Source organism: Haloplanus natans DSM 17983, assembly GCF_000427685.1.
GTDB lineage: Archaea > Halobacteriota > Halobacteria > Halobacteriales > Haloferacaceae > Haloplanus > Haloplanus natans.
Window position 1 is genome coordinate 57672 of the sequence record NZ_ATYM01000003.1, and the last position, 57472, is coordinate 115143.

Below are 57472 nucleotides of genomic sequence, written 5' to 3' on the forward strand. Positions count from 1 at the left end.
CCGAAACGTTGTCCGCCCGGTTCTTGAACGCTTGGCGTTGGGCGATGAACGACCCTTTCGACAGCTGATCGTCGCCACCGACTTCGATGGTGATGCGGTCGATTCCCGGACCGCTACCCGAGGAGGACTTCCCGAGGGCATGCGTTCGAACCTCGTTGAAGGCTCGGGAGGCAGCCATCACGCTCGTTGAGCGCTCCCAGTCCTGAGGCTGGGCACACTCGGCACAGAGCCCACGGGGGTTCAGTCCACTCTGACTCGCGACCGTCTTCCCACAGTTGGAACACTCGAGGTCATCCGGCTCGTGCTGTGAGCAGTACTCTCCTTCTTCATCGACTTCGACCTCGCACCCCGGCTCTGCACACGTCGTCTCTTCGGTCTCTGGAGGTCGGATGATGTCGTGGTGGACGTCGAGGAGCGCGTTGACATCGGTGTAGACGACGTACTCGTCGCCGATCTTGACGTCCGAATCACGAATGCTCGTGCGGACGTCCGGCGACCCGGTGAGTGGATTGGCCTTCCGCCAGTTCTCGGGACGGTCGTCCTCGTCGCCGTCCCAGTACGCGAGGCCGTTTTCGCCGGCGGTGCTGTCCCAGTAGGTGTAGCCGGCATCGTCTACCATCTTCGCTATCGTCTTCCGAAGCGGCTTGGTGTTGAGGAGATACGGAAGCCCAGGCTTCTTCGCGAACTGCGTGACCAGCTGTTCGGTGGTCATGCTGTCCTGGGTCTGCTGCCAGAGCTTCTGTTTGAAGAACGCGACTCCCTTCGGCCCCGCGTCGGCGCGAATCAGCCGGTCTTCGAGTGTTTCCTCGACGGCGTTCACGAGCGTCGTGCCACCGTTCGCTTCCGTAGCGTTGATCGCTAGATGCGTCAGGCCGTCTCGGTCGACGTAGTACAGGTGACGGTAAACCCCGCGGACGAGTTCACCCAAGAGTCCGTGCGTCTGGTCACGGCGCTCACGGAGCTCTTCGATCTGCTCGTTGGAGAGATCGGCTGTCTGTTGGGAATCGTCAAGGAGTGCCTCGATGGCTTCCAGCTGACGGGCCTCGTCGATTGCACCTTGGATTCGTTCCTTGTCAGGGGCGAGGAAGAGGATGTAGTTCTTGTAGACCCGACTCTGGGTCTCGCCGCCGTGCTTGGAAGCGGATTTCTGGTACAGCGTCTGGATCTTCTCCGGAATCTCACTCCCGCCATCGGAGACGGGAGCGGTATCCATGTGCATCACCGCGAGCTGCGGCTTGGAGACCTTGTCGGGGAGGTCGGCCGGTGACTCCGGGAAGACGACAGTTTTGAAGCCGCCAGTTCCGATCTCGGAGTTCTCCAACCGCGATTCGAATCGATTCCGAGCCTGCGCGTCGGGCGTGTTGTCCACCCGCTGGTCGATGATACGGATGAGATTCGGATCGGACTTGAACCGAACTCGCTCCTCGTCGTAGAGGTAGTAGCACGCGACGTTCATGTCTCCGCCAGACAGCGCCTCCAACGCCGAGTCGTAGTTGTCGAAACGGATGTCGGGGTGGCCGAGTGCGGCGTTCATCTCCGCACGCGTGAGTCCGGTTGCCTGCTCCCCGTAGGCGAGGCTATGCCAGAGGACAGTTGTCGTCAGATGGCCGCCGAGCGGTGGAATCCCTTTCTCTGTCCACTTGCGGTCTTCGAGCTGAGCGTGGGCAGTGTTATCTTCGCTGTATATGTCGGCCGAGACAGCCGCGCTCAGGTCGACGAATTCGAACAGCGTCTCATGAAGCGTCGAGTCGATACTCCCGTCAGGAGCGTTGTCGGCGGGCGTGAGGTCGTAGAGTCGAATCCAGTGGCGGTCGTAGTGGTCGGGCTGATGGTTCCAGAGGTAGTAGACTGCTCGTGCGAGGAGCTTCAGCGCGCCCCGAGTTCGCTGGAACTTGGGGATCGTATCGATCTTCTCGGTGAGTGTATCGATGATCGTCGGATGGAACGGGTACTCGCGTTCCAGCCGGTCCACGAAGCTGGCGTCCGTCGCCTCCTGCGGGAACTGTCGGTCGCTGTCAGCGTAGTACTGGAAGTATGACTCCGCGAGTCTCTCGGCCTGCCCCCGTTCGATGTCCTCGAAGAGCCGGTGCTGGAGAACCTGTCCTACCTCGTTCTCTGAGGTCGGGGTGACCGTCTTGTGTTGCCGACGGCCGATCTGGTTCAGTTCGTCGATGAGTGTCCGAACTTCCTCTGCCTCTTCCTCGAAGGCAGTGTCTGCGATACTGTATACGACCGTGACCTCGTCGACCTCTGACGCGGTTTCGAGGAGTGAGAGAACGAAGCTCAGGGTCTGACTGGCTAACGTCGCGTTCCCGACTTCGACCGCGGACGCCGCCTCGAGGTAGGCTGCAATCTCGTCGATAAGGATGAGGGTAGGACCATCACCGAGCTCGAACAGCCCCTTCAGCGTGTTCCCGCCAGGTGCGTTCCGGTCTTGGTCATACTCTTTGAGATACTCGTAGCCATCGAGGCCATACAGCTGGTAGGCGATTTCGCCCCACATCGTCCGCGTGTTCGGAGCGTTCGGGTCTGACCGATCGCTCCGGGCATTTCGAGCGTCGACGTGTCCTCCAACGAAGACGGAGGTGTCGACATCAAGACCCTGATCTACCGCATCCAGATAGGCAGCACCGAGGTCGTCCTCACGCTCTACGAGATGGCGACTGAGATCGCCAATATCAGTCGGATTATTCGCCAGATGGTACGAGGCGATGAGGTCGTGCGTCTTACCCCCACCGAAGCGGGTGTCTAGACACAGAATACTGCTGGAATACCCGCCGCTGTCGTATCCGTCAGCGGCGAGGAACCGTCCCGTGAGATTACTCAGGAGCGTCCGCAGCCCGTCAGTCGGGTACGTCATATCGAAGAACTGCGTCGCATTCCGATAGACCGGAGCGGAGTCATCCGGCGAATGAGCGACAGTCGCCAGGCTAGCTGCGAACTGATCCTCCTGTAGCGTCCCGTCGAGGACATCTCCCCGAGGAGTACACGCCTCAAACAGACTCGGATAGTCTGAGCTACTCATGAATCAACCTCCTGTTGCCCCGGTTTGGAGACGATGATGAACTCTCCACGGTCGCTGTTGTTGATGAGTGCGTGAGCGATCTCTTTCGACTCAGCGATGTCGATTTTGATTGGCTCGCCCACCTCCGCATCGAACTTATCGAGTTCAGGCCCGGACAGATTTACTCGCCCAGACCTCCCCGTGTTTTTCCCTATCTGTTTACGAGTCATCCGGATGTTTTGTCTGGCTTACCGAAACAATATAACCTTTACTTAGACTAAGTTGGCTGAGCGACTCTATCTGACACCGACGCAAAGGAGTTCGCGGCGCAAACTGGAGGGCGGGAATCCTTGGATTGGAACCTGTTAAGCAGAGATCCCACCGGCTAGCAGATGAGCAGGAATAACCAAAACGGAAGATAACAGATGCTCACATCGTCCTTCTCGACAACCAGTGACTCGTTTTCTCGCACCTCTTTCGGGAGGCTATCCGTGATGATGAAGCGGTATGGTGCTTCGTAATCGAGTTCACGGAGATCCTCACTATCGTCCTCAGTATGCTGCCCGACACTGGGGTCGAACTCCGTCGCGATTTGCTCTGCCAACTCAGTATGTGGATGGTAAGATAGAATGAACGGCAGCACTTTCCCCTCTCGATGGAGAACATAATCAACTAATCCCGCGTCAGTCGGACAGTACTCGACTTCGTATGCTTTCACCGCGAAGGACAGACGCATCGCGTGGTCGAACGCCACAGTCCGAGCCAATTTGTACTCGAAGTCGAAATTGAGGTCGTTCTGATGACTGTATTCCTCGAATCCGAAGTGTTCCTGGCGCTGTGAGAGTAGCACAACGTGTCGAGGATTGCGAAGATAGAGTCGCGTTCGTCGGTGGCGCCGCAACGAATAGTCGTGAGACTCGGTTACTGCGATTCCATCGTCGAGGATGTCGAGGTAGCTATCGACCGTTCGTCTGTCGACGCCGATTCGGTCGCTTATTTCTGTATATTGGAGTTCCTCGCCCCCCTGACTGGCAGCAATCGAACTCAGCCGATGAAGGTTCTCGGGATTCTGAATGGAGCCGTATTTTGCTAGTCCCTTGTAGAGGTATAGGAGGAAGTGCGAACGGACAATCTCGTTTCTGACGGAGGAGCGATCAGTCTGGTGCAGTGTACCACCTTTTCTCAGATAATCGCGCGCAGCGTCGTGTAGATCGTCGCGTTCGGAAGAATCGAAGAAGTCGAAAAAGAGCGAGCTGAGTGACTCGACTGCGGAATCAATGCCTGTGTCGGATGATTTCAGGTTGAGTTCTCTCCGAACATCTTTGATCGGATTCGGGCCAGAAATCCGATCAGATCGGAGGGATTCAAGTTGCTCTCTAAACTCGTGGTTGAAATCAACACTCAGTCCTCCCTCATCTTCTGGATGCCCGATGGTGTCGACGAATTTCATCGGAAGAACTCCCCAGGGATGTTCGACGTGATCGATCTTATCCGCCTTCGTCAGCTCACGAAGATTGACTTGGTCCCTGACGATCCCTGTCAAGAACAGATACGTGTCCTCATTTACGAACTCTAAGAGAGTCTCCTTCTCATTCTCATCGAGATTGAGAATGTCGACATCGTCGAGGAGAATATATTTCCTTCCATGCCGGGGAGCGATGTGAGTGTAGAAGTAGTCTATCACCTGTTTCAGCCGCTCTATTCCCTCATTAGGTCGTTCTAGATGATATTGGGATTCCTCGAGAGGGAGATAGAGTATTTGACGCGGAGAGGTAGAAGAGACTATGTCGAATTCAGGGTCTTTTGGAGGAAATTCGGTAGTCCCAATTAACGCTGCGATGAGCTGATACAGGAGCGTCGTCTTGCCAATTCCAGTTGACCCGTAGATTGGATAAACTAAGTTGTCGGTACCCTTTTTATCCTGTTCGTGTACCGCTTCCAGAACCTTGTGGAAGTCTGAACGAGGAGTGAGGTTTGTAGCCTCCTCCAGATCTTGACCTACCCCCTCGCTCCACCATTCGTTATGACGCTCGGCGTCGGCGATGAAATCCTCGGCTCGGGATTCCTCAGTCATGTTGTCTATACTTATCCGGCCAATCATAAGTATTACTCCATCCTGATGTCGCTATCTGTGAGAGTACGCCATTCGCCTACGAGTACGCTGTGTAAATAGCGTAGAATGGTAGAAATAAAATCACTGATTTTTGCGGATGGGACCGATCTGATGTGAATGTATCCGCGCAACTTCCCGGGAGAGAACAGAGTTGTCTGTATTCTATTTCTACTATTCTAGAAATAGCGTAATCGAACTTCCACTAGTGAAAAGTTATTTGTCGGTGGTTGCCCATGTCGTTAGTAGATGCCGACGCAGGCCGACATCGAGGATGGGGAACGAATCGACATCACGGTCCAGGTGGTGACTGAACTGGACCGTCCATCGAGTAAGATGGCCAAGCGACTCAAGGTCCGCGACACCGCGGACAACGAGTTCCCACTCGCCATCTGGAAAAACAACGCGCTGAGTGACTTCGCTTGGGAGTCGGGCCGCTGGTACGAACTCGAGAACGCTAGGGGAAACGAGTACCGTGGCAAGAAGAGTCTGAACGGGTCCTCACGACTACGCGCCGAAACCGTCGAACCCCCCGTGGATGACGATGAGGACAGCAGTGACTCAGAGAAGACGTCCGAGGGCCAGCTCTTTGACACGCTCCAGAACGGCCTTCCGTACCTCTCGCTTTTTCCATTCGACCGCGACTTCGAGACGCTGTCTGTCTACGAGTATCGCATTGAGGCCGACGACGCGTTCGAGGACAGTCCGATGGACGCGACGTACAATCTTGCAGCCTACCTTCGCTCGTCCAGTGACGCGGCCGTCACGCACGCAGGAGTGATGTCTCTCATCTCCACCGAGCCGTTGGAGACGTACCTCCCGGACCCGTTCACCCTCACGGACGAGACTCGGGTCATCCTCCGAGCCAACGAGACGGCTGACAACGAGACGGTGGTTCGTCTCCTTCAGCAGCTGATCAAGAAGAGCATCAACACCGACGAATACGAAACAGGGCGAGTGGATCGTATTCGCACTAAGGCTCCCATCATCAGTGGATCCGGGGGTCTCTTCGAGGCGTGCCTCGCATACCGAGTGGGTATCGAGGTGCTTCCATCCGGCGATGCCTACGTCGGAATCGAGGTCAGCCACCACGCCCGCAGCCAAGCGACTGTCGACGAGTACATGGATCGAGTGAACGCGACGGTGGACGAACTCGTCGACACGCACGTCGAACACGACCCAGAAACGTACTCGACGCCCGGGAGCGGGCGACTGAAAGGCCTTACAGACCTTCGGTTCACAGACCCGATTCAGGACTTCGGTAATCAGTCGCTCGCGGACTGGTACGAGCGAAAAGACCGCGTCTCGGACGAGATGCTGGAACAGCTCCGCTCGGAGAACCCGCGGCTCGTTGAGGTACAATACAATCCAAACGACGACGAAACAAGTGTCCACGTCCCCCAACTACTCCGGGTAGCCCCTCGAAAAGAAGTCGTCAAACAGCTGGCTCCGCGATTCCATCGAGAGTGGGACAGCCGCGCGAAGATGCTTCCCGACGAGCGATTCAAAAAGGCGACAGAGTTCGTTGCTGGACTGGATGCGCTTCCGGCAGTCGATGCACAACTCGATCCGACACCCGTCGGGCCGAGTATCTCGTTCATGTCTACGGAAGTCGACCGAACAGACAATCTTCGGTTCGGCAACGACCGAACCGCCGACCTCCCTGGTACCGGCCTGAGTCGGTACGGCGTCTATCGTCGTCCCTCCTCGTTCAGGCTCCACTATCTCGTCCCGGAACGGTACACGGACGAGTTCGGCGAATTCCGAACCCGGATAGAGAACCAACTCAAGGGCATCAATTGCTCGCCGGACGAAACGTCCTACAGCGAGTATACGTTCGGTCGTGAGATCGAGTATAGTAACGCAGCTGCTGCCATCAGCGACGTCGACGTGGTCCTCGCCGCCGTCCCATCGCCGACAAACGAGTTCATCCAGAACGGAACCATCGACGACCCGTATGGGGAGTTCAAGAAGGCGCTCGGAAAGCAAACGATCCCGTCGCAGATGCTCCGAGTGGACAACCTCGACAACAAGTGGGTCGTCCGCAATACTGCGCTCGGTATCGTTGCCGGCGCTGGCGGCGTCCCTTGGCGCGTCGATCAGATGCCCGGTGATGCCGACTGCTTCGTCGGCCTCGACGCGACCCGTGACCCGGACACTGGACAGTTCCTCGGTGCGAGCGCGAACGTCGTGCTCGCAGACGGGACCGTGTTCGTCTCGAAGACGCAATCCCTCCAGTCCGGGGAGACGTTCGACGAGGACGCCGTCGTCGACGTACTCAAAGACGTTCACAGGGAGTTCGTCCGGGTGGAAGGCGATACACCCAACAGTATCGTGGTCCACCGCGACGGTCGGCTGTTCGAAGATGTCAACGCCATCCTGACCCCGTTCGAAGGAACGGGAATAGATATCGACATCCTCGATATCCGAAAGAGCGGGGCCCCCCGTGCGGCGTTCCGGCGAGACGGCCAGTTCCGTGTCGATCACAAGGGTCGCATCTTCATCGCGCGGAATGACGACTACGGATTCCTCACGACCACGGGTCGGCCTGAATTCGACGACAGCGATGGACTCGGGACACCGCGAACACTTCGCGTCGTTCGGCGAGCGGGTGATACACCGATGCAGACGCTGCTGGAGCAGGTGTACTGGCTCAGTGAGAGTCACGTTGGGAGCGCCCAGCGGAGTACACGGCTCCCGATAACGACCTACTACGCCGATCGATGTGCTGAGGCTGCACGGAAGGGATACCTCGTTAACGGCGAGATCATCAGAGGTGTCCCGTACATCTGACTACGTCCAGACAGACAACCAATACGATAAAACAAGAATTCGATTCAAATGGGAAACTTCGACGAACACTTCAACGCGGGGAAGGTCGCCGGACTACTTGCTGCCGTAGTCGGAGGACTCCTCGTTCTTGACCGCGGTGGGGGCATCGAAGAAGCAATCATCGTCGCTGCCGGTATTGGTGGCGTCCTCGTGGTGGGTTCGCTACTACCGGACATCGACCATCAGGCGTCGAAACCACGACAAGCTGCTGGCAGTCTGGGGGTACTCACGGTTGTCGGGGGCGTTATCGGACTCGTAATTTTCGCACCGGACAGCGTCGCGCTACTCGGAGGAATTGTGAACTCTCTCGGAGTCGGTGGTAGTCCGTCGACCTTGGGTATCGGTGTTCTCGTGGTCGGCGCTGCCGTTCTTCTGGCCACCGGTGGTGACACGTTCGATTCGCTGACCACACATCGCGGATTCACGCATTCCCTGCCGTTTGTCGGCCTCGTTGGTCTCGGGGCCCTGGTCGCTAGCCAGCAGCTCGCCAACCTGGGCGGTATTTTCGGAGTCTTCCAGGGACAAAATGGTGTTTTAGTGGCTGTTGCAGCTGCTGCCGGGGTTCTCGTTCATCTCGTGGTGGACAGCTAGTTACACTACCGTGAATGATACCGTTCCACTGGAAACAGCGTACCAAATCAGATGAAATTCGATATACCACTCAACACGGACGAAACAGACGGCAGCCACGTGGAGATCTTCAAGAGCTGGCGGTCGTTCTCGGATGTCTTCGAAGGTGCAAAGCGAATGCGCGTGGTCACCTACTGTGATTCGCCTGAGTTCATCCTCGATCTCTTCGAGGACTTAGAGAACCTGGAACGGCTGGAGGTTGTGGTCGGCGATGTCGACGACTATCGCGAACGCCTCATTGATAAACCGGATCTCGCGGATCGACTTGAGCAACTACGTCGGGACGACAAACTGGTCATCTACCTCTGTGAGAACAAGGAGGTCCACTCGAAGCTCTATTTGATCGAATACTCGAATGAGGACCTGGCCGACGAGGAAGCCGGAGACGACGACCAGATGACTCTCGGCGGAGAAGCGACCACGGAGTCGGACCCGACAGACCAAGTCAGTGCAGCACCGGCAAAGGTCGTTATCGGGTCTCCGAACCTGTCCCGCAACGCTTGGTCGAATCAGACGAACGTCGGGGCCGTGTACGACACGACGATAGAGAGCGACCTGTACGCACGGTTCGAAGACCTGTACCAAGACCACAGGGACTCCTACAACAAGGGTGGTCCTTTTCTGGAGGACCTCTCCGAGCAGCTTGAGCAGTCGGATGACGACCGCGAGGAGGTCATCAAACTGTATACGGAGGGGCGGGTCGGGACACAAGATGAGCTCGGAGAGGTACATGGCCGTCTCGCTGACCATATCGACGCTGAGGTAGAGGCGGTAGATCTCGCGCTCGATGGCGGGACTCCTTCCGAGGATGAATGCACTCAAGTAGCAGATGATGTCGAAGACACCGATGAGCCGACAGAGGACGGAGATCTAGGATTAGCTGACGCACCGCAAGACCGTATCACGCTGTCACTCAGGGGGTACGACGAGTCGACGGTGAGCACACTGTCTCAGATGACCGACTTCGACGCGACGGTGTCGAACGATACGTTGACCACAACCCCAGACGCGTTCCAGCGGTACGCCCAGCAGGTCTTCGACGTTCCGACGATGCACCTGAACGAGGATAGGGATCAGCTCAAGTTCCACTACGACGGCACGGTCTACCGCGTCACGCAACCACCGAAGAGTCCGGAGAAGGTAGACGAGGCACTTGCGGAGATTGAGAACTACTTCGCGACCGTAGACGACTACGGGAATTCCAATAATGCCACGGCAGTCAAGGCACACATGTACGAAGCGCTCCTCTGGTTCTTCTGGGCGCCCTTCGCGAACCGTCAAGCAGCCTTCTACCGACAGCACGGCATCAACCTCGACAAAGCGCTCCCCTATCTCTACATTTTCGGAGAATCGAACGGTGGCAAAGGAACGTTCTGCCGCTTCGCCCTCTCACTAATCAGTGGAAACCGTGTGGAGGCTCCGGTCGACGCTGACGAGATTGGAAAACGGAAAGTCCGGAATCTCCGGTCGGCACACACGTCATTCCCCGTAGTTGTCGACGATATCACCAAGCAGAAAGTGAACTCATTAGACACACTCCGGAACTACTGGAGCGGATGGACTGGGGAATCCTCATATCCAATGTTTGCGTTCATCTCCAACGACAAACGGCCCGGTGAGTGGTTCCGGAACCGAGCTAAGATCCTCCGGTTCGACGTCAACTTCATGACTTCCCACCAGGGCGAGGCAGAGGTAAATCGCCTCATCGACACGGAGAATCCGATCTTCCAGTGGTTCGGGCACAAATATCTGAACCGTGACCTCATACTGGGAGAGGATTCGGACGCACTCCGTGAGGTCAGAGAAGCGATGCTGGACCTTTACGAGTTTGCTGATCGGTCCGTACCGGACTACTTCCCGACTGAGCCAGCCGAACAGGCATACGACACTGGTCGGGAGCGATGGCACAATCTTATCGATCGGGAAGACGTCGAAATTAGCAAAGACGGGGACACGCTTCAGGTGACGTTCACGGAATCGATGAACTTCGAGCTACACGAGTACAAGCGTGATCCGCCGATGACGGTTCGGATTGAAAAGCGAGGACTCGATTTGATTATCAAGACGCCGGACGAGTTCTTCGACTGGCTTGGTGAGACGACTACCGACGATCCACGCGAAGGATTCCTCTCACGCGCTCGTAACCTTCTGAGTCGGTAGCTAGGAAACAGCCAATCACAATATACGATCATATGAATCGAGAATCGTCCGTGGAGCAGACAATCGAGTGGCTGAGGGATCGTCCCTACTACGAAGGCCAAATAACCTATCAAGAGCGAACAGCGGGGAACTCTGCCGAAACGTCACCAGTCGATATTGACCCTCGGTTGGCGAGCGCACTTTCGCGTCGCGACATCAACGAACCGTTCCAACATCAAGCGGACGCAATCGAAGCCGTCCGTGACGGCGACCATGTCGTACTCGCTACTCCAACGAGGGTGTCATAGAAGAGTTCTCACACCGTGATCACGGTACTTCCTGGATTGTCTCCTCGTTCGTAGTTGGTGATAGCGACGACGAGGCGAAGGCACAGCGCGAGGAACACCTGAGCTCGTGCGTTGACGCGGCCTCGGGCGTGCCCGCCGGGGCGAACGCGTCGAACTCTTCGAGAAACTCTAAGCAGAGGTGCTCAAACAACGCCAGCGTCTCGGTCTTCGCGACATCGAACAACGTCTCTACCGAAGGATCGTCTTGCAGGGTCGCTGAACTCATTCCACCTCAGCGTTCATCCTGCTCTTTGGTGTGGTAACTGTTCTATGACACCCTCACTACGAACCTACACGATGATGTCCATCTCATTTTATGCACTTTCCGCCCCCCACTCCCGTGCTGCTTCTGCCAACAGTTCTGGCTGATGATAAGCAAGAATGAGTGCCAGCTCCCGGAGATCGGTCAGAGGAACGTCTCCATCGAGAATCTCATTAACCCCCTGCGAGCAGGCTGCCTCGAGATCAAGCACGCTTGATTGCAGGAAAAACGTCTTCTTCTCCGCTCGCCCGTCGTTCACGCCATCGCGTCCGAGTGCCCAGGCGTGGGGCTTTTCGTAAGTCTCGGGGACGAACTCACGGGCCAATCGCGCTGCGTCGATCTCCGTCTCGGATTCGACCTCGAGCATAACCCCGTCGTCTGAGCCGGCGGCCTCATCCGTTTCGCCCGTCCTACTGCGTGCACTGCTTGCTCCAGTGCTCCCGTTACTGTCCGACTCGGTACTCGTCATCGGCTTACTCTCTGCTTCCTGTACTTGTTCCGACCGGCCTTCCTCCGCCTCTTCGCTCTCCTCCTCGCTCGCGAAGAGGTCGTTCGGATCGTCACCGGCGCCGGATTCGAAGGATCCACCCATCTCAGTTCACCCCCGCGGTCTGGTCGACCGCACCATCTGTGACGTCGGCGTCAGCGAACGGAATCTCGACATCTCCCCAGAAGTCGTCACCCGTGAACAGCTCCTCGCTGTCCCAAGCCTCTTCGGGGAGCGGGTTACCGAACGTCGCACAGATCGTCGCGACCAGTGTCCGGTACTTCGGCAGGATATTGCGCTCGGACTTCCGGATTCGGCTCCGGTGTTCGTTGAACAGCTGGAAGATGGAGACGTACTGCTCCTCGGCCGATTCGAACGCGCTCAGCGATTTGAAATAGACTGGTGCGTCGTACTCGTCGCACAGTTTCCGGGCGTAGTCTTTGTGATCGCCCTTGCGGGTATCGACCATCGTAGGGATGACGGCTGTGCGTCCGATGTTGATGTCCTGATTTTCGGCGAACCCTTGAGCGCTGTCGGCGACCCCGTCGATACTCTCGAATCCCGACCTGGTCGGCACGGCGGGGATGACCACGTTCCGGGTAGCGTATAGCGCCATGTAATATACGGTATCCGCCTTCGCGTTCGGGTCGATGATCACGACGTCGTACTCGCTCGGTACGTCGTTCTTTCGGAGGACCTCGAGAAGTCGTTCGTACCGGGGGTACTCCCAGTCGTCGGGTTTGGTCTGCCCGATGTAGTTCTCGTGGGAGTCGAGGAATTCGTCGACGCGATTGAGCCGCTTGTGCGACGGGAGGACGTCGACGTTCGGTTCCGCGGTCCGGATCAGGTCGGTGAAGTCGCCCTGGCCCTGCTCGACGAGGTGGAACGTCAGATCGTCGGCGTCCGGATTGCGCTTGTTGTCATCGACGCCGAGGTAGTTGCTCAGGCTTCCGTTTTGAGCGTCCATGTCGATCAGCAGCACACGCTGTCCGACTTCGGCGTGGGCTGCCGCGAGGTCTCGGGCGACCGTCGTCTTCCCCTGCCCGCCCGACTGATTGTAGACGGTATAGGCTTGCATGTCCGACCATTCAGCACAGTCACTCATAAAGTTCCGTCAGACAAATCATTCTGCCTAACTACTTAGAATGATTAGTAAGAGTGGGTACTAAGACTGATTAGTCAGCCTGTTCGTTTACTCTTAGTCGTTAGTCTTAGCATACAGTCTTAGTACTTGGTCGGGTTGATTAGCACTTATATATGGTATGATGAGACAGTATGATCCAGCAGTCTGATCGGAAGAATCGGCATACGGAGGCCGATTACCAACCAGCTCGAACTCGGTTTTCAGTCTGCCGGCGTGATGTCGACGGACGCCAGCGGGGTGTTATCGAGGTGCGGCCCGACCTCGCGTCTAGCGATCTTTTCGGCGGTATCTGGATCCTCGGCATCGACTACGACCTCGAGGAACAGTCCGACGAGCGCGGTTTCTGAAACCAGTAGGAGTGCTTCAGATCCGGTGCCACAGCTGTGGCATCCGATCTGCTGGACACTGATATCGACGCTGCGCGTCCGTTCACCCGGCGCTCCAACACGTCTCCCGACCTCACTGACGGCGATGTTGATCGCGTCCTGTCCGGTTTCGGCTCCTCGGACGACCCAGCCGAAGGAGAGCACGACGGTATAACCGCCAGGAAAGCCATTCTCGGTAGTCGATTCGTGATCTCTCTCGTCGTCTCGGTCGTCCCCCTCACTCTGGTCGGTGGAGTTGAGGTTCCAGGCCGGGGCAGTTTTTGGACTTCGTTCGGCCATGTCTGCTCACATGGCAACTGAGTTGAATTATGTATCTCCCTAAACACTGTAACGAGTCGTGCAACGAAATTTTCCACAGTTGATCCCCTGCTCGTACTGCTTCTGAGCACCGCTCGGACTCGTTCTGCTCTACGTTAGTTGTGAGTACTGCGGCCTTTCGCTTGCTTTACAGAAGGCGCATCGGGAGGATTTCCCTCAGCGTACTTTGTATCGAAGAATGCTGTCGCCCACCTCACCACTGCTGAATCGGTCGATTCGAGTCCTGCTGCCGTTGCATCCGTCATCTCTGTTGTCGGTGCCGGGGCGAGAATTACGCGCGTCTCATCACAGATTGCGAGGTGGACCGAGAGTGGGCCAGTGACGCACCGAATCGTTCCCCTCTGCCGTGTTGCCTCTTTTTCGACGTACGAGCCGAACTCCTGCAGGGCTTGCACGGTAGCGCTTCCCCCGGTGAACGCGGCTAAGACGGGTTCGGTGAAGACGACTCTCGCGTCAGTACCGCTGTTTTGGAATAATGGCCAATATGCGGCTACGAGAGCCGGGCTCGCGATCGTAGACATCCAACGGAAGATTTCGATATCCGTGTCGACACACTGGGTGAGCGCGCTAAGCACGTTGTGTGGTTGATCCGGTGCGTTCCGGATGACTCTCGCTCCATCGAAGGCCTCGATCGGGAGGGTATCGAGCGTCGACGGTAGCCACCGCAGGACGTCCCGTTTCTCGAGTGCCTGGGTGATCACGCCACTGAATTTCGTATACGCGTCTAGGAGACGATGTCCTGCTCTCGTCAACTCGCACGCACCAGCCTGCTCACGGACGTATCCCCCGGACGTGAAGAGGTTGAGTATTCGATGGATCGTCGTTCGTGAGGGCCCGTTTTCTCGCGTCGCCGTTGTTGCGAGCGTCGCTTTTCGGGCTGGGGTGCGTTTGAGCGCTCGGAGAACCCACTGTTTGTGTGGTGACCGAGCGAGTTGGACGAGACCGTTGCTATCGGTTTCGTTGCAGAGGTCGTGGTAGGTCCGTCTCACGACCTCACCAGAACACGTAAGCGCGAGTCTTGCAGGCCCAGAACGAATTAATCCGGCTTCTTCGAGCGGCTCGCAGGCTCGATATGCCGTTTGACGAGTTACGCTGATTCGGTCTGCGAGCTCTCGAACTGAGAGTTCCTCTTTGCGGAGCGCATCGAGCGTTCTGATACGGGTCGGGTCAGGTATTTTCTCCGGGGAGCAAATACCCGCTTTCCCCCGCGAGTCGAGGAGTGAACGGAGTAACTCGTCGGGGGTCATCTTCGATCACTGCCTACGGAGAGGATGTGAGTGCGAATAGCCGTTGCGCCGAGAGCAGGTGAGACTACAGTGGGTTTCGTGGGCTTACCTACCGACAAGTCAACGGTGGCATCTATTCCGGAATTTCGTACCAGCAGAATTCGGTTGCGTCGCACTCGGGACAGGTTTCGACCTCGGGAGTAACCGTCATCCCACAGTGACGGCACTCGACTACAATAGTCGGCCCAGCATCACCGAGTAGTTGAGCGAGTACTGTCCGGATGCTCATCGCCGGGATTCGAGTTGCGAGGGAGTTAGTTTTGGCGGACACTCAGGTACTAGTCCACACAAAGCTTACACCAGAAGATAGCTCTACGGCCAGTTGGAAGGGAAATTGTCACACGCTCCCTTCCCTCCCCTAATGATCAACGATAGTCGGACACATGGGCGATGCCCGATGTGTGATGAGATCATTTCTGCAGCACATATCTTAGTTGAATATAAGAAAAACAACGGAGCGACCGGTATCTGGGCGGAGTGTCTCCTCTGCGATGATGTCGTGAGTCCCGAGTGAATTCAGAATACGGTACGACAGCAGAGTCAAGTGTTCTGCTCTATTACGCCACCTAGAGGCCTACTAATGGAAATCTCCGAAGAACTTGAATGTCTGTTTTCAGCTTCGATTGCGGAACAGGACGGCTCATATGTAATCCATATCCCAGAGCGCGAACTGCAATTGGGCGATCTACAGCAAGGAGAAACATATCGCGTCGCACTCGTATCTTCCCCGACACAGAGCGAGCCAGAACAGAGCGAACAGGCCGAAACGAGATCACAGACCCAGCGCGAGTCACTGGAACCACCGGTCGAGGAAGGTGAGACTCGGGACGTTGAGATTGAAGATATCGGCGAACAGGGCGATGGCATCACTCGAGTTGAGCGTGGCTTCGTCGTGATCGTTCCCGATACGAAAGCGAGTGAGCGAGTCAAAATTGAGATTACCGATGTACGGCAGAATGTTGCTTTTGCCGAGGTTGTCGATCGCTTGAGTTACTACGAGTAATTTCGTACTTTTCGCTACGATCAGCGGACGAGCTGGAACCCGCAGGTACTGACAGAATGGGCCTCCTGCTAGTTTTCTACGCAGAGTTCTATAACACGAGATGGGGTTGCTGAAACGCACTGCCAGGCCACCGGAATTGGTATAGCGACATATAGTTTATTCCTTGTGCGCATTAATCATCGTCCACAACCGTTGAGTTAACAGACTGTAGCGGTCTGGATATTCCCAAGTATTATAATACATATGACTAAAAGATTCTACTGACCAGGAATGGCCGACTCAGATCCACCCCGAACCGCAGCACAACGGCTTCTCCTTCCGCGAATCGATGGAGTCGTGATACCGTGAATGACGACCTCGACGAGAGTACTTCTGTAGTTCAGAGTGACCCTGACGACATCTCGTGGACCCTGCTCGATCTCGATGAACTCATCGACACCTACTGGAACACCATCGCGCCGATGATGCGCGAGGACGGACTTGACCCCGAAGCGGACCGACCGACCCACGCGTGGCTGTCTGCCAACGGCTTCCGCGGGTTAGTCTATGCACTGCGAGAGTACCACGGTCGGACGTTCGGCGAGTTCTGGAGCAAAGACCTCGATCTCGAGAAACAAGCGGAGGGGTACGACTGGGGAACAGGTCACGAGCCGACCGTCGACCTGTTAGAGACGTACATCGAGAGCCGGCGTGAACGCGGAGAGTTGAGCGACTCTTCTGCTGATACGCTCCGCTACCGGATCGCGAAGTACGTCCGGGCCTATCGTGACGTCAACGACTCCGGTGATCTACTGGGGCCAGTCGCCCGTGATAGTGACGCTCCCGCATACGAGGCTACTGACGCCGCGTGGGCGGCGTTTGACCGACTCGACGGGGAATTGGCGCCGCGAACGATGCGCCGAATTCACGAGGCCGTCGACGACTGGTACGCGCATTTGATCCGACGCAAACGGGCAGCGGTCAACCCCGTCGCCGGCCTCGAAGACGAGTATCGGTGGAGCCGCCGAGTGAACGGCACCGACGAGAGTCCCTCGAACCCCGCGCTCGATCCTGCTCATGTCCGAGCGCTATACGAGACGGCCTCGACTGCGGGCGAGCGACTCCTCGTGGTGGCACTGTGTGGGTGGGGCCTCCGATCGGGCGAAGTGGCGGCCCTCCACCGTTCACAGCTCGTGCTGGATCCGCCGGAGGCTGATGTCCCATACGTGAACTTCGAGGAGCGGAAGAACGGTCCCGGCCAAGTATCGATTCTCTTCGGTCGGGATGCGGCGATGGACCGACTTGCTGAACTGGGTGAACGGAACTCGTGGAACGGTTATCTGTTTCCCTCTTTTCGTTCGTCCTCAGGCCACCGGACACGGCAGACGATCCTCAGCCGATTCGACGACCTCGCTGAGAGAGCTGGTCTTCCCGACGACATCGCCGGCACGAAGCCGGTGCCACAGATGGCCCGGCGATTCTGGTACGACGCGTACGCTTCCACTCAGGAGGCCATTCTCGAGGAAGTCGGTGAAATTGCGGCCGAACAGGGGAGTGCAAGCGCCGAAGTCGTTCTTCAGGAGTATCTCTCCCCAGAGCGACGGCGACGACTCCGTCGTGAATACATGCGTGAGCGTCTTGACGAAGCTTTCGGGGAGGTCTCGACGTGAATATCGCCGGCGAGCGTTGGTCCAGTCAGAGAGCGTTCAATCGAGGACGTATCGTCGATATCGTCTCCGCGAATACCAGTATGAGAGGGACGGAAGGGCCACAGTAGGAACAAGATAGAGAGTAAGCCCGCCGATTAGAATGCCTGTCACCACCAGATTGCCAGTGAGTCCGAACCACGTAATCCCGAGGCCGATGAGCGTTCCTCCGATCACGACGAACGAGTACCCGATGAGAACGAGTGTCGACGGAGCTACGGTCTTGGCACCCCAGAGCTCGCGTTCCTCGTAGATGGGATACGCACAGCCGAGTCCGAGGGCGAACAACGCAGCTAAGAGACTGAAGCCGATCCCAACGGTCGCGAACGTGATTCCGTAGAGTGGGCGTGTTCCAGCCATGATGCTGGCAAGCGGGACGAGGATGACAAATGGAAGTCCGGAAGCGAGCCCCGCGAGCATTCGTCCACGGAGAAACGTTTGCGGAGCAGTCTCGGTGAGAAGAACCAGTGGGAGTTGCGGGCGATCGCCACCGAGAGGATTCAGCCCGAATGTCGCTCCGGATAGATACACTCCAAACAGGACCCCCATTCCCGCGATGAGCAGCGGGAATCGCTCGCTGGAGGAACTTTGAAAGAAGGTACCAGCCATTGGCCCTACCAGGAAGACCAGCATGAGCAGGTGTGAGAACTCCTGTGGATGACGGACGGCCCGAAGGAGGTGTCCCCAGGCGATCCGTCCGGATTTCGTCCACGAGAACGGTTGCGGTGGTGAGAATCCACCAGTCGGCGCGGACGTTTGTGATGGTGCCGCTACCGAGTCACTTCGAACCGGTTCATCAGTGAACCAGAGAGCTGTCGCTTGACGCTCAGCGACAGTCAAGCCGATCGGGATGAGTCCGATCCACATCACGAGGACGACTGCTGCCGTCGGCGTGAGTGGGGTTGAAATCGGTGTGCCAACGAACCCGAGTGCAAGATAGTCGACGAGTGGGGCGAGCGAGAGGAGAGACAGTGCAGTTTCGATCGAGAATGATCCGTTGACGAGATATCGTGCGACGACCTGTGAAAGGATAACTATACTGATGAGTGCGAGAACGCCGACCACTTTGAGGAGACGACGAACCGTCGGCAATCGACGAAGGACGCGGAGGCCACCAATGCCCGTGGCGTAGCCCCAGATCGCCATACAACAGACCATCGGTAGTATCACGATGCCAGCAGTAACGACGAGGAGTGGGGAACCGAGGCCAACGGCGAACGTTCCGGTTATTGTGACGAGCGGAATTCCGAACCAGAGCAGTAGTCTTCCAACCTCCGCAGAGAGCAGACCGACGACGATAGCTCGGGGATGCACGGTAGTGAGGAGCAGGTCTTCAGTGTCAACGCTCCCGAGGCGCTCCATCGTTCGTAACGCGGCGAGCAAGAAGATACCGAGGGGTAGAAGAGTCGCCGTTGGCTCGAAGTACGGAATCGTGGATACTGACCGAACACTCCTGCCGAGTACGTAGATGCCGGGGAGTAGAAAGAGAAGGTTGCCACCGAAAAATAGGAGAGCGATGGCGAGCCCGATGATTCGTCTGGTGTCACGGACATAGCGACGGACGCTCCGAACGAATTCTGCACGCCCGATACGACCACCGTGGCGGAGGTCTTGGCGCAGACTCATCCTTCTTCCTCGGTTGTCGCTCCGGTGGAGACATCGATGTCACTGGTGACTGCGAGGAAGGCATCTTCGAGCGTACTTCCGGCTCCGGTCTCGGCGCGCTCCTTGACTTCGTCCGGTGTCCCCTCAGCGACGAGGCGGCCCTCGAACAGGACACCGACGCTGTCGGCCACCTCCTCGACGACCGGGAGGATGTGTGTCGAGAGGAAGACCGTCGTTCCGGTATCGGCGAACTCGGAAATCGACTGGCGGATGGTTCGTGCGGCCCGCGGGTCGAGGCCACTCGTCGGCTCGTCGAGAAAGAGGACATCGGGGTCGTGAAGCACGCTCTGAATGAACGCCGTTTTCTGTTCCATCCCCTTCGAGTAGGAACTGATTCGTTTCCCGGCATCGTCGGCGAGTTCGAATCGATCGAGGTACGAATCGATCCGGTCCTGAGCAGTTTCCGAAGGAATGTCTCTCAGGTCGGCGACGTACTCAAGTTGCTCGCGAGCACTGAATTCCTCGTACAGTGGCGGTGTCTCGGGGAGATAGCCTACGTGCGGAACGAGGGCACGGCGATCATCGACTGGGGTGTCGGAGATACGGGCCTCACCAGAGGTAGGTGTGGAAAGCCCGGTCAGGACTCGCATCGTCGTCGTCTTTCCGGCGCCGTTCGGACCGAGAAAGCCATAGACCGTTCCGGTGGGGATGGTTAGCGAAACCCCATCGAGCGCCGTCTCAGCGCCATACGTCTTCTTCAGCTCGATCGCTTCGATGGCAACGTCGTCATTTGCGGAGGGCATGGGGACTACAGAACAGTTCTGTGAAATGATCCCTATACGTTTCGGACGCTGAATGGGGAGCTGTTTCGGCTGGGCATCGTCGTGCCCGAATCACAGTGGACGCGGTGTGCATTGGTCCACGAACTGGAAGATGGTTGGTTTATTGTTATTTATCGAAATATATCACGTAAGTAGTCAGTATTATACGTAATTGATTCGCGGCACGATACTCTGCGTGTTTGTCCATGGTTACCCCACGTAGACCTCTCCTCTCTTCGTGGGGTAACTCTTGGCCTCAGTTGGGTGAACCATCACAATTGGCTTGCTGGGCCGTGTTCGTCACCAAGGACCTCCTTGAGATCGAACGTTTCTCCCTCCTCGACCACGTCAGCAACATCACAGACGAATCGGAGTGCGTGGATCTCTGCTTCGAGGGTGGCGATTTGCTCTTCTCGCTCCCGAATCCCCGTCCTGAGTGTTGCCACAAAGTGAGTATCTGTCGCTTCTGAGGAAGGATGCGTCGGTAGTGCTGTCTCGGGTAGTCGTCCGTCGGGGCGGGGAATCCGGCCAGCGTCGAGTTCGAGTTGGACCCGCCGGACGTGTTTGCAGGGCGCAGGCGTATCGGGGTCCTGGTGATCGGGGCAGCTACATGTTTCGTCCAGCAGATCCACCTCGTAGGTATTTCCCGACGCTGAATCAACCTCGTAGCACCCGCCCCAGTAAAGCAGTGCGATGTCCATGTCGTCCTCTCGTGCTCTCTCGGAGCGGGCATCATCCCGAACCTGTTGGTCGTCCTCGCTCTTCGAAGTTGTCGATGAATCGATAACAGACATTCTGAGTTACCTGTCTGGAGCGATCAGTCGTCTGATCCGCCCACTACCCTGTTCGGGCTGATAAATTCCCACGTAGAAGGAAAGAGAGTACAGAGAGTAGCGGAATGAGAGCCGTCCTCTGGCGAGAATCCTCCTCTTGCGGACTACAATCCGAGATCTTGGACTCCATTCTGAGTCCACACTCTCGCTCCTAGTTTACGATAAGAGCATTCACTAAGAGTCACTAGTAAGATTCAGATAGGAGCCACTCTGGCCAGATGGCTATCGCGCCTCTGATCGAGTCGATACACTGCGAGTTTGTATGTTACCGGCGTCACCCACGGTTGATCTATCGCCCAAATAATCCGCGTGCAGCTCCCTTCCACACTTCAGGCCCTCAAACTCGTCACCGTCACGGTTGTCCTCGTGCGTGAACCCGCACTCGCCATGACTGCACCGCTGCGACGTGTACGCAGGGGCAACATCGTCCACGTCAATACCGTATTCTTCGGCCTTGTATTCGACATGGCGTTGGAGTTCGCGGAACGACCACTGCTGGAACTTCGAGGCGTTCGAGATGCGTTCGCGGATATGTTTCAGATTCTCGAACGCAATCGCCGTGCAGTCGTTCTCCACGGCTTCCTGCACAATCGCTTTCGAGACGCGGTGGAGGTAGTCGGTGCTCCACCGGGCGAACCGTGAGCCGATACTCTTGATGGTGAGATGCGCGGAACGAGTGCCTGTCTGTTGGAGGTTGCCGCGCCGACGTTCGTACTCGTCGCGGCGGTGGTTGAGGTAGTCTGCGTTTCCAAGGTAGGCTCCTGTGCTGGTGACGGCGAGAGAGCCGTCCACGTTCAAATCGACGCCGAGAACCACTCCGTTCTCGGTCGAATCGTCGCCAGAATCAGCCGATTCGACTTCGTTCTCGACAGCGACGTGGAGGTAGTACGTGCCGTCCCGCTTGTGGAGCGTCGCTTCCTTCTTTTCCCAGTCGTCCGTCCAATACTCCGCGAACGGCGTCCCCGCGTCGTCTTCGGGTGTGACGAACTGGGCGGTCACGCGGTCGCCCACGGTGGCGAGCGTAACGTGGTCGTCGTACGTGATGGTCCGACCGTTGTACACAACGACACTCCCTCGAAACTCGGGCTTACTTGCTTTCTTGGCGTCGTCAAGGATGCGGTCTTTGCAGTTGCCGAGTGCGTCGGCGGCGAGGTTGCGGGCGGACTGGACGAGACTGGCTTGCAGACTGGTCTGCTCCCGAACCTCTGAGTACGTCTGTTCGTGGAGCGTGTTTTTGCTATCCGTTATTCGAGTGGGGTCGTCGTTCCATCCAGCGTCGGCGACGCGTTGGGCCGCTTGACGGAATTGCTCGAACGTCTCATCGAGAACGCTGTGTGCGTCCTCGGGAACGTCGAGCTTTATTTGGATGTTGCGGACGACCTCCATACCTCATAAACATGCTTAGAGAGGTTGAAAGTATTTGTTTAGGCGTGGGGAGTCGGCCTTGCCATCGCGTGTGGTTTTGCCGTCGAGTGTCGGCTTCCTCCCCGACCTCAAGGGTCGGGTATCCGCCTCGCAATCTCTATGAAATCGAGTCGGATGCGATGTTCGATCGGTTCGATGGTCGGAGGTTCGTCGTTGACGTCGTAGCGGTGCTGCTGATCGGTCTTCGCGAGCGCTCCTGGCGGGAGCGAGAGCGGCGGAAGACTCCCCTTGCTGGAATGAATTCGTCGTGTTGTCATGGCCTCACTCCCCTGTGGGTGATGAATCGAGAACAAAACCGTACAGGGAGGCTCGGTCAGACGGCGCTGTTGAACTTCTCAATAGCTGATGGGTTCCGACGGTCCTGCTGAATACAGGGCGCAAGTGGGTCATTGATCATCAGTTGGAAGTGGACGAAGTACGCCATACCAGAATCGGTAGCAAAGTCTTCCAAGACTATCGCCGAGTGCGAAATCATGGAACGTTGATTTCGATGTCTGTGAGCCTAATACCACGCCGACGATAGCTAGCAATACCCCAAGCAATCCACGGTGTTTCCAGTTTGACCGAATCCCTCCCATGTCACGGTCACGCGCCCATGAACTGCCGATAGCGTATATTACACCAGCAACAAACAATTCTCTTCGCAACTGGATTCCTTCTTTCTGTGCAGTCACGATCTAAGTCGAGTATGAACGGCAGTCTTTCGAGGGCAAGATACCCGAATGTACGCCTCAGTCATACTGATACTGTTCTATGTACTCGATACTGTCCCAGATACTGAGTACGCGGATGCGACCGTCGTAGTACGTGTTGTTGATTACTGCGGATATCGCTCGTTCAGCGTTCCGGTCGTCGATGAGAATCCCCACAGACTCATGCGCGGTTGACCCAAGGAGCAGTACGGCAGCTGCAGGGAGTTCTGAATCGGTCTTTCGCAGTTCGTCTGGATCCGTCTGCTCAACGTCTGCTAGTCGTTCGTGGACCCGGTCCATGACCTCTCCAGCACGCGGCCCGTCGTGAACACGGACGCCCGGCTGGACAGCGTCAAGGAGCGTAATCCACTCCGTCGTATCGGCACGGTCGACCCAGTCAATGCTGATGTATCCCTGTTGCTCCGAAACCTCTTCTACGACACCCTGAGTCAGATAGAGGTGGACGCCCTCTGATTTGACGTACTGAATAAAGATCTGATAGGCGTCACTCTCAGTCCCTCCGACGGTTCGGAGGAAGCTCGTATCGAGAACTAAAGCCGTCGGGAACGGCGACGGATGGGCCTCACTCATCGGGGCGCTGGTACGGTCCCTGTTCGAGGGCCCGCTCGTGAACGTCCACCTCGAAGGCCACGTCGCTGAGCGTCGGGTCGAAGTTCTTCACGACGGCTAGGACCCGCCCGATCGCTTGCGTCACCGCGATGGCCTCGACAGCGGGGACGCCGAGGTCGTCGGCAACACCACGACGGGTCGTCTCACCCTTTAGGTAGGTAATCGTGCCCATCACCGCCGGTGCAAGCGCCGCCTTCCCGTGGCGATCTACGTAGAGTTCGAGGTCGTCGTCGACGCTGGTTGCGCCGTAGACGGCGATGATGGCAGGCCCGAATTCGAGGGTGATCTCATCGGTCCAATCGCCGCTCACCGGGTCGGCACGCCAGAGCGCTGACCCGTCCTCGTATTCGTCCAGTTCCTCCGCGACGCCCAACTCCGCCAGCATATTGGCGTACTTGTACGCGGTACTTTTTGAGAAGTCCTGACGCTCACGGGTTGCGGTAATCGTCGTCGGGGAGTTGATGAGGAGGTCCGCGTAGAAACGGGCGAGGTCGGGGGTACCGAGCAATTCCTGGATGACGAAAAACCGGTGGGCAGTGTGTCCCGCACCCGGTAGCTGAACAGAGGCTGATGCGTCCGACATATTCCATAGTACGCGAACTATATACTAAGCGTTTGGGGTGTAAATCAAGACGATGAGTCGGTGTGCAGGTAGACCTCCTCACCGTCATATAATTGTAAAGATAGATGGAATCAACTCTGTTAGAAGCGTTCTATTACACCCTCTACAGACAAGAGAGAATCAACAGCGTGGACGTTACACGGCGAGTTCGTCCAGCGCATCGCGATGGGTCCGAATAGTGACCACCGAGACGTTCGCAACGTCAGCGACGTCCGACTGGGTGAGCCACCGTCCGTCTTCGCGTCCGGCCTTGTACAGACAGGCTGCGGCGAACCCAGATGGTCGAACTCCCGTGGTTGCTCCGGTCGATTCGGATGCTTCCGCCAGCTGCCGAGCCCGCTGCCGGATCTGATCGGAGACGTCGAGCTCCGAGGCCAACCGCGGAACGAACGCACTCGGCGTCACGGGTTGGGCTGGCAGGCCAAGTTCCGTATTCAGCGTCGTGTATGCGTTCGTCACCCGCGATTGCTCGACGCGCGCCGACTCGGTGATGTCGTCTAGCGTTCGCGGCTGCCCGTTACACCGACACGCCCCGTAGACACTCGCGGTGGCCATCGCCTCGATCGACCGGCCCTGCAGGAGGTCCTCGTTCTGAGCGCTGCGGAATAGCTGGCAGGCCTGGTCACGGATCGTCTCGGATAGTTCGAGCGCACTACTGATCCGGCGGACTTCACTAAGCCCGTGTGCGAGGTTGCGTTCGGCTTTCGACTGAAATCGCCCACGGGTCTGTTCACGCCGCATTCGGAACAGACGGCGTCGCTTCTGTCCTGAGAGTTCGTTCCCGTTCGCATCGGTCCCGCGGCCGATCTCCGTCGACAACCCACGATCGTGCCGCGCCGCCGTCAACGGAGCGCCCGTGCGCTCCCGTTCGTCTTCGTCGAACCCTCGCCACTCTGGCCCGTGGTCGATCCGCTGCTCGTCAATGACCAGGCCACAGTCCTCGCAGACGGTTTCGACTGTGTTGGTGGTGACCCGGCCGTCGCACTCGGGACATTGGTTCGCACTCGATTCCGTTCGGACGTCTTCGTCAAAGCCAGTTTCGTAGATGTCTCCGGTTGCCATCGTTCTCACCGTGTTCAAGGAACTCGCCCGTACAGCGAGCCCCTCACCCATTGAGGGGGTGAAAGACTCTGCGTAGGACTGTCACACCTACTTGGATTCGGCGGTTTGAATTACGCTGTTGTCGTCCTCTACAACCGAGTAGAGGCAGTCGATTCATCGAAACCGAGGAAATGCCCAGTGATTGGCATCGTGAACGGGCGACTCTGCCTGGAGATTTCTCTATAGACGAGGCCCTCTGCAAAATTCGGGAGCTGCCCGATCCTCAGTGAACTGATCGTATAATAAAATAGACACTTGGGAGGTCGTGGCTGCGCGCGCAGCGACCACAGGGAGCGAGCACGGAGCGGAGGGTGGGGCGGCGGGGCCTGGGCCGGTCCGGCGGACAATAAAAAAGAACGATACCGCGCTCGCCTACTCGTCCCACCACCGACCGCGTTCTGGGAAGTGGATCGTCGTCCACCCGGTCACGGCTAGGGAGACACGTCCCTCGTACCAGTTCCGGGCTGCCTTGTGAATTCGAATCCGCTCGCCTTCCTTGACCCACGGGGCGTCCGATGCCTTCCAGATCGTCACGCGCGTCTTTCCGCTGTCGTCCGCGATGAGCCCCACTTGGGCGATACTCGGATGCGAAGGGTCCCACAACGTCTCGACACGCCCCTCAACGCTCACCTCCTTGCGGTCGATGTCTTCGAGTGTCTCGATTGGAACGACCCGTCCCGGCGCCGTCTGCAACGCCTCGAACGTCCCGACGACCGCCGCCATCAGACTCTTGCCACTGGCCACGGCTTCGCCCAACCGTCGCCCGATCATCGCGCGTGACCACCCGTCCAACTGCGCCGCTATGCGCTTCGCCTGCTTGTTTACCGCCGCCAACTCGTCTTGGTCGAGTCCCGCTCGGGGATCCGCCCGCTCCGGATCAGCCATCATCGGATTCGCGCTCGCCGCCCGCTTCTGGAACTGCTCACGCTGCTCAGCGCTTCGCTCCGCTACGACCTCACGCGTGCGCTGCTCCCGACCGTCCTGCGTTCCCAGCTCGGCCTGGGCACTGATGCGCTCCAGTTCTGCTTCCCGCGCCTGAATGCGCTCCTCCTGTTCGAGGGTGACGCCGTGAATCCGCTCGTTGCTCGTGTCCGCGATCCCGTCTGGGTGGTTCGCATCTACCTTTGCCTGCGTCTCCTGCTTGACTGTCGCCCGGAACTCCGGCGTCTCGTCGACGACCTCGAACCCATCCTCGTCGACCTCGAAGTCATCGTGTTTCTCGAAAGCCTGTTCATCGACCGAAACCTCATTACCGAAGACGTTCTTACCCGACATTGGTCTTAGACCTGAAGGCGCTCACGCGCCCGACACCGCGATGCTCCTACATCGCGGTTTTCCGACGACAACGACCGACAGACTCGTCTGCGCGCTCTCGCTCGCGCCTTCGCGAGCGCCCTGTGGGCGCGAGCGAGAGCGCGCCTCAGGGAGGCCACCCAACCAGCACCGCGCGCCGACCCGCCCGGAGCGAGCGACCAGCGGAGAAAGCGTGGGGGGTGAGCAGCGACGCCGCGCAACCCCTCGCGCTTTCCCGCTGGCGTCGAGGGCACATGCACTTTAGCCCGGCAGTCCGCCCGCTACTGCAGGCAGACCGCCCGGAATGGTCGGTCGCGAGCGACGCGGAGGGCGGAACGCGGCGAGCGGGGCGGGCCGTATCGTACCACACCAACCAGCCGATGAGTGTGCTTGCCCGACAACAACCCTCAGGTGGGACTGAAAGGGGCCGGGCGCTTGACGTGCCCCGACAACGCAAGCACCGCAGGAACGAGGCGCGCAGCGAGTCGCGGCCGGCGAGCGCACGGGGGCTTTCGAGGTAACCGCACCTGTCGCTAGAAGCTGTTTGTCCTTCCAGAGGACGTTTGGTGGGGGCTTCGGGGCTTCTCTGCGGCTACCCGAAACTTATGTCGGTCCCAGTAAGACCAAGCAGTATGTCCTTACTGCCCTCCACTGACGATGTATCTGCGGAACAGGAGGGCGAGATTCAGGTACTTGGTGTTACTGAAGACGGGACGGCAGATGTCTTCGACGCACTCGCTTCGGACACTGCTCGGCTCGTGCTGACCGCGATTTACGACGAGCCTGCGCCACCGTCTGCATTAGCGGATCGCCTCGATATGTCGGTGCAGAATGTTTCGTACCACCTCAACAATCTCGAAGACGCTGGCATCGTGCAGGTAGCTGATACGCGGTACTCCGAGAAGGGCAAAGAGATGAACGTGTATGCGCCAGCCGACGACCCGGTCGTTGTCTTCGTCGGCACGGAAACCCGCAAGACGGGATTTATTGATTTGCTCAAGCGACTCGTCGGCGCGTCTGCCCTGCTCCTCCTTGGATCGGTCCTGCTCTATATCTACCAAGGATTTGGTCTCGGTGCTGGCGGCGGTAGTGAATCAACCATTCGGGCACTGCTTGCAGTCCCCGGCTTTGAGTTCCTTCTCGGTGGACTGTTCATCCTTAGTCTGACCGTCATCTGGTGGCGGTGGAATCAATAGGTGGACTCCCAGTATCCGTCAAAATCAATTTTGAACCAAGCGGGGTGTTAAGCCTCGTCTCGGACAATGAACGAGTATGACGGTCTCACCTGGGGTGGCGCGGTAAATGGCACTGCCGACAGGGTTACTCCCCGTTCTCGCGTTCGTCATCACAATTGGAGTCTCAGTTCCAGTGGCCGTTACAACGCTTCTGGCCTCCCGAACGGGAACGCAGTCGATCAGGAGGGCGCTCCGACTGGCGCTTCTTGAGGCCAGTCTACTCTACCTCGTCGGCGTCGTCGTCGTTTGGGCAATCGCTGGGGGCGGATTGGACACGGAACTGTGGGAGATCCCGGCGACGCTCGTGGGCACGGGGATCGGCACGCTATTGATCTTGACGGCGCTTCCGCTGGTGGTCGGGCAAAAGATCATCCACCACTGGCGGCAGATCGAGCCGGAAGCCGCACTCCGATACACGGTCGCTGGCTGGCCGACTGCGATGCTCATCACCTTTGGAATCTTCATTGCGCCTGGCGGGCTCGCTCAGGGGACGCTCTTTGATATTGGCGGTCCCACGGTCTGTCTGGTAGGGTTCTGTGGAATCAGCCTCCTGTTGATGGGTGCATTCTTTTTAGAAGCACTCGTTGTCGTGGTCGGGCCGGGGTTGGTTGGTCTGATGCTTTCCGTCCGTGGGGAAGTGGGCGGAGGATCGCAACCGATTCGATGAGAGTAATCGCAAACATGAGTCGAATGTGCTACGTCGGAACTGACGATGGGCGGATCTACGCAATCAGGATCCGCGAGTAGCAGTACACGCATGTCTGGCAAGAAACCCATCTACACCCCATAATCGCCGGGCAACCGCGTATCTGTTCGAAAAGCGAGCGACCAGCGGGTCGACATCCACTCCATTCGTAGGAGCGTCCGCTCGCTAGCGTCAAGGACGCTACGGCGGCACCTCACGGGTCTGTGCGCTATTCGTTGGGTGTCACTATGGTTCCCTCGACGGGATGCCACTGGTGATCGTCCCACTGGAACCGCACGGGCCGTGCCGTCGGCCTGACTGTCGTGTTCGTCGCCTGCTCAAGCAGCGCTTTCGAAGCCACGAGATCAGCATGGCCCTCGAAGCCACACGGACAGGTCAGCGTCTCACGATGCCGGTGTGTTCGTTCCCGTTCGCCACACTCCGGACACGTCTGGGACGTCCACGCCTCGGAGATTGCTTCTACGTCGATACCAAACTCTTCACAGACAGATTCGAGTCGATCAATGCACTGTTGGTGAGCCCAGAACGACCGCGCCTTGAAGTTGGCTTCCACCGACCAGTACTCCCCAAGAACGCCGGTGAGATCGCCGTGATAGATGGTCGTCATACTAGCCGCGTCTAACCGTTCGACCAGATCCCTGAGGAGGGCGTTCACTGCGTGGTCGCGCCGCCGAGATCGCGTCCGGTAGAGGCGCTTGATTCGCTGACTGGTGTGTTGCTCGTCAGGGAGTTTCGCCTGGGCATCGGCGATTCGGTTGGTTGTCTCTCGAAACTGCTCGAACGGCGTCTGTCCATTGTACAGGTACTGCTCCCCGCTCGTTGTCGTACAGGCAACGAGGACATTTGCACCGAGATCGAGAGCGGCGGCTTCGGAACCATTTGACTCACTCGTTTCGATCTCCTCGACGGTTGTCGACTGGTGGACACGGTACGTCTCTTCAACTGAATCGTATCTGATTTCGAGCCGGCCACTGTCTCCGCGCCACTTCGGATTGCCCCGAACTGGCAATCGGAGCCGTTCGTACATCCCGAATCCGTACTCGTCTTTGAGATCCATTCCGATGCGAATCTCCAGTCGTGACCGCTCATTCCACCGAATGGTGTACGAATCGTCACGGATGTAGGTGTGGAGGTTTCGGCCCTCGTCTCGATTCCCCCAGTAGCCGGGGGGACTCGGATCGTACGCTGGATCGTCGAGAAGCTCGAAGAACGAGCGCCATGCCGTATCGTTCACGCGAGCGATCTGTTGGGTTGTCGCTCCGCTCAGCACGTCGACGTACTCGTCGTAGTAGCCATCGCACTCCCAGACGCTTTCGCCGTCGAAGAACCGCTGTCGGCGGTCGTAGGTGAGCTGGTTCCAGAGGCTTGCTGAGGCATCCAGTACTCGCACGAGAATCTCTTCTGTCGTCTCAGATTGCGGAACGAGATCGAACGTATTCGTTCGATTCATGGCTCAGCATTCGATTGCGCTCCGGACACGCCTGCGCTGGGGTCAGTTGTCTGCACGATTCTCGGGCGACTGCTACTTAGGCTGAGGTGACAGTGCCATCTCATCGGGACTCCCTCTCTGGTGAAGGCTCGATTACGTCGCGCCTCCGCCCATCGTGGGCGCGAAAAACAACCACCAGAGGAGCGAAATCAGAGTCCCTCAGCGGTCGCTGTGCTCCCACATCCGCGGGACGTAGCCAAGATGTTCGATGTCGTCGGCGTAGTCACGAAGGAGGCCGACCAAGACGACTTCAGGCACGCCGGCTTCGGCTTGTTCAACCAACCACTGTTCCAGTTCGTCTCCGGCCCGCTCAATGTCGGTGAGATCAACCGACATCCGGGCAGTCCTTCTTTGGGTGACGGTTCACCTGTCGCTGGTGGCGTTGGTCCATCAGGAATCACCTAGTTCTACGCAGGCACAACGGTTCGCGCCTGCACCCTTTACAAGCGCAAAAAGAACCACCGGTGGCGTAATCAATTCAGAGGTGAGCCCATACCGATATGCCCGCTCGTGTCCGGCCCGATGTGCGGGTCCGTGTCCAGGGCGACTGTCGCCGAGAACGCGCGCCGCGGTGTGGCGCGCGACAGCGCAGGCGGCACCAAGCGCTGGAACGCGAAAGCCCGCAAGGGGCGCAACCGACGGGGATACCCGCTGGCGCCGAGGGCACATGCATTTTAGCCCGGAACGGGCGCGGGCGGTGCGGAGAGCGCCCGCACGCCCGGAATGGTCGGTCGCGAGCGACGCGGAGGTCCCGCGAGCGGAGCGAGCGGGACGCCGGTGAGCTTGCTCACCGGAAGGCGGAACGCGGCGAGCGGGGCGGGCCGTCACGTACACACCTGTCCAGCTGGCCGCGACACTCGGCGATCCAGCTACCGTCCTGGTGGACTCAGAAAGGGCGAGGCCGTCTCGGTCACCGGGAGAGCAGGCTCTTCCGAGCTAACGGGCGGCGCGCCGCCCGTGAACGGCCGAGGGCCTTCATCGTGTTTCTCACCCAGCAACCTCAGCTGAGTCAGTTATACTCGTTGCGAGATAGCGAAGTTATTTAAATATCGGTTCGTATCTACGCAACAGATGCTTACCGAAGGCGAGGTTCGCGCGCTCACCGTCCTTCACGGTGAACAGACAGTCTCCGAATTTGCGACCCAGCTGGACCGCAGTCTCAGCTACACGTCTGAACTTGTCGATCGTCTCGAAGCGACCGGACTCGTCGAGACGCGTCGACAAGGGAAAACAAAGCAGATCCGGCCATCGGACGCGAAAGCACTCGAACTCCTCACAGACATCACCCAAGAGTATTCGCACATCGACTGGCCTGAACTGTTGTCGGGCGCGACGTTCCGCGTTCTCTACTATCTTGAAACACCGCAGGTCGCAATGGAGCTCGCACGCCGGGCCAACATTCACAGGAGCACCGTCCATCGCGCCCTCGATCCACTTCAGCATCGAGGGATCATCTACGAAACTGACGAGGATGCATATGTGCTGAACGAGGGATTCGAACAACTGAGTACGCTTGCTCGGGAACTCGTTCACCACGACCATCGCCAGACCGTCGAACAACACACCGACACCTACACGATTCTCTGGGAGTCACTCGACGAGTTCCTCGTCCAGACCGCAGATGAGATTACCGTCGAGGACTTCCTTTTGACGGGGCCAGAGCGTTTCCAGACCTACGACCTGCCCCTTCTGGCCCGCGACCGTCGGTACTATTTCCATTCAGAGACGATGAATGATCTCTCGCCGGCGATGCTGTGCTGTCATATGCTCGTAATCGATTCGGGCGCACGTACCCAGTCATACTGTCTGCTCCTGCTCAGCCACGTTGACGTCGACTGTGACGAACTGCGTGACCAGGCCACAAAGTACGGCGTCGACGATCTCGTCGAGGACTTGCTCACGTATCTCGACACGAGTGGCGAGGAGCGGGCATCTCGACTTCCCGAGTGGGAGGAGTTCCAAGAATTGGCTGAGGACTACGGGGTGTCAGCATGAGGGCGCGATTCGACAGTTCGTACATTCGGTCGGAACTCGAGCGCATCGGCGAGCAGCTAGACGACCCGCTCACTGTCTTCTTGATCGGCGGTGGGGCAATGGCGTTCCAGGATCTCAAGACCACTACCAAGGATATCGATCTCATCGTCGCATCCGGTGATGACCTCGGGCAGCTCCAAGCAGTACTGCTCGAACTTGGTTACGATATCGTTCGGGAACCGGACGAAGAATACGAAGCGCTCGGTGCTCAGCGAATCCTCGAGAACGATGATGGGTGTCGAATCGACATCTTTCACCAGCAGGTTATCGATAAACTGGTTCTTTCTGACGGGATTCGGAAGCGCAGCGAGCGGTACCTCAACCCCAGCAACTTGGTGGTCGAACTCGTGAGTCCAGAGGACATCTTCCTATTCAAGGCGGTCGCCGGACGGGTGGACGATATCGAAGATATGTTTTCGCTGCTGCAGACTGACCTCGATTTCGACGTCGTCGAAGCAGAACTCGCCGCGCAGATCGACCTCTTGGACCAAGAGCTATTCGTGACATACGTGAACGAGGCGTTGGCCGATCTCACCGAGCAACACAACGTGAGGACACCCCTGCATGAGCCGGTCGCGGAGATTACAGAGCGCGTCTACGAGGAACTCGAGGTGCTTCACGCCCTCGACGAACCGAAATCTATGCCTGCCCTCCAGCAGGAACTCGATTACACCACGGTTGAATTACAGGATATCGTGAGTCGTCTCGAGGAGAAAGACGCAGTCAAGAAAACCGCTGATCGCATCGAGCGTCTTTCGACGACGATCTGACGGCGAGGGATACCGGAATCTGTGGCGTAATGCCAAGCGGTGCGGCTTATTGGATACTTTCCCTATCCATGGATAGGGAGACTCCCCATTAGTCGCGGTCAAGCGCGACGTCGACTTCGTCAACGAGGTCCTCCATAGATTGTGACCCGAGCCGCAGTTCGATGCCGGCCTCCTGGAGAATCTCCTCCATCTCCCAGCGGATAACGCCGGTTCGCTCGGCGGCTTTGCCGAGCGAGATTTCACCGAGGACGTAAAGCCGATCGTAGTCGCAAACTCCTTGGTGTCGTCGACAGCGGTGTTATAGCGATCAGTACCTATACGATCTACGTGTACGAACGCGGAGCAAACACGTTACTGTGACTCTGGTATTCGTCGTCCGCTACGTTACCGGTGGCTGAGCTCCAAGTGTTATTCTTGGTTGAGGTGATCATCAATTCTTCCCAGAGCTGGGACGGTCTCGGGCGATACATACACAGGTGCCGGTCGTGCGGTCTACTTCGCGGATGTAGCCCTATATGGTTGGGAGATGCGAAGCGATTGCGGGTGTTTGGGCCTCCTTTCAGCCGTCTTGATCGCGGTTCAACTCCCGAAGGGTCCAGACAGCCGTCGTGCCGATCCGAACACCATCGAAATTGCGTATATCGAGGTTGACCGTGGCTGTCCGAAACGGATAGTGCTCAACGAGGACGCGATGGATGACGGTCCGGACGGCGTCTTCACCATATTGATCGACGACAGCTGCCATGGCTTCGTCGAAATGTGCGTTGTGGTGGTCCTCACGCGGTTTCCGTGCTCGATCAAGGACGAGTGTGATCACGTCGTCGACCGATGCATGGGCTGGATTCTCCGTCCGTTCCCGAACGTCGTAGAGCGCGTCGGTCTCGGTCATGGGTAGTACCTATCCACTGTCGACGTTTCACGCGTCGGACCCGTACACCTGCTCGGACGTCTCCTCTCGTGCTTCTTCGACGGCTCGTTCGAGGTCGTCTGCATCGACTTTCTCGCCGAGTGCTGTAAGCTCGGCGGCGATCTCACTAGCAGACTCGTGGCTCTGTTCAGCTTCAGCGAGCAGCTGCTCCAGCCGGAGCGCGGCGATCGCTGTATTGTCATTAAGCTCGCGGAGATGGGCGCGGCAGGCCTCTTTGATGAACTCGCTCTTGTTGGTGTAGATCCCCGTTTCATCGTGGAACCGCTCGATCTCGGTGTCGAGTTCGACTGGAAACTTGACGCTGACACTCGCGTATTTCATTATAGTACCATCGTACTACGAGTATTTGAATACTGGCTGCCCGTGCGGGGAGGTTTTCAGGACGATATGTAGTCGATCAACTGGCTGGTCACATCCTTGGTGCGATCGTCGACGAGAGAGGTCAGGTAGTGCTCGGCAAGTCCTCGAACGCAGTCACTGTACGTCCTCCATCTCGTCGGTCTGGAGGTCTTCGAGAGGTGCCTCACCGTATTGTTCGTCTGCCGTCTCGTAGTGTCGGTGGAGCTGGTAGGCAGATTGAAGCCGTTCCTCATCGTCCGTGATCGCCCAGTACGGGCGCTTGTGCCGCACGAGACCGCGTTCCTTCAATCGCGAGAGAATCGCACCAACGGCATCTGTATCCAGCCCGAGTTGTTCGGCGATCGTTGCCGCCTTCCACGCCCGGTCGTCATTCTTGTCGAGGAACAGCACGATTCGCTCGGTATCATTCCGCTCCTCGAATTCGTCGGCGTCAGCGTTCTCGAACTCGTCGATATCGATGGTACCGCTCGACATAACCTAGTGTTGGGGGTGTTGGAATATAGCCGTTTGGGGTGTTGGCTACCGTGGATGGGGTGGTTCCTTCTTGCGCTCAGATACATCCCTGGCGGGACGTGCTGCCGACTATGAGTCACTGATCACTCCAGTTTAACTTCACATTGCGTAACAGTAGCCCGAATTTCGTTTGGATCGAATTCCGGATTACTGCCTGTGGGCGGGGCTGTCTGCGCTGGATAGGGGACGATCCACTCGTCATTGCCTGACGGACGGACTGCTGTGACGAAGCATTCGAGATAGTCCCCTACTGTGAGTTGATGGGCGTCGAAGAAGGAGGGCGGGATCGGAAGTGTCCCGGCAACCTCCTCGACGAGGTCGACTGGTTCTTCGTGACGATGCTGTTCTGTCACTTCCTCCGGTGGAAAGTCCGCATACGGTTCGATTGCGGCGGAGCCGTAGGGCTCATACAGCTCCCATTCGACTTTTTCTCCGATCGCACAAGTGCGATCACCAGTGTCGTTGACTGTTTTGACGACGATCAACCGCACCCGGTTCGGTGGGACGGCTTCATCTCGTGGGACGATCGGCAGGTTGTAGTCGATTCCCAGTCGCTTCCAGAAGCAAATGTGCGGCGCATCTGGCGCCCCACGAATCCGTTCAAGGACATGGTAGCCCATATCCGTCGATTCGCAGGTCTCGGTGTTAGTCGATGGGGCTGGTGGGTTGTACGGTATCTGGGTATCCCTCTACGAGAGTCGGGGTTGAGAAAGGCATTTATTAACCAACAAGCGCGAATAATCGAGCATCTGTTGGTTAATATTCATCTCGTATCCTCTGACTTCCTTCAGTGGCCGTGGACGGGCTTCACCACACAGGAGCCTTCCCAGGAAGCACCGAAGCGTTTGTACACATTGCAAATGAAGTAAACGGTATGGGGACGATCTCGATACGCGTTCCCGACGAGCTGGAAGCCGAACTCGAGGCATATCTCGAGGAGGAAAAGCTCGAGCGGAGCACGGCCGTTCGGAAACTTCTCTCCAAGGGGCTCGAAGAGTGGCGTCGCGAACAGGCACTCGATCAGCTTGCGGCCGGATCCATCACATTCAGCAAGGCGGCTGAGCTGGCCGGGATGTCGGTCTGGGATTTCGCCCAGCTCGCCAAAGAACGTGATATCACCTGGGTAGCGGACGACCATCTCGACGCAGATCTTGAGGCGTTGTGAATGTGAATGTTGAAACTCGCTAGCGAGGGAACGCTCAGTGTCGACGATGCCCGAACCGTAATTGATGCGATTATCGACGAGGGCAGGTACTGCGCTCCCGATGTCTACGCGAAGATCATCCAGAAACTCGACTCGCTGGCAGACTGATCTGCCCCCGCTGCAGCACAGAGGGAACAATCCATAGCGAGAGTCCGTTCTTTTTTCGGTCTGTTCGCGTGCCATCACGAATGTAACACTAGTCTGACACCATCCACTCGACTATATGTGGACTTTCGCCTCGCTACCACTGCAACTGACCGAATCTGTGACCTCCTCCTCGTCGTAAACGGCGAGGCTTCCCACGGCACCGCACCGCTGGGTTGGGATATTTGCTGGTTTGTAGTCCGGTCGGCATGACGGGGGTACTGGCGGGGCCACACCGCCGTTACTCCTATCCCGGTAGGGGACTCGGAGTTATCTTGAACTGAGACACCACAGCGGTTCGAGATGGTGTCTCGAACGTTCTGGGCCTCAGAGTCCCGATATTGTGCATTTGGATGGGCGGTGTGGCCGCCTCGGTGTATATCATACTACGATACGATCTAATTTAAATATCCGTATTGCCGCTGAACGTGGTTTGTGTCGGCGCTGTCGGATTCACGCCCGTCGTAAACGACGGGATTCTCTCCTTGTAGAAAGATAGCACGTCGGTGACTTTCCCGAGTGTGTTAACCAACGTCACGAATTCATGACCTACATTTTGTTGGTTAATATCTGGAGCACCATCTTGGTAGATGAACGACTGGAGTAGTCGCTGGAGACCGACGACAAGAATGTCCTCTGGCAGCTTGCGAATAGGCGTCGTTGAACTCCCGTTCACGGCGCATCAGCTCTTCGACACCGTGCTCAAGAATACCCCGCCCCATTGCTGTCGGCCGATAGTACGTGTAGAAGCCCTGGCTATCAGCAGTCCGTCGCTGGCGCTTGTCGACGAGCCCGACGTCGACCAGTTCGTCGAGGTGGTAGTGGAAATTGTGGGATTCGACATCGACCGCGGCCTTGAGATCGGCAGCACTCAGTTCATCGTTAGCGACGAGCGTGCGGAGGATCCGAAACCGCGTCGGGTGGCCGATCGCCTGTTGCATCGCGAGGTACTCCTCGAGCGTCAGCCCGCTCTCTTCGGGAAGCGGCGGGTCCGGCTGACGAACCTCCTCTGTTGGCTGGCGATCGGTTTCGAACATCTGGAGGTGGCCCAATCCGGATATGGTATGGCCATATACTTAGTCATTCTCGACTACGCTCTTGTGAAGCAGATTATATGCGGAACAGGCGCAATACCACGGCCTTCAGGCCGTGGATACGCGCCGTCACTTAGTGACACGTTCCACCGACAATTGCAGAGCCGAGTTTCTAATCCATACGTTCAAGTGGCAAAAACCGCTATACCGTGGTACGGTCAGGTCGGAACGGAGCGGATTCCGAACGACCTTCGGAGGCGGCCAGCCCGCCATCCAATGAGACAATATCCGGAACGCCGACGTGGTGAACGCGAATCCCAGACAGGTTCGTCTTGTGCCCCGTCGGTCGAGCAAGCTTCAAGATACCTCCGAGTCCGGCGACGTGTCAGCGACTCCCTGCTGGCACAAACAACAGATGGGAGTCAACGACGCCGAGGATAGGAGTACCAGCCGCTTGGCACGGCTAGACAGCCACCGACCACGACGACTGGGTTAGACGCGGACTCCCGTGAAGTGGCGGCGTCTATGGTTGCAGACCTGAAACTCCCACCGCTCGGGATTCCTCCGCGTGAACGCGGAGGAGGATGTCAATGGTGAGGCCTCTCCGGACTGAGTGAACTCGGTCGATCGCTTCTTTCAACCTGTCTTGCTCCCGCTCTGGTGAGTCCGACCGTCGTGCAGAGCTACAACAAAATCGCCCGACAGCTCGCCACCAACAATGATTCTGTGAGAATCCTGCTACTAAGCCCCTGGGTGCGTGAATAGGTCACAGGGGTTGGCAGAGACCGCTTGTGTAGCAATGCTTCGAGCACGCAACCAATGACTGGTCCCACTGCCGTGAAAGAACGAAGAAAACTGTGCCATAGAGCACGCATAGGTGTCTCTTCGATTCACGCACGCACAACCCCAACGGAGGCGTTCCATGTACCTCGGGATTGATACCCACAAACACTACTCGCAAGTTGCCGTCGTGGACGACGACGGCAACTTGCAAGACGAGATTCGCCTGCAAAACGAGGACCTTGCTACTCTTGCTCAGGAGTACGCTGGTGGCGAAGCAGCCATCAAAGCATCGGGGACGTACCGCCCGATCTACGAGATGCTCGACGAGCATCTCGATGTCACACTGGTGAACCCAGCGAAAACACGGATCATCGCCGATGCAACAGTCAAGACGGATCGCGTCGATGCGAAGAGACTCGCGCACATGCTCCGGGCGGATATGCTCGCGGAAAGCTACGTTCCTCCGGACGAGATCCGCGAACTGCGGGATCTCGTCCGGACCCGTAAGTCGCTCATCGAAGAACGAACAGCGGAGAAAAACCGCGTGCGAGCCGTTCTTACACGGACAAACAACACCTACGACAGCGAGTTGTTCGGTCCAACCGGGCGAGAGTTCCTCGCGGAACTCTCGTTGAGTGAAGCTGACCGAACGATAGTTGAGGCCCATCTCTCCGTGATTGAAGAACTCACTGAGCAGATCGAAGAGATCGAGGACCTCATCGAGATGAAGGTCCTCGAATATAGCGAGACGCAACTGTTGCTGTCGATTCCTGGCGTTGGAAACTTCACGAGTGCGGTGATTGTCGCTGAACTCGGAGAGATCGATCGGTTTGACCGCCACGAAGAGGTCGTGAGCTACGCCGGATTAGATCCGACGGTTCACCAATCTGGTGAGACAGAAGTGCGCGGGAGTATCAGCAAAGAGGGCCCAGCGGTGTTGCGCTGGGCCCTCGTTCAGGCTGCGACAAACGCTGTTCGCTACGACGAGTATCTTGGGAACTTCTATACTCGACTCAAAGAGCGGAAAAATCACAAGATTGCGATTGTCGCAACAGCTCGGAAACTGCTCGTGTCAGTCTTCTATATGCTGACACGCAAGGAAACCTACAACCCACCGGAGGTGAGTGCCTGAGCGACCGGACCGGTCGCTCAGGCATCCGGGCACGCATCCCGGAGTAGCGACAGCTCTCTCGATGAAGATGTCCTCCGCCAGTGGAATTTCGACCAGCCGAGACAAGCGACGTAAAGCGATTATACGCTCTCTCAACCAACTGGACCGTGCCACCCGAAGTATTAATAATTCGTATCAGGTAATTTCGGACGCAGGATTCTCATAGGTGTTCTACGCAAGAACGTACGGGATATACCTGCATCGTGCCGCCAACGAGATCGTGGCTGAAGCCGTCGAACACGACTGTTCGCATATCGTGTTCGGGGACCTGACCGACATTCGTGAGACTATGCCAGAGGCATCGTGGCACCATCTGTGGACGTTCCGCCGCCTCTACGAGTACGTCGAAGACTAAGCCAGAGAACAAGGCGTCAAAGCCCGTGCAAGTGGGCCCACGGAACACGTCAAAACGGTGTTCGACCTGGGGTTTGCTCACGACGACACCGCCACGGCGAGGATTTCGAATGTCAGGATTGCGGCTACCAGAACCACGCCAAATACAATGCTTCCAAGAACCTCGGTGTTCAGTCTCTTCGGTGTCAGCAAAACGCAGACGACGGAGGCGCACCCGTAGACGTGCGCTTGAATCGCGGGACGCTGAACGTGAGTGAAGAGTTCGACCTTCCTGCCTCATTCGAGGCGTAGAACGGGAGTCCACGCGAAAGCCCTACCCTCAACGAGCGAGTGGGGCCATTGCCCCCGAGCGAAGTAGGGTAGAGTAGTTTACTCACCGGCTGCGTTCAGCGCACTGTTCAACTCGAAAAGCTCCTGAACGGCATCGCTCTTGGCGACTTGATACCGGCGGGGTGACGAGTTCGCTACTTCCTCGACGATCTCGGTTTCTACCAGAAGGTCGATGTACTTGCTCACTGTCTGCCGGGTAACGCCAGCATGATCCGCGAGCTCCGTCTTGGTGAACTCTCGGCCCGGGGGGAGCGTGAGAATGGCGTCGATGAGGATTGGGACACTCTCGTGCTGAAAGAGATACAAGACACCGCTCGGATTCTCCAGGCGGGCCTCCTTGGTGTCCTTCTCCGCTGCTGGGTGTTTCTGAGGTGATTCGCTCATACTGTTGGTTTACCGGTGATAACACATAACTGTTGTCCCGGGCGTTAATGCGCATTAACACACTCTTATCAAAGAGGCATAGAAAGAGGGGAATATGCGTAAGCCGTCGGTGAAATGTGCGCTCCTCGCAGCAATGATAGCCGAGCATCGGTGGGGCTCGCCTATCGTTGAAGAGAACCTCCTCTCTATTGCTGCTATCGAGACGAGTGACTACCCCACCGCCAGCGACGTCTTCGACGAGCTGCGGTCCAAGCCCTACATCACGAATCAAGGGAACCGAGGAATCGAACTCGACAACAGCGAGTTCGGTCACCTAGCCGATGTCCTCTACCACGAGTGCGACTGGGAACCGTTTGAGATCAAAAGCCGCCTGAAACACTACGAGGGCTGGGAAACCCACGACTGGGCGTGACCGTGTTCAGACTTACGTAGGCAGATCGTACCCCCTCGTTTGAGTTCCCGGTGGGGCGACTATAGCCCAACTGCGCGTGATCTACAATGCCGATCATAACAGTCAGTTTCACATTACGAAAAGGCGGCTGCAGCCCGTGGTCTGTTGCGGAGCTGTCGGCTTCCTCTCCGGCTCGAAACCGCTGACCCATTCCTCGACTTACTCGGTTGCTTGTCCCGGACGTGGCGCTTGTGCATACTTATCGATCTCGGGCGTGGTGTCCAGCCGCGTATACATATCCTGTAACGCCGCTTCAGCTCGCAAGAGGCCCGCCTCCGATAGCAACGCTCGTCCCTCCTCTGTCAGCCCGTAGAAGCGCCAGGGAAGATCTCGTTGTCGACGGTCGTCGGGAAGCATCCGTTCCTCGACGATACCGTCCTCGATCAAGATCTCGAGATGCTCGCGGATCGTACTCTGGCTCTTGCTTGGGTTCACGTAGCTGAGTTCCTTGAGCGAGGGTAACTGCTTCGGATGGGATAGGATATTCTGAATCAAAACGAAGCGGGTCTCCTGGGTGACGGTGTTGAGACGCTGGCGCTGAGTTTCAACGGTACTGTCTATCCCGGAGAGCGTCCGTGGCGTATCCGAGTTCGAGGGATCAGATGGCATAGTAGGCGTTCATAATCATAGGCCGACCGTCGATTCACCCCAAGCTATGGCCGCTTGAACATTAACTACTTTGGCGAGCACCAAATTGGTATAGACCGAGCCGAAGAGAGACGATCATTCCGTGACCGCTCCTTTGTACTCCCAGTCGAGACTATCCCCTTGTCGGCGGACGATGTACTTGTAGGGGCCATGGAGCTCGCCAGATTGGCACTTGCAGTTGTCTTTGCCACAGCTGACTTTCTTGATCACCACAGTCCCCCCGCTCGATTCTTCGACGGCTTCGATCGTCTCGCCTTCGCCGGCGTCGATATCTTCGGCAGCGACGTCCTGGCGGTACTCGAGGAGATCGTCGATCCAGTCCCGGAGGGTGCGTAAGTCTGCGTCGTCTTGCTTCGGGACGCCCTCAGCGAGATACTGCGGGAGCGAATCGGGAGCCGGTGGTCGAGGGGTCATTGTCTTACCAAACAACACGGATTACTAGAGAATAAATGTTTGGTAAGATTTGAGAGCAACCCTCCAGCATTTCCGGAGCAATCACTATCGAGAGTCGCTGAATCGGCTGATTGTCGAGAATTCAGTAGCTCGGGAGGTTTGGTATCCACCCTTCCGCCAGTTCCGGATCTTTACGTTTCCATGATACTAGAGACACCAGATTAGATTCATAAAATAGTGGGGTGATCCTCAGAAGAGTATAGCAAATCAGCATGTTCGACGAAAATTGCTGAAACGGTGGTGGGTGTGACCGCTCGAACCAACCACGATGATCGAAGGAGGAGTTCGGGACATAGAAACCAGACCGGGCCGCGATTGAGACTACCACGGGATGTGGTAGGAAGACAGAGACACACCACTCTTGCAAGTGAAGCCCAGAATTCGAGACAGGGGACAAAGTAGTACAGAGAAGCAGTTGCGGGGATACAAACGTCGGTACCAGCACAAAGAGAGCCTCTAGGACGTGAATTCTTACAACACCACCACCCAGATATGTCAGCGCTTTAGTTGAAATTGTGGACTGTTGCTCTAGTCACTACTACTAGTCTAGTGCTTCACTTGTAAGAGTGGTGTGTCTGTGTTCTTCACTTGAAACAGATGTAGGGGTGGTTTTATATAGGAGACGTGGGAAAGCGGTGACATGCGTCGATTCGAGCGGAAGCAGAACATCTTCCGCAACAAAGACGCCCTTGGAGAATCCTACCAACCCGACCAAATCGAGGAGCGAGATGAGGAGATCGAGGAGTATATGGACGCCCTCCAACCCGTCGTTGACGGTTGGGAACCGAACAACATTTTCCTCTACGGGAATACCGGCGTCGGGAAGACCGCCGTCACCGACTATCTTCTCGACAGACTCCAGGACGATGTCGCTGACTACGATGACGTTGACCTGTCGGTTATATCGGTGAATTGCAAGACACTGAATTCCTCTTATCAAGTCGCCGTAGAACTCGTGAACAAGCTTCGTCCTGCTGGCGGTGAAATCAGTTCTACTGGTTATCCCCAACAAACTGTCTTCAAGAAACTGTACGGGGAACTCGAGGCAATCGGTGGGACGATTCTGATCGTCTTGGACGAGGTCGACTCGATTGGTGATCGAGACGAATTGCTGTACGAACTTCCACGAGCTCGGGCGAACAACAACCTCGACTCGACGAAAGTCGGTGTAATCGGAATCAGTAACGACTTCAAATTCCGCGATCAGCTGGATCCTCGCGTTCAAGACACACTCTGTGAACGGGAACTGCAGTTCCCACCATATGATGCGCCTGAGCTGGAGAACATTCTCGAGTCCCGTGCCGAAATCGCAATCGCCGAGGGTGCCGTTGAGCAGGGTGTGTTGAACTTCTGTGCGGCTCTCGCTGCTCGCGACAGTGGAAGTGCCCGACAAGCGCTTGACCTCCTTCGATTAGCGGGCGAGATTGCGGAAAATCGCGAAGCGGACCTCATCGAGCGTGACCACGTTGAGGCAGCACGATCTCGTCTGGAACAGGAACGTGTGGAGGAAGGAATGCGAGAACTGACGACGCACGGGCGTCTCGCACTGTTAGCCGTTATCTCGAAAGCCGCCAAGGACGAGACGCCATCCCGAACGCGGGAGATCTACGAGGAATACACCGCACTCTGTGATTCCTCTGGGACCGACTCGCTCGCCCAACGATCCGTGCATAATCATCTGTCCGATCTTCGGATGCTCGGGATTCTGTCGGCCTACGAGAACCGGAGCGGTTCTCGTGGGAACTACTACAGCTATGAACTGGACGTTCCGTTCACAAGTGCGATTGAAGCGATGTCCGACGTTCTGCGGTTAGAAAGCGAAATAGAGACGATCCGAGAAATCGCGTCGATGAACAACGTCGCATAGACACACCACTCTTGCAAGTGAAGTCGCTGCTGTCGAGTGATTTTGCCTGTTCACTTGCAATAGTGGTGTGGTCAGTTCTGACTGTGTTCACTCGCAGCTGTGGTGTGCTTCACTTGTAACCGTGGTGTGTGTCTTTGGGATGATCAGTGCTGGTGATTTTGTTCCGTCAGAAGGTAATGTCACTTGATTCAGGCTCTTACCTAACATCGGTGGAATACCTATACATCTGTTTGGTAAGATACAAAGACATAGCGACAGAGGTGTTTATCCGCAACATCGTCGAAAAAAGGATGATCACGACATCAGCGCGTTACCGATCTGCCTGTAAATTGCCTCGGGGTCAAGCCCCGAGGCTTTCGCGTGGACTCCCGTTCTATGCCTCAACCGAAGCAGGGGGCACGTACTCCCCACTCACGTTCAACGTCCCGCGATTCAAGCGCACATCTACGGGTGCGCCTCCGTCGCCTGCGTTTTGCCGACGTCGGAGATACTGTAAACCGATGTTTTTCGCAGCGTTGTAGTCGGCGTGGTTCTCATACCCGCACTGCTGACACTTGAACGACTCCTCGTTCCGGTTATCGTCGTGGGTAAACCCACACGTCGAACACCGATTCGACGTGTTACGCGGGTCTACCTGTACAGCTTCGACGCTGTGTTCTTTGGCCTTGTATTCAACGTACTCGTAGAGGCGTCGAAACGCCCAGATGTGTTGCCACGTCGCTTCAGGAATGTTCTCTCGGATGTGGGTCGAATCCTCGAACACAATATGCGAGCAGCTGTTCTCAACGGCCTCTTCGATAAGTTCGTTCGCCACCGTGTGCAAGTATATTTCGAAGCGTCCGTACTCTTTCTGTCCAACGCTCTCGATGTTCTCGTGGGCATACCGAGAGTCACACTGCTGAAGCGACCCACGACGCTTCTCGTATTCTCTGCGCCAGTGGTTGAACTCGTCTGCCGACCAGAACCGCCCAGTCGAAGCGACGGCAAGGTTGTTGACGCCTAAATCCACACCAAGGACTGTTCTGTGCTTGGATTCGGATTTAGACGATTCCTCGTCTGCTTCGACTTTCCGCATCGAGGCGTGGAGGTACCAGTCACCATCGCGGTACTGCAAGTGCGCCATCCGAAACTCGAAGGCCTCGTCAGAAACGTACTTCGTGGGTGGTGTCTCCGAGCCGTCAGGGAGGATGTAGTCGCACTCAATGCGCCCGTCTACGGTTGAAAGGGAAACATGATCTCGGTGGAACGTCGCACTCCGCTTGTCGTAAACTGCGCTGTCTGCCGAAAAGTGTGGTTTCGACGTGTTCTCACCACGTTTGAGGCGTTCGACGCCACTTTTGACGGCTTCAACCGCTCTACGAATCCCTTTCTGAACGAGGTTGGCGGTAAGGTCGGTTTCGTCGCGGAGTTGGTCATAGAGGGCGTGTTCGGCTTTGGCTTTCGAGGTGACGTGGTATCCGTCGTCGCCGTGCCAGCACCACTCCGATGCGGTGTTGGCGCAGTGTTTGAACTGCTCGACCGTCTCTCGAAGAGAGGCGTCCGCCCCTTCGGGAGTGTCGAGTTTGATGACGGCGGTACGGCGGTACTCCACTGTATTTTCACATATACGGGCGAAGTTACTTATACGTCGGGGAGTCGTCCCGCCATCGTAGCGTGGTTTGTGTCATCGGGTGTCAGCTTCCTCCCCGACCTCAAGGGTCGGGGCATCCGCCTCGTCCCGCCTGTGAATCGGCATAGAATTCTTTTGCTGAATCGAAGCCGGTGAAATCCTCAATCCGCGCTTCGAGAGCTTCAATTTCGTCGCGCAGTTCCGCAGCTTCCTCACTCTCACTCGCTGCCAGCTGCTCTTTGAGCCCTTGCAGGCGCGTCTCTTTCACGTCTTCGTCAACCTCGGATTTCCGGACGTAGGCCCGCTCGTCAACGTCGTAGACGTCCTCCTCCCGAAGATTGGTCACGTCGAGAGCGTCATTGACCTTGTCCGGCTCAATACCGAGGACCCGCTCGCGATCGATGCCCGCGTCCTCGAGGACAGCGAGAACCTCCTCGTCGTCTTTCAGTGACTTCGAACGCCGGCTCGTGCGCTGGATCGAGCCGTACTGAGCGTGTACCGGCTGGCCGTGTTGTACCCGGTCGAGTAAGACGTCCGCGACGTCTTGTCGGAGATCATCCGCGCCACGCTGAACGTCCGACAGCAGCGTATAGAGGTCGATGAGTCCATCCGTCTCGAGATCCGCCATCGCGGTGGGATCGTGGCGTTCTAGGGCGTCGATCAGCAGGAGCGCATCCGCATAAACATCGATGTCGGGTTCGGCTCTGTCTGTCTGCTCCGATGGCTCGTCGTTGAGACCGTGTGTTGTGGTCGGAGCGTCGGTTTCGCGGAGCACGCCGGCGTCTACATCGATCTCGATGCGAGGATGGAGCGTGAGGACGGCCGCGTACGGCTCGGCGTCCGGTGGGAGCCGATCAAGGTCGAAGCCACCGGCTGTATCTTGGAGCCGTCGATAGAGCGTTTCGAACTGCTCACGCTGGAGTGGTTGGGAATCGCCCGACTCCAGGAATTCGATGATGATGCGGTGCTCTTGGGTATCGGTGATGTGAAATCGCGTGTCCGAGAGTGGCGTGACGAGGGTGGCAGTTGAGGCGAGTTCCTCGGCTTCTTCGAGAAGGGTATGCCACCTCGCACTGTACGTCATATCCCTCATATGATTCTGAGGCCACAAAACTCCGTGTCTTCTTCGGAACCGTTGGTATGACTGACGAGTGGACTGCAGCTCTGTATGGATACTTATCTTACCAAATTATACATTCGACATTCTAAGACTCTGTTTGGTAAGAAAGCGACACAACGGAACAAGCACGGTCATCTGTGGGTGTTCAGGAGTCTCTGGATCTCCAGTCTTGCTCTTGGAGCAGTCTACTCGAAGGCATCTCGGAAACCCTCTGGAAGCAACGAGCCCGGTTTCTGCGCGTGAAAGGCGACGTTCTCGCGAGCTTGATTGATGTGCTTCTGGACGCTCTCGTCGTTGTGGTTCTCGGCCAGCGTCTCTAGCTCAGCCAGCATCGTCTGTAGTTCGTCCTCAGCGCCGATCAGTTCAGCTGCGACTGCCAATTCCTTGAGGCCCTTGGCTGCGGCGCGTCGCACCCGTCCATCGTCGTCGACGAGCGCGTCGAGGTAGAACTCGCGAAGTCGGTGACGATGCGTCGCGATCTCATCGAGCGTCCAGTCGTCCGGTAATACTGCGTCGGTGCGATCAGCTCCGACCGTTCGAAACGCAAGCCCCGGATACAGGGCGGCCGCAAAGCGAACGACAGACTTACGCTGATAGCCATTGTCACTCGCGTAGAGGTCACGACACCGCTCGAAGCAGTCATCGAACAGGGCCGCTCGCTCTTCAAGTTCCATGTCGTCGACAGAGTCGATTGCACGGTTCACGCGGTCGGTGTCACCCGAAGACAGCGCAGCGGCGAACGCGTCGGGTGTTTGATCCATGGTCGTCCGTTTGCTGGCGACCTGTGTAACTCCTCGGACTACGAGGTGCAGCGGATACGGCAGTGCCTGTGGGCGTGAAATCCATCGTCGCTGATGAGAACTATACACGTCGGTTGTTTAGCCGTCACGGCGTCCGGATATACTTGTACAAACGAGTAGTAGCGGCTACTATGACGGACGACGAAGCGCCGGTGTAGCAGTGTACGCTGGATACGGCGCTGGATCTCCCGAAGGCGCTTGAGGCAGCTGCGATCGAGTATCTCGATGTCGACGAGCATCGGACGATCGTGATCTACCAGAGTGCCATTCTTATGATCACGGCTACTGAAGGCCAGACAACGGCCGCACGGGCGTTCGATGTTGCACTCTGGGAGCCGCCAGTAGAGGATTTCGATCGTGACCCTGTCGACCTTCTCACGACGTTCATCGACGAACTTGTAGCAACGACAGGCGCGTCTCGCCGGTGATCAGTCCTTCTTGAGCGGCGTGGGAATCCCGCCTGCAGTAAAGCGAGCGACCGCTCCACATCTTGTACACTCGTCGACGAACGCACAGACTCGAAGTGGGGTTTCTACCTCACGAATGCCACTGCACACGGAGCACTCGAACGTGGTACGATACCGGACTGACGGACGGTGGTGTTGTCGCCGTGGGTGTGGGTTTGACGCTGCTGTCGACGTCGATGTGTCCTCTCGGGGTGTCTCGGACTGGTCGTGATCGAGCTGCCAGGCCGAATCGGGAAGCGTTTCGAAAATGCGATTTGGCTTACTGACGCCTCCATCGAGAACACCAGGCTCGGCTGGCTCGCGTGCGTCGTCTGATCGGGATCCATCAACTGAGCTACTGTTGACGTGTGACGCATCTCGGTGACCCAGAGGATCCGTCTGTGCCCACGCACCGAGTTCGACGGCCTCTGCCTCCTCGTAGAGCACGCCGTCGATGGCAGCCGCCAGTTCGGCGAGTGGCTCGGAAATCTCGGACTCCCCGTGTTCGCTCTTCTGTAGCACATTGTTGATTTCAGAGAGTGGCTTTGACGGCGTGTTTGAGCGCTTTTCGTCCGGGTTTGCGGTAGAGTTCTCGTCTGAGTTGGAACGCTCGGAGATACTGTGTGAGGCGATCTTTTGAGATGCCTCGATGCGGCGAGAGCCACCGTCGCGCCAGCGACGCGTGGCTCTCGCAGGTGTTCACGTGGACCTCCTCGTCGGCGTACTCACCGTCTCCGTGAACGACGTATTCGCGGTCGAATTTCTCGTCTTCAATAAGCGGATCGTACGCACGAAATCCGTCGGTATAGACAGTGAGAGGCTCCTGCTGGCGGTCAGCCAGCAGGAGCCGGATCGTCGATTCGTCTGCGGATTTCACCGGCACAACGTACCGTTGCTCGGTGCCGCGATCCACGAGGACGAACACGGGTGGTTTGTCTTGATCATACGTTCCGCGTCCACGTCGTGAGAGGCCGCGAGAGCGCGACCAGCGGTCGCGCTCGCGGCCTTTCAAGCCGGCAGAGACGTAGAACTCGTCAATTTCAACCGGGCCACGGAGATCGAGTGACGGCGCGTCGAGCGCTTCGGTGAAGCGCTCGACACGCCTGTGGATCGTTTTGTAGGTGACATCGATTTCGCACTGTAGTTGCCTGAGACTGGTGTTAAACCGCAAAAACGCGTAGATCGAGAACAACCATCTGCGGAGTGCGATCTTCGAGTGAGCGAAGATTGTGCCGGTCTTATCGTTGAACGTGCGGTCGCAATCCTTACAGAGATACCGCTGAAAGTGCCCGTAGCTGCCGTTTCTGACCGTTCGGTCAGAACGGCAGCGAGGACAGGAAACGCCGTCACGCCAGCGAACCTGCTGTAACAGGTCCGCTGCGACCGATTCCGACCCAAACGCATCTAGCGGAATCATCCGTGTCGGACACCGCTGACGCGGTGTCTTTGTCCTCTTCGACACGACAGCGACAGCTCGCCAGTATCAACAATCTCCTACAGAAGAGCGTCCGATACGCTCTTGTGAAGCACGTTGTTGATTTTCAGAGGGCGGCGTCGATAGCATGTTTGAGCGCGTCGTCACCTGGTTTTCTGTAGAGTTCGCAGCGGAGCTGAAAGGCTCTGAGATACGGCGTTAGCTTGTCTTTTGACACTCCTCGGTGGGGCGAGAGCCACCGTCGCATCAGCGACGCGTGGCTCTCGCAGGTGTTGACGTGAACGGGCTGTGTTGAATCACTAGACGGCGTCGGGATAGGTCGCTAAATCGAAGGAGTTGAAGCGGGAGACTCCAGTTGTCTATGACCCAAATCTCCCGCTTCACTAGCGAAGTCGTCCCGATTTCTCAAAGAGTTACTGGCGATGGAGACGAATCCGCCGCCCCAGAAGGTGGCGGCGGATTCGCCGACTATGCCCCCGTTTCCCTCCACTGTCTACGGATTTACCTCGACACGTCCTACCGAATGACGATTGACCTGCCCAAAGAGATGCCACAAATAACCGGGGAGATCGGCCTCAGCGCGGCCGATCTCCCCTCTCCATCCACGTTGTGTAAAGCGTTCGACCGAATCAGTATGAGCGTCTGCCGAGTGCTGCTGCGCCAGTCGGCGCAGCTGCACGACCCCTCGAAACACGGCGCGATCGACGCGACATTCTACGAACGCTCAACAGCGAGCCGCCACTACTGCCAGCGAATCAGCTACCGCGTACAGAAGCTGAAAGTCACGAAACTCGTCGATACAGAGACGCAAGCAGTCCTTGACGTACACTGCTCAACGACTCGGGAAGGAAGCGACGCAGACCTCGCCGAGCAGATCGCCCGCCGGAACGCGGGCGATCTGCGGTCTCTTGCCGCCGACAAGGGATACGACAAGCAATCGCTCCGCGAGTCCCTTCATGACCTTGGGATTCACCCGCTCATCAAACATCGTATCTTCGCACCCTACGACCACGTGCACAACGCCAGAATCGACGAACAGCGCTACAATCAGCGCTCTATGACCGAGACCGTGAACTCGGCTGTGAAGCGCTCGCTCGGCTTCGCCGTGCGAGCGCGTTCGTGGTTCCGTGAGTTCCGAGAAATCGCCCTGATGTGTGCGGTCTACAACATCAAACGCTTCGTGAAACAGTGAATTCGAACGCAGTATGGCGATTCAACACAGCCCGTGAACGTCACCGTCAGCGTATTCTCCGTCGCCGTGGACGACGTATTCACGGGTGAATGCGTCGTCGTCTTCTAGCGGGTCGTACGCTCGAAATCCGTCCGTATAGACGGTCAACGACTCCTCGTCGTGGTCAGCAAGCAGGAGTCGAATGGTCGATTCGTCGGCGGATTTCGCTGGCACGACGTAGCGCTCGTCCGAGCCACGATCGACCAGCCTGAACACCGGCGGTTTGTCGCCGTTGTACGAGCCTCGTCCGCGTGTAGACAAACCACGCGAGCGCGACTCTTGATCGCGCTCGCGGCCTTTGAGACCGGCAGACACGTACACTTCGTCGATTTCGACCGGTCCAGACAGCGTGATCGAAGGCGCGTCGAGCGCTCTGGCGAAGCGCTCGACGCGCCGTCTCACCGTTCTGTACGAAAGATCGAGCTCCGCCTCGATCTGGCGAATGCTCGTGCTGAACCGTAAGAAGATGTAGATCGTGAAGTACCACTCTTTCAGCGAGAGCTTTGAGTGAGCGAAGATCGTGCCGGTCTTGTCGTTGAACGTCCGGCCGCAATTCTTACACAGATACCGCTGATACTCCCGATAGCTGCCGTTTCTGACCGTCAGGTCAGAACGGCAGCGGGGGCACTCGACGCCATCACGCCAGCGAACCTGCTGCAACAGGTCCGCTGCAGCCGATTCCGACACGAACCGGCTTATTGGGAACATATCGGGCACCGCTGGCGCGGTGCCCTTGCCCTCTTCGACTTTCAGCCACAGCTCTCGCGATCAACAATCTACTTCGCAAGAGCGAATCCGATAAGCAGCCAACGTGGTGTCCCGGTTGCGGTGACTTCGGCACGATGAACGGGATGATGAAAGCGCTAGCGAATACCGGGAACGACCCGGACAACACGTTCATCGTCGCGGGGATCGGCTGTTCCGGGAAGATCGGGACTTATATGCACAGCTACGCGCTCCACGGTGTTCACGGCCGCGCACTCCCAGTGGGTATCGGGGCGAAGCTGGCGAATCCGAACCTCGAAGTGATGGTCGCTGGCGGCGACGGAGATGGCTACTCGATTGGCGCTGGCCATTTCATCCACGCCGTCCGCCGCAACGTCGACATAACATATATATTGATGGACAACTGAATCTACGGCCTCACGAAGGGACAAGCCTCGCCGACCTCGCGTGAGGACTTCGAAACCTCGACGACGCCCGAGGGGCCGAAACAGCCGCCGGTCAACCCACTCGCGCTCGCACTGGCTGCCGGGGGGACGTTCATTGCGCAGTCGTTCTCGTCGGACGCACAGCGCCACAACGAGATCGTTCAGAGAGCCGTCGAACACGACGGCTTCGGCTTCGTCAACGTCTACAGCCACTGTGTGACGTTCAACGACGTCGATACCTACGACTACTTCCGAGATACGATTGTCGATCTCGCCGAGACTGACCACGATCCGACGGATTACGACGACGCTACGGACGCAATTATGGACGGCGATAAAGAGTACCAGGGTGTAATCTATCAGGACGAGCACTCGGTTGCCTACGAAGAGCGTGAAGGGCTCTCAGAGAATATGGCTGTCATACCCGACGGAGCGCCGGACGATGCAACGGATCTCGTTCGGGAGTTCTACTGATACCTATGCCTGATTGCGCTACCTGTGGCGGACATATTTCTGCTCAGTTCGCACGAGTTTTCGGCGACAAAGACGGCGTCGTTCTCGCGTGCCCGTCCTGCTCGCCTAATGCTGGTATTGGAAAAGAAATACAGCAGCGAGCTGATAATATATAGGATTCTCTCTCTCCCAGGCCCTAACCCAATTGTATTGATGTCCGTGGACGGGCCGAGTCGTACAATTATTAGTATGTACCTTCGTTTATTGATTGAGTATACCACGACTACGATTACCACTCATCAAGATCGTATATGAGCAGTAATGGCAAACCCAATCAATAGAGGTATCGTGCTCTGTTTGAGAACAGTCGTGATGCGCTGTTGTTGTTCGACCGTGATGGGTATTTTGACTGCAATACACGCGCAGTCGAACTCTTCGGCCTCAATTCAAAGGAAGAGGCGCTCACGTATACGCCGTGGGACCTTGCACCGCAAACCCAACCTGATGGCGCCAACTCGAAAGAGGTCGCACAGACACACATCGAGACGGCATTTCAACAGGGCGGCGCGTTCTTCGAATACACCCATCAGACCGTAGGGGGGACGACATTTCCAGCCGAGGTGAAGTTGACCCGGTTTGAAGATGACGGCCGGCCAGTCCTGCACTCCCTCGTCAGAGACATCACCGAGCGGAAAGAACGAGAACGCGAACTCACAGAAAGCGAGGCCAAATACCGGAACCTCTTCGAGAGCACCCAGGACGCTCTCATGTTACTGGACAGGCAGGGATTCTTTGATTGCAATGAACAGACCTTGGACCTATTCGGCATCGAGTCTGTAGATACGTTTGCTGAGTATACTCCGTGGGATCTTGCACCGCCAACGCAACCGGACGGGAGAGACTCGGAGGAAGCAGCCCAAGAGCACATCGAGACCGCTTTCGAGACGGGGACCGCCTTTTTCGAGTGGGTACATCGACGCCCCGACGGGACTGAGTTCCCCGCAGAGGTCAAGCTCAGCCGATTCGATCATCGTGGGGAACCACGTTTGCACGCATTAGTCCGGAACATCTCTGATCGGAAAGGCTACGAACGAGAGATACGAGAACAACGCGATAATCTCGAAATCCTGAATCAGGTGCTTCGCCACGACATCCGCAACGACATTCAGTTGATAATGGCATATGCAGAGTTGGCTGCCGACCAATCGGGGTCCGGCTCTATTCGAGAACACCTAAATATTGTCCTAGAAAACGCAGAACACGCTGTCGAGATTACGACGACTGCTCGACAAATGGCGAAAGTGATGCTCTCAGACACTGAAAATATCGCTCCGACTCCTCTTGGCCCGTCGCTTTCCAGCGCAGTCGAAGAAGTACAGAATACCTACCCGGACGCCGTGGTCACGCCTACTGCGGCCGTGCCGGAGACACCAGTTCAGGCAAACGATATGCTCGAGGCGGTCTTTCGCAATCTTCTGAAGAACGCGATCCAGCACAACGACAAGGAGGTCCCAGAGGTGGATATCTCGGCAGGTGAACGGACGGACTCTGTCCTGGTTCAGATTGCGGATAACGGACCGGGAATCGCGGATACAGAGAAGGAGACCATCTTTGGGAAGGGGGAAACGGGCCTCGACAGCTCCGGCACCGGGCTCGGCTTGTATCTGGTCAAGACGCTCGTAGAATCTTACGGCGGGGTAATCGAGATAGATGACAACGAGCCTGTCGGGGCGGTTTTCAGCGTCACAGTTCCGAAAGCGGGCTAACCGCTATGCATGACACGATGACGGAGAAGGAACGGATCGAAATGTATCAAACGTGGGCCGAGTATCGAGAAAACCTCCGTACCGGAACGAAACCTAACGAGTGACTCTCACCCTACATTTTTCTCAGCGGTAGTTCTTGGGTGACGTATGGATTTGGATCGGGCGCGTGGTGTCCTCCTTTGGCTAGCGTGTGGAGATGCGCTTGGCCGGCCAGTCGAGTTTACATCTGCGTCGGAGATCAGTGCTGAACATAGACGGCTCGACGAGATGGTCGGGCATGGCACGTGGAACCAGCCAGCCGGGACGATTACAGACGACACCGAACAAGCGCTGTGCCTCGCCCGAAGTCTAGTAGAACACGAACCGTTCGATCCGACGGATATCGCAGAGCGGTTCGTCGCGTGGTACGACAGCGGGCCGTTCGATATCGGGCGCATGACGATGCGGTCGCTCAGCCGCCTCAAACACGGTGACCAATGGGACGAGGCAGGCCAGCACGTCTGGGAGCAGAGCCGAGAAGGTCAGAACGCAGGCAACGGGAGCGTGATGCGGTGTCCACCACTCGCCATCCCATACGCGAATGACTGGGGCCGACTCGTCGAGGTAAGTCGGCAGTCCTCACAGATCACGCACGCTGACTCACGATGTACTGATGACTGTGCGATCCTGAATCTCACAGTGGCTGGCCTCCTTGACGATGCGGATACGCCGTTGCAGGACGCGCTTGACTACGTCGGTGCGGACGCGCCTGATGAGCTTGCGACGGCACTCCGACCGCTTGCCCGTGGCGACTCGCCCGATACGTTGGAGACATCGGGCTACGTTGTGCATTCGCTGCAGACAGCACTCCACGATGGCCTTGTCGTGGACAGTGCCGAGGACGCGATTGTGACGGCGGTGAATCGTGGCGGTGATACGGATACGATTGGGGCAATTGCAGGGACAGTCGCTGGGGCGCGGTTTGGGGCGTTACAGCTTCCGGATCGATGGCTGGGTGCTATCGACGAGACCGACGAACTCGAAACGCTAACCGAGCGACTCGTGGAGGTGGCGTGATGTACGTGTTGGTGTCTTGAATGAGACGTGTGGGTCGAGTCAGCATCGGCGGCGGGTCGGGACTCCATACAAACCGAGTCTAACCGGCCCAGATTGTTTGGGTGAACTATAGCCACGAGAGACCAGTATTGAGCTCTTCGAGGAAGGATGGACGGATCTCCACAGTGGGTGGGAGGGAAAGTTGTTCGCCTTCCCAGTCAGAAATCAACGCGTTCGCTTGGGAGATTCTGCTGACGGTGAAACAACGGCTGGAAGTGGGCGGCTGGCGCGTCGTCCACGGCATCGTCGACTTCAGATGGGTGACGTCGGACCCCGACGTCGGCGACGAGGACCGCGCGGACCTCGAGACGCTCACAATGGAGATCACGGAACGCATCGAGATTCGGCTCGAACACGAAGCCTACTATGACTGGGTGGCGTTCGTCCCACAGCGTCATAGCGACGCCGGCGCGTTGACGAAGCACTTCGGGAAGGTCGCCGACGAAGACGAGTTCAAGATCAGAGGCATCGAAGCTCGACAGCGCTCGACGCCGCCGTTCATCGAGGCCGTCCAGCGGAACTGTCTCGAACGGTTCGACGCGACCCGGTCGCCGGACGCAGTGCTTGATTGTCTCCAGGATGCCATCGAGCGGCTCCACGCTGGAACGGTGCCTGTTGCGGAACTCGTCGAACGGAATCGTATCTCCAAGCCGCTCGAAGGGTACACACAGAACACGCAAAACGTGGCGGCGCTGAAGCGGGCTCGCGATCACGACCTCGCTGTCCATCCCGGACAGGACATCGAGTACGTGGTCGTCGACGACGAGAAATCCCCACGAGACCGGGTCGCGTTGGCTCACGAGGAGATCGAGTCGTATGATCCGTCGTACTACGAGACGCAACTCGTCAGAGCTGTCGAAAGTATCCTGTCTCCGCTGGGTTGGGATAGAATAGATATAAAACGGGATCTAACGGGCGACCGCCAGTCCGATCTGGATGAATATAATTCGACGCGGAGTAGTAGCTAATCCGTTGGCAACCATGACCGAAGAGGGCTGATTAGGTCCTTAGTGGCGAAGAGAATCCACTGATACACTCTGGACGAGGGGTGACATATTCAGCGTATCACAAAATAGAAAGTTACCCCACACTCGCACAGCTATTATTTTTGTGGGGTAACTGCACTAGTCACCAGCTAACTGATATATGTCACACACCGGGTTTCCGGTGAAGTGGATAACTAGCCAACTAGTTTCCCGATCGCTTCACCGGAAACCCGGTGTGCGTCGGCGCCACCAACAGACGTAACGTGGATCGGGAACGGTATCGAGAGGTTTCTGTAGCTCACTCGATCGTATCAGCCAGGACATCTTTGACGACTGCAGGGTCTTCGAGCAACGTGTGTTCCGTATAGCTTCCTTCAGCACTCCCGCCGCTATGGCGCGATTGCTCGACGATATCCAGAAACGCGTGTTCTTTCAGGAGATCGCGAACCCGACGAAGCGAAAGCGAGTCGGAGCCTTCCTGTCGGCAGATCTGCTCGTAGAGATCGTAGACTCGAGTCGTACGGAAGCCCTGATTGTCGGGCGTAGTCTCATCTTCACGGGCATTGATCGACAGCATCGTCAGTGCCTGCAGCACGTACCGTGAGTGCGGTGTCGAGCCACGAATCAACTCCCTGAATCGGTCGGTTTCGGCGCGTTCGCGGGCCTGTGTCACGAACTCTTCGCGAACGGTCTCGGCTTCGGTCGATTGGGCTATCTCACCGGCATAGCGCAGGATGTCGATGGCCTTACGGGCGTCACCATGTTCACGAGCGGCGAGCGCCGCGGCCCGTGGAATAACACCATCGTCCAGTACGCCATCACGGAACGCATCGCTTCGAGCGACCATGATCTCGTTGAGTTGAGAGGCGTCGTAGGGCGGAAAGACGAACTCGCGTTCGCAGAGGCTCGATTTGACCCGTTCGTCCATCCGATCCTTGTACTTGATCTTGTTACTGACACCGATCACGCCGATCTTACACGACTCGAGTTTCCCGGCCTCGCCGGCTCGCGAGAGTTGCATCAAAATATCGTCGTCTTCCAGTTTATCGATCTCGTCGAGCATGATCAACACAACGTCGTATTCGGCATCGAGGATCTTCCACAGCCGTTTGTAGTAGGTGGCGGTGCTGATGCCCTTGTCCGGAATATAGATGTCCGTCTCATCAGTGTTGACACTGCTCGCAATCGTCTGTACTGCCTGCGTTTCGGTTCCATCCTGCGCACAGTCGACGTAAGCGTGGGCCGCGCTGACACCTTCCTCGTCGGCAGTCTGGACGAGTCGGCGAGACACGTATTTGGCACAGAGCGATTTTCCCGTGCCAGTCTTGCCGTAGATGAGGACATTACTCGGAGACTGACCGAAAATACCGGGATTGACGGCGTTCGCGAGCTGACCGATTTCCTCGCCCCGGCCGACGATCCGTCCCTCCTCGGGGAGGTGATTAATTTCGAGTAGCTCTTTATCCACGAAGATCGGATCCTCCCGAATGAATAGATCGTCGGATTTGGACATTCGTTATACACCACGTTTCTGGTGAAATAACTTGAGGTTTTCCCCTACACACGCACACCACGTTTCCGGTGAAACTGGGTGAGAGCGCGTCTACACTGCACGTGAAACGGGGGTTGTCGTCCACGAGAAAAGAGGTCGAAGCGAGGAAGATACGCATGCGCGGCCTCACGAGAGCGAACCTGACGAGAACCTGATTACGGGAATCCACCCTCGATAGGGGCGGTTCGACTGAATCAAGTAGAACACCGAAGCGACGACCTTCGCTTCGTTCTTTGGTCAGCGATGGAGTCACTGGAAGGTAAGCACGGATAGATAATAAACCCTCGTCAGACATATGATGTAAATCTGAACGAT

Annotated in this window: 50 protein-coding genes and 7 pseudogenes (1 of these 57 running past the window's edge); 22 read left to right on the forward strand and 35 right to left on the reverse strand. The window is 57.3% G+C overall.

Annotation, left to right across the window (positions count from 1 at the left end):
• The 3 genes from HALNA_RS00240 to HALNA_RS00255 all read right to left on the reverse strand — a co-directional run.
• Positions 1-3025 carry the 5' portion of an ATP-binding protein gene (locus HALNA_RS00240; RefSeq protein ID WP_245575955.1) on the reverse strand. The gene continues 284 nt to the left of window position 1, outside the view, so the window shows 3025 of its 3309 coding nt (coding positions 1-3025); its start codon is at positions 3023-3025; the stop codon falls past the left edge of the window.
• Complete coding sequence (locus tag HALNA_RS00250) at positions 3022-3234, reverse strand: hypothetical protein (RefSeq protein ID WP_049934196.1); 213 nt, start codon at positions 3232-3234, stop codon at positions 3022-3024. Before HALNA_RS00250 ends, HALNA_RS00240 begins: the two co-directional genes overlap by 4 nt.
• A 155-nt stretch (positions 3235-3389) precedes the next feature.
• Positions 3390-5078, reverse strand: a complete 1689-nt coding sequence (locus HALNA_RS00255) for a DUF4143 domain-containing protein (RefSeq protein WP_049934197.1) — start codon at positions 5076-5078, stop codon at positions 3390-3392.
• Positions 5079-5363: 285 nt separating this feature from the next.
• Between HALNA_RS00255 and HALNA_RS00260 the strand changes: the two genes are divergently transcribed.
• From HALNA_RS00260 to HALNA_RS00270, 3 genes are read left to right on the forward strand one after another with little or no spacing between them, the layout of a single operon-like run.
• A complete protein-coding gene (locus HALNA_RS00260; protein ID WP_049934199.1) occupies positions 5364-7907 on the forward strand; it encodes a Piwi domain-containing protein in 2544 nt (847 codons plus the stop codon).
• Positions 7908-7955: 48 nt separating this feature from the next.
• The gene (locus HALNA_RS00265) at positions 7956-8537 is read left to right on the forward strand and encodes a metal-dependent hydrolase (RefSeq protein ID WP_049934200.1); all 582 of its coding nucleotides are present in this window, start codon (positions 7956-7958) and stop codon (positions 8535-8537) included.
• A gap of 51 nt (positions 8538-8588) precedes the next feature.
• Positions 8589-10736 (forward strand): phospholipase D-like domain-containing protein, encoded by a 2148-nt coding sequence (locus tag HALNA_RS00270; RefSeq protein ID WP_049934201.1) that lies wholly within the window; start codon positions 8589-8591, stop codon positions 10734-10736.
• A gap of 295 nt (positions 10737-11031) precedes the next feature.
• Here HALNA_RS00270 and HALNA_RS19570 read toward each other — a convergent pair.
• From HALNA_RS19570 to HALNA_RS19010, 6 genes and pseudogenes are all read right to left on the reverse strand, one after another.
• Positions 11032-11157: pseudogene (locus HALNA_RS19570) on the reverse strand (IS5/IS1182 family transposase); the annotation flags it as partial.
• Positions 11157-11288: pseudogene (locus tag HALNA_RS21485) on the reverse strand (IS5/IS1182 family transposase); the annotation flags it as partial. The pseudogenes HALNA_RS19570 and HALNA_RS21485, both read right to left, overlap by 1 nt.
• Positions 11289-11376: 88 nt before the next feature.
• Positions 11377-11916, reverse strand: a complete 540-nt coding sequence (locus HALNA_RS00280; RefSeq protein WP_049934202.1) for a hypothetical protein — start codon at positions 11914-11916, stop codon at positions 11377-11379.
• Between the two features lies 1 nt (position 11917).
• Positions 11918-12889 carry a ParA family protein gene (locus tag HALNA_RS00285; protein ID WP_049934204.1) on the reverse strand — a complete coding sequence of 324 codons (972 nt, stop codon included), beginning with the start codon at positions 12887-12889 and terminating at the stop codon, positions 11918-11920.
• 266 nt (positions 12890-13155) lie between these two features.
• The gene (locus HALNA_RS00290; protein ID WP_049934205.1) at positions 13156-13620 is read right to left on the reverse strand and encodes a DUF555 domain-containing protein; all 465 of its coding nucleotides are present in this window, start codon (positions 13618-13620) and stop codon (positions 13156-13158) included.
• 134 nt (positions 13621-13754) lie between these two features.
• Positions 13755-14906, reverse strand: a complete 1152-nt coding sequence (locus HALNA_RS19010) for a MarR family transcriptional regulator (protein WP_084509809.1) — start codon at positions 14904-14906, stop codon at positions 13755-13757.
• 400 nt (positions 14907-15306) lie between these two features.
• Here HALNA_RS19010 and HALNA_RS21725 point away from each other — a divergent pair, with 400 nt between their 5' ends.
• The 3 genes from HALNA_RS21725 (at position 15307) to HALNA_RS00305 (ending at position 17597) form a co-directional block, all read left to right on the forward strand.
• Positions 15307-15459 (forward strand): DUF7837 family putative zinc-binding protein, encoded by a 153-nt coding sequence (locus tag HALNA_RS21725; RefSeq protein ID WP_449404858.1) that lies wholly within the window; start codon positions 15307-15309, stop codon positions 15457-15459.
• 66 nt (positions 15460-15525) lie between these two features.
• Positions 15526-15948, forward strand: a complete 423-nt coding sequence (locus HALNA_RS00300; RefSeq protein WP_049934208.1) for a TRAM domain-containing protein — start codon at positions 15526-15528, stop codon at positions 15946-15948.
• A 344-nt stretch (positions 15949-16292) separates the two neighbouring features.
• On the forward strand, positions 16293-17597 hold the full coding sequence (locus tag HALNA_RS00305) for a tyrosine-type recombinase/integrase (protein ID WP_049934209.1): 1305 nt from the start codon (positions 16293-16295) through the stop codon (positions 17595-17597).
• A 36-nt stretch (positions 17598-17633) separates the two neighbouring features.
• On the opposite strand, the gene HALNA_RS00310 is transcribed toward HALNA_RS00305, so the two are convergent.
• The 9 genes from HALNA_RS00310 to HALNA_RS00345 all read right to left on the reverse strand — a co-directional run bounded on the left by HALNA_RS00310 (position 17634) and on the right by HALNA_RS00345 (position 26637).
• Positions 17634-19259 carry a hypothetical protein gene (locus tag HALNA_RS00310; RefSeq protein WP_049934210.1) on the reverse strand — a complete coding sequence of 542 codons (1626 nt, stop codon included), beginning with the start codon at positions 19257-19259 and terminating at the stop codon, positions 17634-17636.
• On the reverse strand, positions 19256-20041 hold the full coding sequence (locus HALNA_RS00315; protein WP_049934211.1) for an ABC transporter ATP-binding protein: 786 nt from the start codon (positions 20039-20041) through the stop codon (positions 19256-19258). Before HALNA_RS00315 ends, HALNA_RS00310 begins: the two co-directional genes overlap by 4 nt.
• A 290-nt stretch (positions 20042-20331) precedes the next feature.
• Positions 20332-20760: a hypothetical protein gene (locus HALNA_RS00320; protein ID WP_157573362.1), complete on the reverse strand. Its 429-nt coding sequence runs from the start codon at positions 20758-20760 to the stop codon at positions 20332-20334.
• Between the two features lie 354 nt (positions 20761-21114).
• Positions 21115-22278: an RNA-guided endonuclease InsQ/TnpB family protein gene (locus HALNA_RS00325; protein WP_245575957.1), complete on the reverse strand. Its 1164-nt coding sequence runs from the start codon at positions 22276-22278 to the stop codon at positions 21115-21117.
• Between the two features lie 107 nt (positions 22279-22385).
• On the reverse strand, positions 22386-22574 hold the full coding sequence (locus tag HALNA_RS19580; protein ID WP_157573363.1) for a hypothetical protein: 189 nt from the start codon (positions 22572-22574) through the stop codon (positions 22386-22388).
• Positions 22575-23048: 474 nt separating this feature from the next.
• Complete coding sequence (locus HALNA_RS00330) at positions 23049-23600, reverse strand: hypothetical protein (RefSeq protein WP_049934213.1); 552 nt, start codon at positions 23598-23600, stop codon at positions 23049-23051.
• Positions 23593-24222, reverse strand: coding sequence for a DUF7437 domain-containing protein (locus HALNA_RS00335; protein ID WP_211225963.1), 630 nt, complete (start codon positions 24220-24222; stop codon positions 23593-23595). Before HALNA_RS00335 ends, HALNA_RS00330 begins: the two co-directional genes overlap by 8 nt.
• A gap of 174 nt (positions 24223-24396) precedes the next feature.
• Entirely contained in the window at positions 24397-25323 is a 927-nt protein-coding gene (locus HALNA_RS00340) for a transcription initiation factor IIB (protein WP_049934214.1), read from the reverse strand.
• Positions 25324-25734: 411 nt separating this feature from the next.
• A complete protein-coding gene (locus HALNA_RS00345) occupies positions 25735-26637 on the reverse strand; it encodes an SOSS complex subunit B family protein (RefSeq protein WP_049934215.1) in 903 nt (300 codons plus the stop codon).
• A 650-nt stretch (positions 26638-27287) separates the two neighbouring features.
• Between HALNA_RS00345 and HALNA_RS00350 the strand changes: the two genes are divergently transcribed.
• Positions 27288-27851, forward strand: coding sequence for an ArsR/SmtB family transcription factor (locus tag HALNA_RS00350; protein WP_049934216.1), 564 nt, complete (start codon positions 27288-27290; stop codon positions 27849-27851).
• Positions 27852-27957: 106 nt separating this feature from the next.
• On the forward strand, positions 27958-28557 hold the full coding sequence (locus tag HALNA_RS00355; RefSeq protein ID WP_049934217.1) for a hypothetical protein: 600 nt from the start codon (positions 27958-27960) through the stop codon (positions 28555-28557).
• Between the two features lie 247 nt (positions 28558-28804).
• On the opposite strand, the gene HALNA_RS00360 is transcribed toward HALNA_RS00355, so the two are convergent.
• Both HALNA_RS00360 and HALNA_RS20395 read right to left on the reverse strand, forming a co-directional pair.
• Positions 28805-30046, reverse strand: coding sequence for an IS200/IS605 family transposase (locus tag HALNA_RS00360; RefSeq protein WP_049934218.1), 1242 nt, complete (start codon positions 30044-30046; stop codon positions 28805-28807).
• A gap of 198 nt (positions 30047-30244) precedes the next feature.
• On the reverse strand, positions 30245-30421 hold the full coding sequence (locus HALNA_RS20395; protein ID WP_169718983.1) for a hypothetical protein: 177 nt from the start codon (positions 30419-30421) through the stop codon (positions 30245-30247).
• A 735-nt stretch (positions 30422-31156) separates the two neighbouring features.
• Between HALNA_RS20395 and HALNA_RS00365 the strand changes: the two genes are divergently transcribed.
• Together HALNA_RS00365 and HALNA_RS00370 are read left to right on the forward strand one after the other, a co-directional pair.
• Positions 31157-32080, forward strand: a complete 924-nt coding sequence (locus HALNA_RS00365; RefSeq protein ID WP_049934219.1) for a helix-turn-helix domain-containing protein — start codon at positions 31157-31159, stop codon at positions 32078-32080.
• Positions 32077-32889 carry a DUF6036 family nucleotidyltransferase gene (locus HALNA_RS00370; protein ID WP_049934220.1) on the forward strand — a complete coding sequence of 271 codons (813 nt, stop codon included), beginning with the start codon at positions 32077-32079 and terminating at the stop codon, positions 32887-32889. Before HALNA_RS00365 ends, HALNA_RS00370 begins: the two co-directional genes overlap by 4 nt.
• 559 nt (positions 32890-33448) lie before the next feature.
• Here the strand turns inward: HALNA_RS00370 and HALNA_RS00380 are convergent.
• The 4 genes from HALNA_RS00380 to HALNA_RS19585 form a co-directional block, all read right to left on the reverse strand.
• Entirely contained in the window at positions 33449-33778 is a 330-nt protein-coding gene (locus HALNA_RS00380) for a hypothetical protein (RefSeq protein WP_049934221.1), read from the reverse strand.
• A 27-nt stretch (positions 33779-33805) separates the two neighbouring features.
• Complete coding sequence (locus tag HALNA_RS00385; protein ID WP_049934223.1) at positions 33806-34138, reverse strand: ribbon-helix-helix domain-containing protein; 333 nt, start codon at positions 34136-34138, stop codon at positions 33806-33808.
• 153 nt (positions 34139-34291) lie between these two features.
• Positions 34292-34651 (reverse strand): MarR family transcriptional regulator, encoded by a 360-nt coding sequence (locus tag HALNA_RS00390; protein WP_049934224.1) that lies wholly within the window; start codon positions 34649-34651, stop codon positions 34292-34294.
• A 122-nt stretch (positions 34652-34773) separates the two neighbouring features.
• Positions 34774-35310 carry a hypothetical protein gene (locus HALNA_RS19585; protein WP_157573364.1) on the reverse strand — a complete coding sequence of 179 codons (537 nt, stop codon included), beginning with the start codon at positions 35308-35310 and terminating at the stop codon, positions 34774-34776.
• 254 nt (positions 35311-35564) lie between these two features.
• On the opposite strand from HALNA_RS19585, the gene HALNA_RS00400 reads away from it, so the two are divergent.
• Positions 35565-35855, forward strand: coding sequence for a UPF0175 family protein (locus tag HALNA_RS00400; protein ID WP_049934226.1), 291 nt, complete (start codon positions 35565-35567; stop codon positions 35853-35855).
• Between the two features lie 6 nt (positions 35856-35861).
• Positions 35862-36002 carry a DUF3368 domain-containing protein gene (locus tag HALNA_RS19030; RefSeq protein ID WP_245575958.1) on the forward strand — a complete coding sequence of 47 codons (141 nt, stop codon included), beginning with the start codon at positions 35862-35864 and terminating at the stop codon, positions 36000-36002.
• 683 nt (positions 36003-36685) lie between these two features.
• Here HALNA_RS19030 and HALNA_RS00405 read toward each other — a convergent pair.
• Positions 36686-37075 (reverse strand): annotated as a pseudogene (locus tag HALNA_RS00405) (winged helix-turn-helix domain-containing protein); the annotation flags it as partial.
• Positions 37076-37994: 919 nt separating this feature from the next.
• Between HALNA_RS00405 and HALNA_RS00410 the strand changes: the two are divergent.
• Together HALNA_RS00410 and HALNA_RS21275 are read left to right on the forward strand one after the other, a co-directional pair.
• Positions 37995-38987 carry an IS110 family RNA-guided transposase gene (locus HALNA_RS00410; protein ID WP_049934228.1) on the forward strand — a complete coding sequence of 331 codons (993 nt, stop codon included), beginning with the start codon at positions 37995-37997 and terminating at the stop codon, positions 38985-38987.
• A gap of 259 nt (positions 38988-39246) precedes the next feature.
• Positions 39247-39381, forward strand: coding sequence for a hypothetical protein (locus tag HALNA_RS21275; RefSeq protein ID WP_281172080.1), 135 nt, complete (start codon positions 39247-39249; stop codon positions 39379-39381).
• A gap of 368 nt (positions 39382-39749) precedes the next feature.
• On the opposite strand, the gene HALNA_RS00420 is transcribed toward HALNA_RS21275, so the two are convergent.
• A complete protein-coding gene (locus HALNA_RS00420; protein ID WP_006183402.1) occupies positions 39750-40094 on the reverse strand; it encodes a MarR family transcriptional regulator in 345 nt (114 codons plus the stop codon).
• Positions 40095-40188: 94 nt separating this feature from the next.
• Here HALNA_RS00420 and HALNA_RS00425 point away from each other — a divergent pair, with 94 nt between their 5' ends.
• Entirely contained in the window at positions 40189-40506 is a 318-nt protein-coding gene (locus HALNA_RS00425) for a hypothetical protein (protein WP_015310324.1), read from the forward strand.
• A 198-nt stretch (positions 40507-40704) separates the two neighbouring features.
• Here the strand turns inward: HALNA_RS00425 and HALNA_RS00430 are convergent, their stop codons facing one another.
• Positions 40705-41154: a winged helix-turn-helix domain-containing protein gene (locus tag HALNA_RS00430; RefSeq protein WP_049934231.1), complete on the reverse strand. Its 450-nt coding sequence runs from the start codon at positions 41152-41154 to the stop codon at positions 40705-40707.
• Positions 41155-41268: 114 nt separating this feature from the next.
• Positions 41269-41607, reverse strand: coding sequence for a DUF6788 family protein (locus tag HALNA_RS00435; protein ID WP_006183538.1), 339 nt, complete (start codon positions 41605-41607; stop codon positions 41269-41271).
• Positions 41608-42286: 679 nt separating this feature from the next.
• Here HALNA_RS00435 and HALNA_RS00440 point away from each other — a divergent pair.
• Positions 42287-43513, forward strand: coding sequence for an orc1/cdc6 family replication initiation protein (locus HALNA_RS00440; RefSeq protein ID WP_006183539.1), 1227 nt, complete (start codon positions 42287-42289; stop codon positions 43511-43513).
• A gap of 373 nt (positions 43514-43886) precedes the next feature.
• On the opposite strand, the gene HALNA_RS00445 is transcribed toward HALNA_RS00440, so the two are convergent.
• From HALNA_RS00445 to HALNA_RS19590, 5 genes and pseudogenes are all read right to left on the reverse strand, one after another.
• Positions 43887-45104, reverse strand: a complete 1218-nt coding sequence (locus HALNA_RS00445; protein WP_049934233.1) for an RNA-guided endonuclease InsQ/TnpB family protein — start codon at positions 45102-45104, stop codon at positions 43887-43889.
• A 100-nt stretch (positions 45105-45204) separates the two neighbouring features.
• Positions 45205-46206, reverse strand: coding sequence for a hypothetical protein (locus tag HALNA_RS00450; protein ID WP_049934235.1), 1002 nt, complete (start codon positions 46204-46206; stop codon positions 45205-45207).
• Between the two features lie 221 nt (positions 46207-46427).
• Positions 46428-47003: a hypothetical protein gene (locus tag HALNA_RS00455; RefSeq protein WP_006183542.1), complete on the reverse strand. Its 576-nt coding sequence runs from the start codon at positions 47001-47003 to the stop codon at positions 46428-46430.
• Between the two features lie 1017 nt (positions 47004-48020).
• Positions 48021-48905 (reverse strand): IS1595 family transposase, encoded by an 885-nt coding sequence (locus tag HALNA_RS00465; RefSeq protein ID WP_049934237.1) that lies wholly within the window; start codon positions 48903-48905, stop codon positions 48021-48023.
• Between the two features lie 124 nt (positions 48906-49029).
• Positions 49030-49206: pseudogene (locus HALNA_RS19590) on the reverse strand (IS1595 family transposase); the annotation flags it as partial.
• A gap of 78 nt (positions 49207-49284) precedes the next feature.
• Between HALNA_RS19590 and HALNA_RS00470 the strand changes: the two are divergent.
• Positions 49285-50115: an IS5 family transposase gene (locus HALNA_RS00470; RefSeq protein ID WP_049934238.1), complete on the forward strand. Its 831-nt coding sequence runs from the start codon at positions 49285-49287 to the stop codon at positions 50113-50115.
• Between the two features lie 33 nt (positions 50116-50148).
• Here HALNA_RS00470 and HALNA_RS00475 read toward each other — a convergent pair.
• Positions 50149-50862, reverse strand: a pseudogene (locus tag HALNA_RS00475) (IS1595 family transposase); the annotation flags it as partial.
• 59 nt (positions 50863-50921) lie between these two features.
• Between HALNA_RS00475 and HALNA_RS00480 the strand changes: the two are divergent.
• The 5 genes and pseudogenes from HALNA_RS00480 to HALNA_RS00495 all read left to right on the forward strand — a co-directional run.
• Positions 50922-51779: pseudogene (locus HALNA_RS00480) on the forward strand (2-oxoacid:ferredoxin oxidoreductase subunit beta).
• A gap of 5 nt (positions 51780-51784) precedes the next feature.
• Complete coding sequence (locus HALNA_RS21730; RefSeq protein ID WP_449404859.1) at positions 51785-51934, forward strand: DUF7563 family protein; 150 nt, start codon at positions 51785-51787, stop codon at positions 51932-51934.
• A gap of 177 nt (positions 51935-52111) precedes the next feature.
• Positions 52112-53524 carry a sensor histidine kinase gene (locus HALNA_RS00485; RefSeq protein ID WP_281172085.1) on the forward strand — a complete coding sequence of 471 codons (1413 nt, stop codon included), beginning with the start codon at positions 52112-52114 and terminating at the stop codon, positions 53522-53524.
• Between the two features lie 147 nt (positions 53525-53671).
• Complete coding sequence (locus HALNA_RS00490) at positions 53672-54580, forward strand: ADP-ribosylglycohydrolase family protein (protein WP_049934241.1); 909 nt, start codon at positions 53672-53674, stop codon at positions 54578-54580.
• A gap of 200 nt (positions 54581-54780) precedes the next feature.
• A pseudogene (locus HALNA_RS00495) lies at positions 54781-55587 on the forward strand (DNA polymerase domain-containing protein); the annotation flags it as partial.
• 316 nt (positions 55588-55903) lie between these two features.
• On the opposite strand, the gene HALNA_RS00500 reads toward HALNA_RS00495, so the two are convergent.
• A complete protein-coding gene (locus HALNA_RS00500) occupies positions 55904-57118 on the reverse strand; it encodes a Cdc6/Cdc18 family protein (protein WP_049934243.1) in 1215 nt (404 codons plus the stop codon).
• Positions 57119-57472: the final 354 nt, after the last annotated feature.

What these genes read in the sequence shown, in the direction of transcription:
- HALNA_RS00250 (WP_049934196.1), bottom strand. Translation starts at nt 3,234, where the DNA reads ATGACTCGTAAACAGATAGGGAAAAACACGGGGAGGTCTGGGCGAGTA.
- HALNA_RS00255 (WP_049934197.1), bottom strand. Translation starts at nt 5,078, where the DNA reads ATGACTGAGGAATCCCGAGCCGAGGATTTCATCGCCGACGCCGAGCGT.
- HALNA_RS00260 (WP_049934199.1), top strand. Translation starts at nt 5,364, where the DNA reads ATGCCGACGCAGGCCGACATCGAGGATGGGGAACGAATCGACATCACG.
- HALNA_RS00265 (WP_049934200.1), top strand. Translation starts at nt 7,956, where the DNA reads ATGGGAAACTTCGACGAACACTTCAACGCGGGGAAGGTCGCCGGACTA.
- HALNA_RS00270 (WP_049934201.1), top strand. Translation starts at nt 8,589, where the DNA reads ATGAAATTCGATATACCACTCAACACGGACGAAACAGACGGCAGCCAC.
- HALNA_RS00280 (WP_049934202.1), bottom strand. Translation starts at nt 11,916, where the DNA reads ATGGGTGGATCCTTCGAATCCGGCGCCGGTGACGATCCGAACGACCTC.
- HALNA_RS00285 (WP_049934204.1), bottom strand. Translation starts at nt 12,889, where the DNA reads ATGCAAGCCTATACCGTCTACAATCAGTCGGGCGGGCAGGGGAAGACG.
- HALNA_RS00290 (WP_049934205.1), bottom strand. Translation starts at nt 13,620, where the DNA reads ATGGCCGAACGAAGTCCAAAAACTGCCCCGGCCTGGAACCTCAACTCC.
- HALNA_RS19010 (WP_084509809.1), bottom strand. Translation starts at nt 14,906, where the DNA reads ATGACCCCCGACGAGTTACTCCGTTCACTCCTCGACTCGCGGGGGAAA.
- HALNA_RS21725 (WP_449404858.1), top strand. Translation starts at nt 15,307, where the DNA reads ATGATCAACGATAGTCGGACACATGGGCGATGCCCGATGTGTGATGAG.
- HALNA_RS00300 (WP_049934208.1), top strand. Translation starts at nt 15,526, where the DNA reads ATGGAAATCTCCGAAGAACTTGAATGTCTGTTTTCAGCTTCGATTGCG.
- HALNA_RS00310 (WP_049934210.1), bottom strand. Translation starts at nt 19,259, where the DNA reads ATGAGTCTGCGCCAAGACCTCCGCCACGGTGGTCGTATCGGGCGTGCA.
- HALNA_RS00315 (WP_049934211.1), bottom strand. Translation starts at nt 20,041, where the DNA reads ATGCCCTCCGCAAATGACGACGTTGCCATCGAAGCGATCGAGCTGAAG.
- HALNA_RS00320 (WP_157573362.1), bottom strand. Translation starts at nt 20,760, where the DNA reads ATGGACATCGCACTGCTTTACTGGGGCGGGTGCTACGAGGTTGATTCA.
- HALNA_RS00325 (WP_245575957.1), bottom strand. Translation starts at nt 22,278, where the DNA reads ATGGAGGTCGTCCGCAACATCCAAATAAAGCTCGACGTTCCCGAGGAC.
- HALNA_RS19580 (WP_157573363.1), bottom strand. Translation starts at nt 22,574, where the DNA reads ATGACAACACGACGAATTCATTCCAGCAAGGGGAGTCTTCCGCCGCTC.
- HALNA_RS00330 (WP_049934213.1), bottom strand. Translation starts at nt 23,600, where the DNA reads ATGAGTGAGGCCCATCCGTCGCCGTTCCCGACGGCTTTAGTTCTCGAT.
- HALNA_RS00335 (WP_211225963.1), bottom strand. Translation starts at nt 24,222, where the DNA reads ATGTCGGACGCATCAGCCTCTGTTCAGCTACCGGGTGCGGGACACACT.
- HALNA_RS00340 (WP_049934214.1), bottom strand. Translation starts at nt 25,323, where the DNA reads ATGGCAACCGGAGACATCTACGAAACTGGCTTTGACGAAGACGTCCGA.
- HALNA_RS00345 (WP_049934215.1), bottom strand. Translation starts at nt 26,637, where the DNA reads ATGTCGGGTAAGAACGTCTTCGGTAATGAGGTTTCGGTCGATGAACAG.
- HALNA_RS00350 (WP_049934216.1), top strand. Translation starts at nt 27,288, where the DNA reads ATGTCCTTACTGCCCTCCACTGACGATGTATCTGCGGAACAGGAGGGC.
- HALNA_RS00355 (WP_049934217.1), top strand. Translation starts at nt 27,958, where the DNA reads ATGGCACTGCCGACAGGGTTACTCCCCGTTCTCGCGTTCGTCATCACA.
- HALNA_RS00360 (WP_049934218.1), bottom strand. Translation starts at nt 30,046, where the DNA reads ATGAATCGAACGAATACGTTCGATCTCGTTCCGCAATCTGAGACGACA.
- HALNA_RS20395 (WP_169718983.1), bottom strand. Translation starts at nt 30,421, where the DNA reads ATGTCGGTTGATCTCACCGACATTGAGCGGGCCGGAGACGAACTGGAA.
- HALNA_RS00365 (WP_049934219.1), top strand. Translation starts at nt 31,157, where the DNA reads ATGCTTACCGAAGGCGAGGTTCGCGCGCTCACCGTCCTTCACGGTGAA.
- HALNA_RS00370 (WP_049934220.1), top strand. Translation starts at nt 32,077, where the DNA reads ATGAGGGCGCGATTCGACAGTTCGTACATTCGGTCGGAACTCGAGCGC.
- HALNA_RS00380 (WP_049934221.1), bottom strand. Translation starts at nt 33,778, where the DNA reads ATGACCGAGACCGACGCGCTCTACGACGTTCGGGAACGGACGGAGAAT.
- HALNA_RS00385 (WP_049934223.1), bottom strand. Translation starts at nt 34,138, where the DNA reads ATGAAATACGCGAGTGTCAGCGTCAAGTTTCCAGTCGAACTCGACACC.
- HALNA_RS00390 (WP_049934224.1), bottom strand. Translation starts at nt 34,651, where the DNA reads ATGTCGAGCGGTACCATCGATATCGACGAGTTCGAGAACGCTGACGCC.
- HALNA_RS19585 (WP_157573364.1), bottom strand. Translation starts at nt 35,310, where the DNA reads ATGGGCTACCATGTCCTTGAACGGATTCGTGGGGCGCCAGATGCGCCG.
- HALNA_RS00400 (WP_049934226.1), top strand. Translation starts at nt 35,565, where the DNA reads ATGGGGACGATCTCGATACGCGTTCCCGACGAGCTGGAAGCCGAACTC.
- HALNA_RS19030 (WP_245575958.1), top strand. Translation starts at nt 35,862, where the DNA reads ATGTTGAAACTCGCTAGCGAGGGAACGCTCAGTGTCGACGATGCCCGA.
- HALNA_RS00410 (WP_049934228.1), top strand. Translation starts at nt 37,995, where the DNA reads ATGTACCTCGGGATTGATACCCACAAACACTACTCGCAAGTTGCCGTC.
- HALNA_RS00420 (WP_006183402.1), bottom strand. Translation starts at nt 40,094, where the DNA reads ATGAGCGAATCACCTCAGAAACACCCAGCAGCGGAGAAGGACACCAAG.
- HALNA_RS00425 (WP_015310324.1), top strand. Translation starts at nt 40,189, where the DNA reads ATGCGTAAGCCGTCGGTGAAATGTGCGCTCCTCGCAGCAATGATAGCC.
- HALNA_RS00430 (WP_049934231.1), bottom strand. Translation starts at nt 41,154, where the DNA reads ATGCCATCTGATCCCTCGAACTCGGATACGCCACGGACGCTCTCCGGG.
- HALNA_RS00435 (WP_006183538.1), bottom strand. Translation starts at nt 41,607, where the DNA reads ATGACCCCTCGACCACCGGCTCCCGATTCGCTCCCGCAGTATCTCGCT.
- HALNA_RS00440 (WP_006183539.1), top strand. Translation starts at nt 42,287, where the DNA reads ATGCGTCGATTCGAGCGGAAGCAGAACATCTTCCGCAACAAAGACGCC.
- HALNA_RS00450 (WP_049934235.1), bottom strand. Translation starts at nt 46,206, where the DNA reads ATGACGTACAGTGCGAGGTGGCATACCCTTCTCGAAGAAGCCGAGGAA.
- HALNA_RS00455 (WP_006183542.1), bottom strand. Translation starts at nt 47,003, where the DNA reads ATGGATCAAACACCCGACGCGTTCGCCGCTGCGCTGTCTTCGGGTGAC.
- HALNA_RS00465 (WP_049934237.1), bottom strand. Translation starts at nt 48,905, where the DNA reads ATGATTCCGCTAGATGCGTTTGGGTCGGAATCGGTCGCAGCGGACCTG.
- HALNA_RS00470 (WP_049934238.1), top strand. Translation starts at nt 49,285, where the DNA reads ATGACCCAAATCTCCCGCTTCACTAGCGAAGTCGTCCCGATTTCTCAA.
- HALNA_RS21730 (WP_449404859.1), top strand. Translation starts at nt 51,785, where the DNA reads ATGCCTGATTGCGCTACCTGTGGCGGACATATTTCTGCTCAGTTCGCA.
- HALNA_RS00490 (WP_049934241.1), top strand. Translation starts at nt 53,672, where the DNA reads ATGGATTTGGATCGGGCGCGTGGTGTCCTCCTTTGGCTAGCGTGTGGA.
- HALNA_RS00500 (WP_049934243.1), bottom strand. Translation starts at nt 57,118, where the DNA reads ATGTCCAAATCCGACGATCTATTCATTCGGGAGGATCCGATCTTCGTG.